The following is a 57671-nucleotide window of genomic DNA, read 5'->3' on the forward strand; positions in this document are numbered from 1 at the left end:
TTCGTGCAGGAGACGCGGCTGGTCTCCAATACCGGCGGCAAATTCGACTGGACGGTGGGCGCCTATTACCTACATCGCGACCAGTTCCTGGATGCGCGCCAAGCATCGACGCCGGAATTCCTGGCCGCGCGGGGCATCACCGGGCTGGGGCCGAGCGGCACGTTCCTGTCCAATGTCACCGACGCCAGTTCCTACGAACTGGCCGGGTTCGGGGAACTGACCTGGCACATCACCGATCAACTGTCGGCCATCGGCGGGTTGCGCTATGGCAAGTACAAGACGACGGTGGACGTGCTGTCGGGCTTCAGTTCGGCTTATTTCACCTATGCCCTGGCCGGCATCCGCGGGCCGCTGGCCCTGGTGCCGACGGCACCGGTGACGCGTGAATATCCGTCGGCGACGAAATCATCCTGGAAGGCCAGCCTTTCCTATGAGCCGTCGCACGACCTGACGCTCTACACCACGGTGTCCACTGGCTATCGCACGCCGGTGTTCAATGCCCGCGCCGGCAGCGTCAGCACCGTCAACCCCAACGATCTGGTCATCCCGCCGGGCGCCAGCTCCGACGACCTGACCAATTACGAGGCCGGGGTGAAGGGCTATTGGCTGGATGGCAAGCTGACCGCCAACCTGGCCGCCTATTACATCGACTGGAAGAATTTGCAGGTCCAGGCCAACCGCGTTTCGGATAGCGTGCAGTTCGCCACCAATATCGGCCGCGCGGTCAGCAAGGGGCTGGAAGCGGAGGTGACGTTGCGGCCCATTCCGCGCCTGACCCTGGGCCTGAACGCCGCCCTGAACGAGGCCAAGGTCACCAAGCTGTCGGCGCAGGAGGCACAGATCTCCGGTGCCGTGGATGGTGTCCGGCTGGCTTCACCGCACCTGCAGGGATCGTTCTTCGGCACCTACAGCTACACGATCCTGGACGACAAGCCGGCCTTCACCAGCTTCCAGGTACAGCATGTCGGCTCGTTCCCCGTCGGCTTCCCCAATACGCCGGGCACGGCGGGCCTGCCCCGCGCCACCTATGCCAGTACCGATGCCTATACGCTGCTGAACATGCAGACCGGGGCGACGTTCGGGGATGTCAGCGTCACGCTTTATGGGGAGAACCTGACCAACAAGCACGCCGTCACCTATGTCCATCCCGAAGCCTTCGTCTATAGCCGCCACGCTATCACGCGGCCGCTGACCGTCGGCGTGCGCCTGGGGTACAGCCTATGGTGAGCGCGGGCGTGAAGGGCCTGCGCGGCTGGCTGGTTTTTGCCAGCCTGTGCGCGGCCGTCGCATGCGGCCTGCCTGTGCTGGCCGATACACCGCCGCAGGTCCGCGTCGCCGACGGCATCCTGCAGGGGATGTCGGGCGACGGGGTCGCCGCCTACAAGGGCATCCCCTATGCCCAGCCGCCAGTGGGCGACCTGCGCTGGAAGGCCCCGCTGCCGGCCAAGCCGTGGCAGGGCGTGCGCGATGCCAAGAACTTCGGCAATGCCTGCCTGCAGCCGCCACCGGTGCCGACCAGCGTCTATTATGGCGGCATGGCCCCGATGGGGGAGGATTGCCTGTCCCTGAATGTCTGGGTACCGGCCAAGGCCAAGGGGCTGCCGGTCATGGTCTGGATCCATGGCGGCGCCCTGGTGGGGGGCAGCAGTTCCGAACCACTGTATGATGGCACCAGGATCGCGCAGCAGGGCGTGATCCTGGTTTCCATCAATTATCGGCTGGGATTGCTGGGCTATCTGGCCCATCCGGCGCTCAGTGCCGAATCCCCGGACAAGCTGTCGGGCAATTATGGCTTGATGGACCAGATCCTGGCGCTGCGCTGGGTGCGCGACAATATCGCCGCCTTCGGCGGGGACCCGGCCAAGGTCACCATCGCCGGGGAGTCCGCCGGTGCACTGAGCGCCATCGCCCTGGTGGCCAGCCCGCAGGCGAACGGCCTGTTCCGCGGGGCGATCTCGCAAAGCGGTTACATGCCCGCCTACCGTGCCTTGAAGGAAGATGTGTTGGGCCTGCCGTCCGCCGAGGCGGCGGGGGCAGCGCTCGGCAAGCTGGCGGGTGTCACCGATGCCGCATCGCTGCGCGCCGCCGATCTGGTGACCCTGTTCAAGGCCGGCATGGCCACGGGCTGGGCACCGGAACCGGTGATCGACGGGGTGGTGCTGAAGCGCCAACTGGCCGACACGTTCGCGGCCGGCGAACAAGCCAAGGTCGCGATCCTGGCCGGCTTCAACGAGGGGGAGATCAGATCCCTGCCCTTCCTGATGCCCAAGGGCGTGTCCGACACCAAGGCGGCATATGAGGCAGATATACGCCGCCGCTTCGGGACGCAGGCCGACGCCTATCTGGCGGTCTATCCCGGCGACGATCCGAAGGAGGATGCGGCCGCTTCCATCCGTGACGGGCTCTATGGCTGGGCCGCGCAATATATGGCGCGCCAGCAGGCGGCGGCGGGACTGCCAGCCTATCTCTATTATTTCCGGCACAGCACGCCGGCACAGGTGGAACGCAAGCTGGCGGCCTTCCATGCCAGCGAGTTGCCTTACATGTTCGGTCAGGTCGGGCCGAACGCGGCATTGGGACCCAACTGGCCGCGCCCGCCGCTGAATGATGCGGAAGCAAGGCTGTCAGCGGCGATGATGGGTTACTGGCTGTCCTTCGTCCGCGATGGCGTGCCTGTGGCCAAGGGCGAGGCTTCCTGGCCACGTTATGTGGCGGGTGAGGCTGGATATCTCGACATTGCCGACCTTCCCACCGCCCAGCGCGGTCTGCAGGCCGGTGCCTTCACCCTTGCCGACACGCTGGTGGACAGCCGGCGCCGCCAAGGTCGCGCCTGGCGGCTCGACATCGGGTTCTCGGCCTTTTAACCGTACTGGGATTGGCGGGGTGGCGAGGGTCGCCGCCCCGACGGCCCAAGGCGGGAGTTTGGAGACTTATGAGCGACGTTGAAAAACCTGCCCGTGGCAAGAACCACAAGGCCCGCGTCCGGGAAGAATCCATCGAGCGCATCCTGGACGCGGCCGAGCAGCTGTTCGCCGAATTCGGCTATCACGGCTTCACGCTGAAGGATGTCGCCGCGCATGTCGGCGTCTCATCAACGCTGATCCATTACCATTTCAGCGGCAAGGACAGCATCTGCGAGGCGGTCTGGGCCCGCAAGGCCCCGATCTCCGCCCGCAACCGCCTGGAGGCGATGCGGCGCTATGCCGAGGAAGTGGGCGACAAGATCACGGTGGAAGGTGCGCTTGCCGCCTGGATCGACGCCGATCTGAACGTGCAGATCGACGAGACGGACCAATGGCGGTCCTTCGGCAAGATCGCCGCCCAGGCCAACAGCGCGGCCGGCTGGGGTGCCGAGAAGATGACCAAGTATTTCAACCCCGTCGTCCTGGCCCTGATCGACCTGCTGAAGAAGGCCATGCCCGACTGTGACGAGGAAACGATCTTCTGGGGCTATCACTTCGTCTCCGGCGCCATGACCCACAATATGGCGCGCACCGGCCGACTGGACGAACTGTCCCACGGCCTTTGTTCGTCCAATGATTTCGTCTCCATCCGCCGGCACATGGCCAAGTTCATGGCCGCCGGCTTCGAAGCGATCTGCCGCGAAGAAGCCCGGAAACGAAAAACGCACCCCTAGCACCCCTCGGGAGCGACGCAATAGAATGACCACGCCCTTGCCCGCCGGCGCGATGCAGCCCTATGCGCTGACGCTGGACCGGTTCATCGACCATGCCGCCAAGTGGCATGGCGCCACGGAGGTGGTGACGGCCGGCGGCGGCGGGATCACCACCCGCATCGGCTATGCCGCCCTGCGCGACCGTGCTCGGCTGCTGTCCGGCGCGTTGCAGTCGCTGGGTCTGCGGGCCGGCGACAATCTGGGCCTGCTGGCCTGGAACAGTCAGGCGCATATGGAATGCTGGTACGGCGCCGTGGGTGTGGGCATCGTCTGCCACACGCTGAACCCGCGCCTGTCGCCCGCCCATCTGGCCGCGATGATCGCGCAGGCCGGCAACCGCGTGCTGGCGGTCAGCCCCGATCTGGCGGAACTGGCGCAGGCATTGACCGGGCTTTGCCCGTCCGTGGAACATGTCGTGGTCCTGGCCGAACCCGGCCCCGCCACGCCCCTGCCCGATTGCGGGGCCGTCCGCGTCTGGCGGTATGAGGATCTGCTGGCCATGCGCGGGTCCCGCGTGACCTGGGGCGGGTTCGATGAGAATGCGCCGGCCGGCCTGTGTTTCACGTCGGGCACCACCGGCGCGCCCAAGGGTGTCACCTATACCCACCGTTCCAATTACCTACACACCGTGCATCAGCTTCAGGCCGACGCCTGCGGCCTGACCGCGCGCGACAGTGTCTTGGTCGCCGTGCCGATGTTCCACGCCAATGGCTGGGGCTTTCCCTTCTCCGGCCCGGCGGCGGGGGCGAAACTGGTGCTGCCCGGCCGGCATCAGGACGGGGCCAGCCTGGCCCACCTGATCAACCGGGAGGGGGTGACGGTGGCGGCCGGGGTGGCGACCGTCTGGCTGGGGCTGGCCGACCATCTGGACCGCATGGGCGGGGAAACGCCGTCCCTGCAACGGGTGATGATCGGGGGTGCATCGGTGCCGCAGGCGCTGATGGACCGGCTGGAACGGCGGCTGGGGGTGGTGATCCAGACCAGCTGGGGCATGACCGAACTGTCGCCCCTGGGCACGGCGGCCACCCCCACGGCCCTGTCGCGCAAGGCATCGCATTCCGGGCGGCCACCGCTGGGCGTGGATCTGCTGCTGACCGATGCTGACGGCGTGCCCCTGCCCGAACAGCGCGACCGGGAGGGGCGGCTGCGGGTGCGCGGTGCCGCCGTGGTTCAGCGCTATTTCGGGCAGGATGAGGTGGCGGTCGATGCCGATGGCTGGTTCGACACGGGCGATCTGGCCAGCATCGATGCCCAGGGCAATGTCACCATTACCGGCCGCGCCAAGGACCTGATCAAATCCGGCGGCGAATGGATCAATCCCGGCGAGATAGAGGCCATTGTCGGCGCCCTGCCGGAGGTGGCGCAGGTCGCCGTCGTCGGCCGCGCCGATCCTAAATGGGGCGAACGCCCGGTGCTGGTGATTGAGGCCTGCCAGGGCGCCGATATCGCCGATGAGGCGTTGCTGGGGGCCTTGAAGAACCGCGTGCCCTCCTGGTGGCTGCCCGACGAAGTGGTGCGCGTCCCCGCCATGCCGCTGGCCGCCACCGGCAAGATCGACAAGACGCGCCTGCGTGCCGATTACGGCTGAAAGCCAAAACGAACAACAGGGGAGGATCGGATGAACACGACACGCCGCCAGGTGCTGGCGGGACTGACGCTGGCTGCCACACTGGGCCCCTCACCCGCCGGCGCCGTGCCGCGCCGCCTAATGCCCAAGGACTTTCTGTGGGGTTCGGCCATCTCCGCCCATCAGAGCGAGGGCAATAACACCAACTCCGACAGCTGGCTGCTCGAACATCTGCCGGAGACGGTCTTCAAGGAGCCGTCCGGCAGTGCCTGCGACAGCTATAACCGCTATGCCCAGGATTTCGCCATCGCCCGGTCGCTGGGCCTGAATTGCTACCGGTTCGGCATCGAATGGGCGCGGATCGAGCCGGAGGAAGGTCGGTTCTCCCAGACCGAACTGGATCATTATGTCCAGGTCCTGGCCTCGTGCCGGGCGCACGGGCTGCTGCCCATCGTCACCTATAATCATTTCACCGTGCCGCTGTGGTTCGCCCAGCGCGGCGGGTGGGAGGCGGCGGACAGCCCCGACCTGTTCGCGCGCTTCTGCGAACACGCAACACGCGCCCTGGGCGACCAGATCGGCATGGCGTCGCCCTTCAACGAGGCGAATATCCATCTTCTGGTGAAGGTCTTCCGCATGACCGCCACGCCCGAACATCGCGCCAGGCGGGTGGCGATGATCGCGGCGGCGGCGCGCAAGACCAACGCTCCCCGCTTCTCCTCCATCCTGTTCGCGGAACCGGACCGGATCGAGCCCAACCTGCTGGCGGCCCATGCCAAGGCCTATCAGGCGATCAAGGCTGGACCCGGCGACTTCCCCGTCGGCGTCACCCTGACCACCCAGGCGGTGGAGGCGGTGGGGGAGAACAGTCTGGCACCTCTGGTAGAGGCGACCCTCTATGGCGGCTGGTGGGACGCGGTGAACCAGAGCGACTTTGTCGGGGTGCAGGCCTATACCCGCATCCGCGTCGATGCCAAGGGGCCGACCGGTGCGCCGGCCGGCGCGGAGATGACGGCGGCGGGATATGAATATTACCCGCAGGCCCTGGGATCGGTGATCCGCCTGGCCGCCGCCAAAACCAGGAAACCCATTTACGTCACCGAAAGCGGCATCGCCACCGATGACGATACACGCCGCGTGGCCTGGCTGAATGACAGCGTGGCGGAAGTGGAGAAGTGCCTGCATGAGGGCATCGATGTGCGCAGCTACATCTACTGGTCTCTACTCGACAATTTCGAATGGACCCAGGGATATAGCCAGCATTTCGGTCTGGTCGCCGTCGATCGCACCAGCTTCATCCGCACGCCCAAGCCCAGCGCCAGACATCTGGCCGGCCTGATCCGCGGCAACTGAAATAAAAAGACCGGGAGGGAACATTGACCATGACGGCAAAGGTGCGCGGCATCTCCACCACCAAGGTCGCGGCCACGGCCGGGGCGGCGGCTTCCATCGAATGGTATGATTTCTTCATCTACGGCACCGCCGCCGCCCTGGTGTTTCCCGCACAGTTCTTCCCCGCCGACATGCCGCCCCTCATGGCGCAGATCGCGGCCTTCAGCACCTTTGCCGTGGGTTTCATCGTGCGTCCGCTGGGCGGCATCCTGTTCGGGCATCTGGGCGATGTGCTCGGGCGCAAGCGGGCGCTGTCCATCGCCCTGCTGATCATGGGCATCGCCACCACCTGCATCGGGCTGCTGCCCAATTATGAACAGGCGGGGGTACTGGCGCCGCTGGCGCTGGTGCTGCTGCGCTTTGCCCAGGGGCTGGCGGTGGGTGGCCAGTGGGGCGGGGCCGCCCTGATGGCCATCGAAAGCGCGCCGGCCAACAAGCGCGGTTATTATGGCAGCTTCGTGCAGATCGGCGTGCCGGTGGGGCTGGTCCTGGCCAATACCGTCTTTCTACTGGTCAGCGAGGCGGTATCGCCCGATGCGTTCCAGTCCTGGGGATGGCGAGTGCCCTTCCTGCTATCGGTGGTCCTGGTGCTGATCGGCACCTATGTGCAGCGCCATCTGAATGAGTCGGACGAGTTCGAGAAGGTCAGTACAGCACCCGACGAGCCCAAGGAACTGCCCTTGACCAAGGTGTTGCGCAACCATCTGCCCGACGTGCTGCTGGCCGGCGGCGCCTTCGTCGCCAACAATACCTGCTTCTATATCGCCATCACCTATATCGTCGCCTATGGCACCGCGACCCTGGGCATCGCCCAGGAGACCATGCTGATGGCGGTGATGTCGGCCAGCGCCATGATGCTGCCGGTGCTGGTCATCTGCGGCGGCCTGTCCGACCGGTATGGGCGGCGCGGCATCTTCATGCTGGGCGCGGTGCTCAGCGGGCTGTGGGCGTTTGCCCTGTTCCCGCTGGTGGAAACAGCCTCCACCCCGTTGATCATCCTGGCCATCGCGGTGGAGATGCTGTTCATCAGCATGATGTACGGGCCGCAGGCCGCCTTGTTCGCGGAGCTGTTCCCCGTCGATGTCCGCTATTCCGGCGCCTCGCTGGGCTATCAGGTCGGCTCCGTGGTGGGCGGTGGCTTCGCCCCGATCATCGCCACCGCCCTGTTCGCGCACTATCAGTCGACGACATCCATATCGCTTTACCTGTGCGCCATGTGCGCCGTGTCCTTCTTCAGTGTCATGGCGCTGGGCCGGCGGGCCCGGCACTGACCGGCATCAGCAGGTCTTCCCTTTCGCCGGCAATACCGGGGAGACGAGGCCGGTATTCCAGTTCCATTGCATCGTCCCGGCGGCCCGGCGGCGGCACATGGCGGTTTCGTGCAGGGTGAACATGCCCGGCATCAGGCGCTGTCCCGGCTGCGGGCTGTCGATGAAGGCCATATAGCCTTCCTCCTTGCCATAGAGCGGCCAATCCGGCTGTCCCTTGGCCACGGGCTTGCCGGTGCTGGCGAAGCTGGCCCAGTAATCGGTCATGGCGGAAGACAGGGCGCGTTCGGCCGGGCTGTCCGGCGCCTTCGGCCAATAGGGCGGCACACGGTCCATCGTGCCGAACACATAGGGGATTTCCGCCGCGTGGAAGGCGTTCAACCCCTTCTCCGCCGTGGCCGGATAGGCATGGTCGAACAGGTAGTAATAGCTGCCCTGGCCCAGGGCCGTCTGGTTGCGCACCAGCCGTTCGGCCGTCCAGCTGTACAGCGCGTCGCGGCTGACGGCCAGCATGCTGTCTTCCAGGTTGGCCGACGGATAGAGCCGCAGGAACAGGTCCGTCAGGTCGCCATATTTCTCCCTGATCGCCGTCTCATAGGCCTTGGCATCGGCCGGCTTGGGCGGCAGCAGGTGGCGGAGTGTGCGGATTTCCCCGCCGTTGAATCCGGCCAGAACGGGCACCGGCGCCTGCTCCCCCCGGTCGAACACATCGACCAGTTGGCCGGTCAGCACCTTGCCGTCCACGGTGCCCAGGGGGAAGTAATTCAGCTTCGCGCCCACATCCACCAGGGCTTGCGCATCGGCGGCCCGCATCGCCGCCACATCCGCCGCCCCGGCTTGGGCCATCATATAGGCACCGATCGCCTCCGCCGCGAACTCCCCATGATTGGGCTGTTTCAGTTCCGGGCCGGAGATCATATAGCCGCTCTGCACGATGGCCTTGGCGAACAGGCCCTTGGCCAAGGGTGAGGCCATCAGATACATCACCGACAGGGCCCCGGCACTTTCACCGGAGATGGTGACATTGCCGGGATCACCGCCGAAGGCGGCGATATTGTCCTGAACCCAGCGCAGGGCGGCGATCTGGTCCAGCAATCCGTAATTACCGGAAATCCCATCGGGATTCTCCGCACTCAAGCCCGGATGCGCCATATAGCCCAGCACGCCCAGCCGGTAATTGATGGACACCACCATCACGCCACGTGCCGCCATGGCGGTGCCGTTATACATCTCCCCGAAGCCGCGGCCGTTGATCAGGGTTCCACCATGGATCCAGATCAGCACCGGTGCCTTCTTCGCCCCCTTCGGCACGGTGATATTCAGGGTCAGGCAATCCTCGCCCGAGGCCGGTGGCGGGTTGGTATAGACGCTGACGGCAGTCACCTTCGGCTGCACGCAGGCAAGACCAGGGGAACCCGCGTCACGCACGCCTTGCCACGGCGCCAAAGGTTCCGGCGCCTTCCAGCGCAGGGGGCCAACGGGCGGCCTGGCATAGGGGATGCCGTTGAAGATGCTGACATCGCCCTTGCTGCGGCCTTCCAGGGTGCCGGCCGGTGCCTGGACCCGTGGATTGTCCTGGGCCATGGCGCTGACGGCCAGCAGAGCAGCAGCGGCGCAAGCGCCAAGGTGACGGAGAAGACGCATCATTGACCTCCGGTCCGGTTCGCGTCCGCCTTCAGCATCCGAGCCAGCAGCAGATAGAGTGCGATGGCCAGAAAATAGAAGGGGGTCAGCGTATAGAAGGCGAGTTGCAGGGAATTGTCGGGGTTGGTGGCCCGGAAATAATCACTGGCGGCGCCCAGATAGGTCGGTCCCAGGCCCAGCCCGATCAGGTTCATCACCAGCAGCAGCAGGGCGCCCGACATCACCCGCTGGTGCGGCTTCACTTCCTCCTGCACCAGGGTGACGGCCGGCGACAGGAAGAAGTAATTGAGGATGGTGGGCCCGATCAGGAATAAAAGCGCCAGTTCCCAGCCCGGTGCCCAGACGAAACCGATGAAGAACGGCACCGACACCGCCAGCCCGATCGCCGGGATCAGGGCATAGGCCTGCTTGGACTTGGCACTGAACCGGTCGATCAGCCGGCCCGACACGAACATGCCGATGGAGATGCCAATGCCGATCAGCAGTGCGTAATAGAGCGCCACTTCCTGCAGGGTCATGCCCTTTTCCCGCATCAGGAACAGGACGGTGAAATTCATCACCGAATAGGTGACGAACTGCGTCGCCCCGCCGGCCAGCGACAGCAACAGCAGGATGCGCCGCCCGAAGAACATGGTCACCGTTTCCCAGAACCCGGCCTTGACCGGCGCGTCGCCCGGCACCGTACCGGGCGTCGGCAGGTCCAGCCCGCCGCGCTTGGGTTCCTTGATGGTCAGCCATACCACGAGGGCGGCGGCGATGCCGAACACGCCCAGCACGATGAAGGCGCTACGCCAGCTATAGGCTGCGGCGATGGAGGCGCCGAACGCCACGCCCAAGGCTTGGCCCAAGGGTGGGCCCAGATTGAACAGGCCCAGCGCCGTGCCCCGCCGGCCGGGTGCGAAATAATCGGTGATGATGGCGTAGGAGGGGGGCACGCCGCCCGCCTCCCCAACCCCCACCGACATGCGGGCCAGCACCAGCTGTGGATATGTCGATGAAAGGCCGCAGGCGACCGTCGCCGCGCTCCACAGGGCACACGCGATGGACAGCACCTTCACCCGGTTGGTGCGGTCGGCCAGCCAGGCCACGGGGATGGAGATGGTGCAATAGAACAGCGCGAAATAGAGCCCGCTGATCAAACCAAGCTGGCCATCGGTGACGCCCAGATCATCCTGGATCGGCTTGGCCAGGATCGACAGCAGCTGCCGGTCCAGGAAGTTCAGCACATAGACAAAGCACAGCGCCCCCAGCACGTACCAGGCACGGGCGTCCGGTGGCGGGGATTTGGCGACATTGGTCATGGCTTGGCGCTCATTATCGTTGCGGGGGCCTGTATGATCCGGCCGAAGTCACCATCCCTGGACGGGCGGGCGGCTTCGGCCGGATGCCTGACATTTAATCAGAAGGCCTTGCGCAGGTTGAGCGCTACGAAGCGACCGATGGGATTATAATTGCCGCCGATGCCGTCCGTCGCGGGGAAGAAGGGCGGCTTCTTGTCGAACAGGTCGTTGACCTGCAGGGCCAGTTCCGTTCCCTGGGTCATGCCGCTATCGGGCAGGGTCCAGGTGACACGCAGATCGACCGTCGTATAGGGATCGGACTTGTACACACCCAGTCCGGCGGGTGTGCTGAAGGTGCTTTCCACGCCCGCACGGTAATTCACGAACCCGACAACGCTGACCGGCCCGGCCACGGCCCCCAGGGTTGCCCTGGCCGTCGTCCGCGGCAGGCCCAATTCCAGATTGTCGGAAACGGGGGCACCGGGCGACAGCTGCGTCTTGAATTTCAGGATGTAATTGCCGGCCAGGCCCGCGAACACCGCGCCAAAATCCGTCTTGTGCCGCCAGCCGATGTCGAAATCCAGGCCATTGGTCTCCCGGATACCGAAATTGCCCAGGCGCTGGTCCAGCACATTGCCGATCGACGGCAGCGGGGTCGGCAGATTGACCGGCGTGGCCTGGGCCAGCAGGCTGGCCAACTGCGTCGCGGACGGGTTGCGATAGACGATCGACGCCAGCGTCGGATCGGAGAACATCAGGGTCGCGGCCGGAACGCCGATCGCGTCGGTGAAGCGGATATCATAGAAGGTCGCACTGGTCCGGACCTCCGGCAGGAAGCTGGGCAGCCAGTCGAGGCCGAACGAATAGGTGCGGGCCTTTTCCGGCTGCAGGTCGCGATTGCCGCCCCGGAAATAGATGGTGTTGACCTGATTGTTGCCACGCGTCGGATCACGGGCGGCGACCGCTGCCGAGGCCGCATCCAGGTAATAGGCACCCACCGTCGCACCGACCTGACGCATGCCCGGCGCGCGGAAGGATCGGCCATAGGTGCCGCGCACCGTCACGCCGGCCACCGGGTCCCAGTTGAAGCCGACCTTGGGATTGGTGGTCGATCCGAAATCACTGTAATGGTCGTAACGGCCGGACAGCGACAGCGACAGGCGGTGCAGCAGCGGCGCCTCGTTATCCGCCCCGACGATGGGGGCGAAAATCTCACCGAACACGGAATGGATGTTCCGGCCCAGATCCTCCGGCACGGGGAAGAAGCCGACAAAGCCCGACTGTTCGAACGTCTCCCGCCGGTATTCGGCGCCCACGGCGAATTTCAGTTCCCCGCCGGGCAGGTCGAACAGCGGTCCATCGAGCTTGACCGCCCCCAGCGAGGTGCGCTGCTTGACCGTGACATTGGTGGAATAATCGGTGATGGCGGCGGCCACCGACGGTGCCGTGCGCGTGCCGAACGGGTCCAGCGCCGTCGCCGTTGTCGTCCCGGCCACGGCGGCGGCCAGGGCATAGGGATTGACGTCGGGGATGAAGGCGGTGTTGGTCGTCCAGCCGAACGTGCCATAGGCGCTGAGGTTCAGGTCGCCGGGCAGCGACACGTCCAGGCCCAGCGAGGAATTGCCGACCTTCGCCCGATCCCGGTTCACTACATGGTCGGAACCATAGAGATTGTCGGTGCGGAACAGCACCGTCTCCTGCGTGGCATTGGTGCCCGGCGGGACCACGAAGAACGGATTGGTGTTGCGGATCGTCACCGCCTGGATAGCCGGGGCGGCCTGGATCTTGTCCTTGCGGTCGGAATAGAGCACGTCGCCCCACAGGGTGACATATTCACCCAGTTCCTGCCGGCCCGACAGGAAACCGCTATGCATGCGGGTCCTGGGATAGAGGTCGACCGTGGCGCCATTGTCGCAATAATTGGTGGTGTTGGGCGCGAAATTGGGGGCCGCATAGGTGACGGCACCGGTCTGCGGGATCAGCACATTGGGCGACGGGCAGTTGGTCAGCCTGGTATCGACACCGCCATAGGGGCGGAAATCCAACACGCGGTAATCGCGATCGGCACCGGTGATATTGTCGTTCTGGGTATATTGGTAAGCGGCCAGCAGCGACCCGCTGCCCCAATCCTCCCCCACCAGGGTGCTGGCATAGGTGGAATGATAACCATCCGCCACACCGTAACGGACATCGGCTTCAGCCCCCGAGAAGCGCTGGCGGGTGACGAAATTCACCACGCCGGCGATGGCGTCGGAGCCATAGACCGAGGAAGCGCCGTCGGCCACCACCTCCACCCGCTCGATCGCCAGGCCCGGCAGGTGCGGATAGTCGGGGTTGGTGTCATTGGCGGCGGCACCGACCAGGCGGCGGCCATTCATCATCACCAAGGTGGCACTGGACGGCAGGGCGCGCAGGCCCGGCGCAAAGGGACCGAATCCGGCGCTGGCAGCCCGCGGGGCGGTGTTGAAACTGTTCAGCTGCGGCACGCTCGCCAGCAGGTCCGGCGTCGTCGGCGCACCGATCGCCTTGATATCGTCACGCGACACGCTGATCAGGTTGGAACCGGTCGGCGGCACGCCCCGGATTCTCGACCCGGTGACGACGATCTCCTCCAGCAGGATGTCGGAACCACCGGTTCCCTGCCCCGCCGCACCCGGCGCCTGCGCCGATCCGGCCCCGGCCGTCAGCAGCATGATGGCGGCCAACGACGATCCGGACAGCGCGATATGCCTCGCGGCATTCCAAGCCCCTGACATTCAATATCCTCCCTTATTTGATTGTGGCTTTTGAAGAGCGATATCCCGAACCCGGACGGTGCGTCAAGTTCATTCATTTAGTGATAAATAAAAATTCTCGATGGCAACGTCATCGCTTGACCGGACGCGGTCCCCGCCCCCATCGTCTCACCTGAAAGAACGGGGTGGGGCCATGCCTTAGCGGACATGTCCCGTCAGAAAGGCCGGAGGTTATGGCAACAGAGCCGAAACCAGTGGTGCGCCGCACGCGCGCGGAACAGCGGGCGGCGACCTTGAAACTGATCCTGGATACGAGCGAGGATTTGTTCTCCCAGCTCGGCTATTTCGGGGTGACGATCAAGGATGTCGCGGACAGGATGGGCATCCATCCCGCGCTGATTCACTATTATTTCGACGGCAAACAGGCGCTGTTCGACGCCGTCTGGGAACGCCGCGTGCAATATGCTGTCACCACCCGGTCGGCGGCATTGGACGCGTACGAGGCGGCGACGGGGGACAGCCCGACCGTCGAAGGCGCCTTGCGGGCCTTCTATGATGGCGCGTTCGACATCTACATCAATGGCGGCGATGGCTGGCGCAATTTCGGCCGCATCTTCGCCCAGGTCAACAATGCGCCCGGCTATGGCGCGGAGAAGATGGACACCTATTTCGACCCGCCGGTGCGCCGCCTGGTCGGCATCCTGAAAAAGGCCCTGCCCGAGGCGCCGCTGGACGATCTCTACTGGTGCTTCCAGTTCACCTCGGGCGCCTACACGCTGATCCTGTCGCGCACGGGCCGTATCGACCGGCTGTCGGACAATCTCTGCTCCTCGGATGATTACGAGGCGGCGCGCGAACGGTTCGTCACCTTCATGGCCGGCGGTTTCGAAGCGCTTTACAAGCGCCGGCAGCCGTAACCGGAAGGACAAGCCGCCCCGACCCATCGGCACGGGGCGGCCTGTCCGCTCTACTTCATCCCCAGCCGGGCATCGCGCAGGGCGGCGCGGCGCACCTTTCCCGCCTCGTCCCGCAGCGGTTCGCCGGTGAATTCAACGCTTTTCGGCAGCTTGTAGCGGGCCAGCCGTTCGGCGACGAAATCCAGGATTTCCCGCTCGTCCAGGTCCATCCCGGCCAGCGGCTGCACGATGGCATGGACCCGTGCGCCCCATTCCTCATCGGGAAGCCCGATCACCGCACTGGTGCGCACGGCGGGATGCGCGTCGATCGCCGCCTCCACCTCCGCCGGATAGATGTTCGCCCCGCCGGAGATGATCAGGTCGTTGCGCCGGTCGGAAAGGTAGAGATAGCCTTCCGCATCCACGCTGCCCAGATCGCCCGTCGCCTCCCATTCGCCCATGCGCTTGGCGGCACTTCCCAGGTAATGATAGGTGGACCCGGCACCGCCCTGGGGGCGGAAATACACCTCCCCCACCTCTCCCGTGGGACGCGGCTGCCCGTCGGCATCCAGGATCGCCAGTTGATAGCCGTCGCGGACCCGGCCGACCGACCCGCGATGGGCCAGCCAGTCGGTGCCGGAGATCATGGTCGATCCGATCGCCTCCGTCGTGCCGTAATATTCATGTACCCGCTCACTCCCCAGCCAGTCGATCCATGCCTCCTTCAACCAGGGTGCGCAGGGAGCGGCCATATGCAGCATCATGCGCAGGCTGGGCAGGGTGAAGCGCGACAATGTCTCCGGCCCCAGATGCCAGATACGGTGCATCATCGTCGGCACCAGCGTCACCCAGTTCACCTGATGCGCCTCGATCAGTTGCAGGCTGCGCAGTGCATCGAACCTGCCCATCTCGACAATGGTATTGCCGACGCACAAGCCCATGAAGATGCAGTGGAACGGGGCATTGTGATAGAGGGGGCCCGGATTGAGCATCACGTCGCCCGGCCGCTGGCCCAGGAACCCTTCCTCTGGGTTCCATCTGGCCGGCATGGCATCCACGATCACCTTCGGCCGTCCCGTCGAACCGCCGCTGGTGATCGCCTTCCAGTGCGGTGAGACGGCTTCGGGCAGCGGATCGGCGGAATATTGATCCAGGCCGCCCGCATCGGCGGCCAGCGCCTTGATGCCGGGCCCCGGCGGATTGCCGATGAAGATCCGGGGGCGGACGATGTCCAGGATCGCCTCCATCTCCGGACGCGGCAGCTTGGCGGCCACGATGTTGGGGATGGCCCCCAGCTTCCAGATGGCGAACACAGTCTCGTAGAAGGCCAGGCCATTAGGCAGTGCCACCGTCACGAAATCGCCATGCCCCACCCCCTGTGCCGCCAGCATTCGTGCCCGACGGTTGGTGCGCACATCCAATTCTTCGAAGGACACCGAACAATCATCCAGGATCAACGCCATCCGCGACGGTGATCGGCGCGCATGATGGGTGAGGATGGATGAGAATGCGACCGTATCGTTCGCCATTGCGACAGCTCCTGACTGGAAATCCTCCCCGCGGCGCCTGCTTTCTTGGTTCGTGCGACTGGGCCGGCGGACATCGAATGTCATTTCATTAACTTAGTGATAAATGAATGAAAAGCGAAATCGTCAGGAGAGACAGGCACGGCTGCGCGCGCAGCCGGCCGGAAGGGGCAGGACGGTCAGGGAAGAGCATGGGTGGCGAGGGCTTTTCAGTGCTCGAAGAAGAGCTTCAGCACGGCGCAGAACTGTTCCAGCAGGGGGCTGGGCCGCATGTTCCGACGCAGCTTGTAGCCGATGGAGCGGTGGCCCGCCCCGTCCAGCGTCAGCACCTTGAAATCGCGGCTCCCCTCGCTGATCTGCACCGAGGAGACAATTGTTACGAACCCGGAATGACGCACCAGGCTCTCCAGCACCGGCAGGGAATTGGCCAGGATGCAGTTCTGCGGCCAGGGGATGCCGCTGGTCATGAACAGTGCCTCGACATGCCGGCGATAGGTGCTGCCCGGCCGGGGCAGTACCCATTTCGCATCGGCCAGTTCCGCCAATGTCACCTTCTCCTTATGGAAGAAGGCGCTGTCCGGGCCGACGGCCACGGCGAACGGGTCCTGGACCAGCACATGTTCCAGCACGTCGGGCGGGCTGCGGAACATCTCCGCCACCGGGCCGACAATGATGTCGATGGTGCCAGACCGCAGCATCGGCACCAGCATATCATCCAGCCCGTCCACGATCTCGATATCCACCGGCCCGGCATTGGCCAGCAATTCCCGCAGCGCGGCCGGCACCAGGGTGGCCAACACGCTGGGCGTGGCGCCGATGCGCAAGGGGCCGGCAACACCGGCCGACCGGCGCTTCACCTCCGTCTCCGCATCAGACAGAAGCGACAGCACACCTTCGGCGCGGCGCACCAGGATCTCACCATAAGGCGTCAGGGTCGATCCGCGCCGTGTGCGTTCCAGCACCCGCACGCCCAGCCGCTGTTCCAGGAGCGCGATGGAATTTGACAAGGCCGGCTGGGAAATCCCCTTCTCCTCCGCCGCGCGGGTGAAGGAACCGTACTTGGCGATGGCCAGCAGATTGGCGATCTGGCTTGCTTCAACAGCCATAACTTAAACCTATGACAAAGCCGATTATCATTATTTGACAGGGGGTACTAAACGGTGTCAACGGTGAACCATGAAGCTGGCGAAGTCCGGCAGTGGAGGAAAGAATGTCCGATCGTGCAATCAACGTGGCCCGCGAGTTGGGCGAGATGGGGCTGGCCTCCTTCCATGTCCGCTTTGCCCTGCTGATGGGCGCCATCCTGTTCATCGACGGCTACGACCTGTTCAATGCCGCCTATGTGGCCCCCTATGTGAAGGCGCAATGGGCGTTGAGCCCGTTCCAGATCGGGTTGATGCTGTCCATCGGCATCGCGGGGCTGGCGTCGGGTGCGCTTTTGCAGGGGCCGCTGGCCGACCGGCTGGGCCGGCGCCGCGTGCTGCTGGGCGCCGTGACCGGTCTGGGACTGGCCAGTCTGGCGCTGTGGCTGTGGGCACCGACATTCGCCATTTTCTGCGTGCTGCGCGGGTTGCTGGGCATCTGCCTGGGCATGATCTCGCCGCTGGCCTTCGTCTATATCAATGAATGGGCGCCGCAGCGCTGCGCCAACCGCTATGCCACCCTGGCTTTCGTCCTTCCCTTCTCCCTGGGTGGGATCGCGGCGGGGCTGGGTGGCATTGCGATCGCACCGCATTTCGGCTGGCACGGGCTGTATGCCATCGGCGCCCTGGCCCTGCCGGCCGCCTTGGTCGGGTACAAGCTGCTGCCGGAATCCGTACGGTTCCTGGTGGCCAAGGGCAGGCATGCGGAGGTCGCCGCCATCCTGTCGCGCGCCCGGCCGGAACGGGCCGCCGCCTATGCCGACGCCACGCAGTTCCTGTCGGGGGAGGCCGCAACCGGCCGCATCGGGGTCGGTGCCCTGCTCGGCCCCCGCTATCGCGGCGTCACGCTTTCCATCTGGGTGGCGGGTGCCTTCAGCCTGTTCTGCATCCATGGCCTGTCCGGCTGGCTGCCCAGCATCATCCTGGAACAGGGGGCGGCGGTGGAAATGGCCTTCGCCTATGGTTCCCTGCTGATGACCATGCAGATCGTCGGCGGCGGCATCGGCGGCTGGCTGGCCGACCGGCATGGGCAGGTCAACAGCATGGCCGCCGGCTTCCTGGGCGGGGCGGCCACCTTGCTTCTGCTGATCCCGGCCATCGGCACGGATTTCGCTTGGGTCGTGGTGGCGATGGTCGGGGCCTGCGTCTTCGGTGCCCAGGCGGTGATGAACAATTTCATCGCCATGAGCTATGAGACCGGGCTGCGCAGCACCGCCGTGGGCATCGCCGTCGGCGTCAACCGCATCGGCGGCGTCATGGGCCCGCTGATCATCGGCATGGCGCAGCAGGCATCCGGCGCCCTGTGGGTCACCCTGTCGCTGCTGGCCCTGGCGCAGTTCGGGGCCGCCGCCATCTTCCTGGCCCGGCGCCATGCGCTGCGCCCCGCCCTGGCCGCTTGATCCCTGAAAAAGGTTTCGATCTTCATGAAGAAACATTTGTCCGCCAGCGTCGCCGCCATCCTGGCCCTGGCCGCCGCCGCCCATGCCGGCAATCCGGCCCAGCCCGCCCTTGGATACCGCACGACGCCGGTGATCCAGGCCGATGGCAAGGGTTTCAAGGATTTGAACCGCAATGGCAGGCTGGACCGGTATGAGGATTGGCGCCTGTCCCCGGCGGACCGCGCCGCCGACCTGACGGGGCGGATGAGTTTGGCGGAGAAGGCAGGGCTGCTGATGCATGGCAATCCGCCCGGCCTGAACGGTGGATTGCGCAATCCCTGGGACCTGGCAGCCATCGCCCCGCAGATCCGTGACCGGCATATCCGTTTCTATATCAACCGCGTTTCCGTCACCCCGCGTGAGATGGCCGCCATGGCCAATGGTGCGCAGAAGCTGGCGGAGGAGACGCGGCTGGGCATTCCGCTGGTCATCAGTTCCGACCCGCGCAACCATTTCCAGGCCACGTTCGGGCTCAGCGTCAGCGCCGGCAAATCCACGCAATGGCCGGAGCCGCCGGGCATGGCGGCGGCCGGCGATCCGGAACTGGTACGGGAGTTCGGGCGCATCGCGGCGCGCGAGTATCGGGCGATGGGCATGAGCATGGCGCTGTCGCCCATGGCCGATCTGGCCAGCGAACCGCGCTGGCCGCGCATCAACGGTACCTTCGGCGACGACCCGGCCAAGGTGGAAACCTTCGTCCAGGCCTATGTCGAGGGGTTCCAGGGTGCCAAAGACGGGCTGGCGCCGGGTGGCGTGGCCACGGTGGTCAAGCATTGGGCCGGCTATGGCGCGCAGCCGGAAGGCTATGACGCGCACAATCCCTATGGCCGCGACATCGCCTTTCCCGGCGGCTGGTTCGACAAGCATGTCGCCCCGTTCAAGGGTGCGTTCCGGGCGGGCACCACGGGCGTCATGCCGACCTATGGCCTGCTGCCGGACAGCGTCACCATCAATGGCCGCCCGGCGGAAAAGGTCGCCGCCGGGTTCAGCCGCCAGATGCTGACCGAATTGCTGCGCGATACGTACAGGTTCGACGGGTTCGTCCTGACCGACTGGAAGATCACAGACGATTGCCTGACGCCCTGCCTGCAAGGCACCTTGAAGCATGACGAGGTCGGCATGCCCTGGGGCGTGGAGAACCTGTCCAAGCCGGAACGGTTCGCCAAGGCGCTGGAGGCAGGGGTGGACCAGTTCGGCGGCGTCATGGACCCGGATATCCTGGTCAAGCTGGTGGAAAGCAGTCGCATCACGCCGGAGCGTATCGACCTGTCGGTGCGCCGCATGCTGGTGGTGATGTTCCAGCTGGGGCTGTTCGAGAACCCGTATGTCGATGCCGACGCAGCCGAACGCATCGTCGGTGCGCCGGCCGACCGCGAAAAGGCGCTGGAAGCTCAGCGCCGGTCGCTGGTGCTGCTGGAAGCCGCCAGCGGCGCCCTGCCCCTGGACCCGGTGAAAAAGCCGCGCGCCTGGCTGTGGAAGATGGATGCCGACGTCGCCAGGGCCCGTGGCTTCACCATCGTCGACAGCCCGGAACAGGCGGATGTGGCGCTGCTGCGCATCGTCACGCCCTTCACCACACGGCCGGCCTATTTCTTCGGGTCCCGCCATCATGAGGGATCGCTGGCCTTCGCGCCCGACAATCAAGACCGGCTGGCCGTGGAACGGGCGGCGGCGGCCGGGGTGCCGGTGATGGTCAGCACCTATCTGGACCGGCCGGCCATCCTGGGCCCGATCAAGGACAAGGCCGCCGTTCTGATCGGCGATTTCGGCGCGTCCGACGAGGCTTTGTTGGACCTGCTGACCGGCAAGGCGAAATTCACGGGCAAGCTGCCGTTCGAGCTGCCATCATCGATGGAAGCGGTGGAGAAGCAGTTGCCCGACGTGTCGGCCGATAGTGACAAGCCGCTCTATGCGTCGGGTTTCGGGCGGAAGAATTAAAATAGATCGATATCGAAACAAAGCAGAAGGGGCGGTTTTCACCGCCCCGTTTTCATTACGCCTCTTCAACGATCTCATTGCGAAGCAGGCCGACGCCGGAGATATCCACCTCCACCACGTCACCTGGCTTCATCCAAAGCGGCGGTTCGCGCTTGGCCCCCACCCCGCCCGGCGTGCCGGTCAGGATCACGTCGCCCGGCGACAAGGGCGTGAAGGCGGACAGGTAGGCGACGATCACCGGCAGCGGGAAGATCAGGTCGGCCAGGGGCGCCTGCTGCACCACCTCCCCGTTCAGGCGCGTCGTCACCGTGACGGCGGGCAAGTCGGTGATCTCGTCCGGCGTCACCAGCCAGGGGCCGAGGCCGCCCGTGCCGGGGAAGTTCTTTCCGGGGGTGAATTGCTGGGTATGCCATTGCCAGTCGCGCACGGAAGCATCATTGGCGCAGGTGAAGCCGGCGATGTGGGCCATGGCATCATCTTCGGCGATATGGCGCCCGCCCTTGCCGATGATGATGGCCAGCTCGCCCTCGAAATCCAGGCTGGTGGACACGCGCGGGCGGATGATCGGGCCGCCATGCGGGGTCAGCGTGTCGGCGAAGCGGGTGAAGATCGACGGATGGCCCACCTTGGCGCGACCCGTCTCCTGCCGGTGCTTCTCGTAATTATGGCCGACGCAGAAGATCTTGCCGGGATTGGGCAGGGTCGGCAGCAGGGTGACGGATGAGAAATCCAGGGACGGGGCGTCACGCCCGGCCAGATCGGCCAGCAGCCCCTTGGCGATGGCAGCTTTCAGGTCGGGTGCGTCGGCACCGGCCACGGCACCCAGATCCAGTACAAGCTGGTCGCGGACCAGGCCATAACTGTCCCGGCCCTGATGACGGAAGCTGATCAGTTTCATGTCAGATGGTTTCCAGTGAGGGGGAAAGGGTCACGCCGCCAGCGGGCGATAGCGGAAATTGCGTTCGGCTGCGGCCAAGGCGGCCACGTCCTTGTCGGAGATGCCCCACTGGTCGATGCGGTTCTTCGGCCAGGTCCAGTCCTCGGGTGCTCCGACATGGTAATCGTCGGGTACGATCTCCACGGCGGTGGAAAATTCGACCACGGCACCGAACGGGGCGACGAAATAGGCAAAGGCATTGTCGCCCGGCCCGTGACGGCCCGGCCCCCAGGCCGGCACCAGGCCGCTGTCACGCAGCCGGCCGATGCCGCGCATGACGGCATCCAGGTCATCCATCTCGAACGCGATATGGTTCAGCGAGCTATGCCCCGCCCGTGCAAAGGCCACCGAATGGTGGGAATTGTTGCAGCGGACGAAGACCATGCCCTTGGTGCGATCCGACACGCGAAAGCCCAGCACCTGTTCAGCGGCGGAAGCCGTCGCCTCGGCATCTTTGGCGTTCATCACCACATGGGTCAGCTTGACCGGCAGGTCGCGACCCTCGATCGGTGCGGCGTCGGCCACACCGTGCAGGAGGCGGAACACCTCCCCTTCCGGCAGTTGCACCAGGATGCCCTGCCCGCCGCCGGGATCGGTCGAAACCGTATCCTGTACCGGCCAGCCGGCGGCACGGGCGCGGGTGGCGATACCGGCGATATTGGCTTCATCGCTGACGAAGGTGGTGCAGCGGATGGAGGGGCCGTCGGCTTCCGTCAAGGCCACCAGATAAGGGAAAGGACCGGAGCCGCGCAGATAGCGCGTGCCATCGGCGCCCGTTTCGGCCGGGGCCAGGCCCCAGATGTTGATCAGGAAATCGGCCGCCGCTGCGGCGCCCGACAGGTTCAGTTCGATGCTGCGCAGACGCATTTCATCCTCCTTCAAGCTGGCGGCAGGCCGGGGTCGGCCGTCAATCCTGCGGCTTTCACCCCAGCGACGGCACAGGCCTCATCGGCATCGCCCGTGTCACCGCTGATGCCGACGGCGCCGATCACGGTGCCTGCCGCATCGCGGATCAGCACGCCGCCCGGCGACGGCGCCATGGCCCCGCCGCTGATGGCGAACAGGGCGTTGTAGAAGGTGGGGGCGGCATTGGCCCGGCGCGCCAGTTCCCGGCTGCCATAACCCATGCCGAGCGATCCGGTGGCCTTGGCGATGGCGATCTGCGGGCGCATCAGGCTGGCGCCATCCTCCCGCTTCAGGGCTACCAGATGCGCGCCGGCATCCAGAACGGCGACGCAGAGCGGAGCGAAGCCCTGGCGGCGAGCCTCGGCCAAGGCTTCGTCAACGATGGTGCCGGCGGCGGCAAGGGTCAGGCTGGACATGCGATCCTCTCCGGTTGCAGGTGAAGTTTGGCGGTCAGTTCATCGGCCAGGGCGGCCAGGGCCGCATCATCGGCGGCAATGCCGAACAGATAGGCATCCGGCCGCAGCAGGATGGACGCACCGGCACCCAACCCATGCCGATCGAACCAGGCGGCCAGCATGCCCGTATCATCCAACAGGTCGCAGCCGATGTTCAGGGTTTTCACGCCCAGGGCCGACGGGAACGTGGCATTGGCGGCATCGGCACCGCGCAGCAGCACCCAGCCGCCGCCAGTCACATCATCCAGCAAGCGGCGCCGGCCTTGTGCATCCGTCACCATCGGCTGGATGAAGCGCTGCCCGCCGCCGGCACCGACCACACCGGCCCGATAGGGCGGGATCAGGTCGGCGGCGGTCGCCCCCGGCTGTGCCGCCCGGCGCCGCATCTCGGTGTCACGCTCAGCCGCCTTCTCCGGATCCAGTTCACAGATATAGCGGCCGGCGGCCACGGCGGCGCCGATCACGGCGCGCACATGCGGGTCGCGTTCCGGCTGATAGGTTTCCAGCAATGCCGGTGCGGCCAGGCCCTTCAGCACCAGATCCAGCTTCCAGGCCAGGTTGGCCACGTCGCGCAGGCCATGGCACATGCCCTGACCGAAGAAGGGCGGGGTCTGGTGCGCGGCGTCACCGGCCAGAAACACCCTGCCCGCCTGCCATTCGAACGCCACCAGCCCATGGAACCGATAGGTGGCCGCCCGCACCAGCCGGTGCGGCGCGCCATCGACCCAGGGGCCGATCAATCCTGCCACCTGTGCCGGTCCCATCATCTCCCGGTCATCCTCACCGGGCAGCAGCATGAATTCCCAGCGGCGATGGTTGCCGCGCCCCGGCACGATGGTGGCCGGGCGCCTGGGATCGCACAGCATCACCGACAGGCGCTGCAGGTCGGCCTCCCCCGGCACGCCGGTGAAGGGCGGGAAGCGGATGGGTCCATCCACCTCCGCATCCACCACCAGCCAGGGTTCCTCGAAATCCAGATCGTCCAGCCACAGATCCAGGGCCTTGCGCACGCTGCTGCGCGCACCATCGCAGGCGATGACGTAGCGGGCCTGTGCCGTCCCGCCCTCTGCCAGGCGCAGGGTGACATGGTCATCCTGCTGCACCAGCCCGACCAGTTCGGCGCCCAGGCGCAGATCGACACGCGGATAGGCTGCCAGCGCGTCGCGCAGGTTGGCTTCCAGTTCCGGCTGATAGAAGAAGTAATCGTTGGCCCAGCCGAAGGGCCGGGCCCGGCCGGCGGTGCCCAGATAGCGGATGGCGCCGCCATCGGCACCGATATGCAAATGCCCGTCGGTTTCGCGCATCAAAGGCAGCAGCCGGTCGATCAGGCCGATGCCCTGGAAGATACGCATCATCTCATGGTCGATATGGACGGCGCGCGGCAGGGGATGGGGGTCCGGCTCGCGCTCCAGCACCAGGACCGACAGTCCGGCCCGGCCCAGCAGGTTGGCAGCCGTGGCGCCAACGGGACCGCAGCCGACAATGGCGACATCATGGATCATGGCGGCCTTGTTTATCCGTCAGGAAAAGAGCGACCGGCATCCACTCCGCAGGGGCAGGTGCCGGCCCAATGGGGGATCAGAACTTCACGCGCAACGTGCCGCCCATGTAGCGGGACGCCTCCTTGGAGGTGAAGTAGAGGATGTTGCCGGGATTGGCGGCGTTGGTCAGGATGTTGTCGCGCTGCATGCCCACGGCGAAGTTCTTGTCCGTCAGGTTGCGGACATAGAGCGTCAGCTGATAACGGTCATCCTGCGACAGCACGCCGAAGGACAGATCGACGGTGCTGTAGCCGCCCTGGGTCAGACCGCCATCCTGCTCCAGCGAGAAGGTGACGGCACTCTGGCTGTTGAACCCGACCTGGGCGAAACCGTTCCAGTCGGCCGCGATCTCATCCTCGTACCGGACATTGATATTGCCGCGCCAGCGTGGTGCGTTGGGCAGGTCGCCGCCGCGCACATTCTGGACGGTGCCATTGCCCAGGCGGAAGCAGCTATTGGTCGGCTCCGTCGCACCGGTGGCCAGGGTGACGGGCGTGGCCTGGGCCGGCAGGGCGCAGGCGATGCGGTCGGCATCGAACTTGGCATCCAGGAAGGTGACGCCGCCATTGATGCTGAGTGCCGACGAAGCCCGCGCCTGGAATTCGATCTCCGCCCCCTTGGACACGGAGCTGCCGGCATTGGTCGGCACCGAGACGTTGGGGGCGATGGTCGACTGGACCTGGAGGTCCTGATACTTGGCATAGAACAGGGCGCTGTTCAGGATCAGGCGGCCATCCAGCGCCTGCTGCTTCCAGCCCAGTTCATAGGAATTCACCGTCTCCGGCCGCACCGGCGTCTGGCCGGCGAAATTCGCGGTCAGTTCAACGTCATAGCCCTGGCCCTTATAGCCGCGCGACCAGGTGAAATAGGTCTGGGCATCACGGTCGATCTCGTATTTCAGACCGGCCTTGCCCGACAGGTCATTGTCCGACACCTTGCCCGACCCGGTGGAGGCGGCGAACAGCAGCCGGTCGCCGGCATAGGGTGCGGTACCGGTGCGCGTACCGCTGTAGGACACGGTCTCCCGCTGCAACCGGAAGCCGGCGAAGGCGGACAGCGCGTCGGTCAAATCATATTCGACCTGGCCGAAGGCGGCGTAATTGTCCGTCTTGGTATTGGCGACATGGTTGGCCGACGAGAAGAAGGAGGTGGCGCAGGGCTGGCCGAACGCCGTGCCCGGCGTCACGCAGCCGCCGACGCGGCGGGTGAAGGCGCGGTCCAGGTCCAGGTTGAAATAGAACAGGCCCAACGTATAGGTCAGCGGCCCGGTATCGGCCGAGGCCAGGCGCAGTTCCTGGGTGAACTGGTCGATATCGGCGGTACCGCCATTGACCCCGAAATAGCCGTTGCCGAAGGGCAGATAGAGCGGCGTGGCGGAATTGAACCCGTCCACATCGACATTGTTTTCCAACTTCCAGTTACGCAATGCGGTGACCGACGTGATCGTATGGTCACCCAGGTCCAGGTTCGCCTCAATCGAGCCGCCGGCCTGTTCGGAGTTGGAGAAGGTGCGCGTATCCCCGCTGCTGACGCTGCGATTGTCGGAGGACGCGATGACGGGTGCGCGCACGCCGGCCAGAATGGTGTTGGTGGTCAGATAGGGGATGGGCTGGCAGCAATCGCTGTCACTGTCGCGCAGGTCGGCGGTGAACAGAATGTTCAGGTCATCCGTGGCCTGCCATTCCACCTTGCCGCGCACACCGACATCGCGGCCGCCATAGACATGCTCGCCACGGCCGTGATCATACACATAGCCGCGATTATCGGTGTAATAGCCGGTCAGGCGGGCGCCCACCGTCTCGGCTAACGGGCCGGAAACCGACGCGCGGGCCCGGTACTCGCCCTGTTCGGCGATGCCGACCTCGGCCACACCCTCGAAGTCACGCGAGGGGCGCTTGGTGACGATGTTGATGACGCCGGCGGTGGCGTTCTTGCCGAACAGCGTACCTTGAGGGCCGCGCAGCACCTCCACCCGCTCCACATCGATCAGGTCCTGGAAGCCCTGGCCCTGGCGGGACATGACGACGCCGTCCACCACGAAGGACACGGCCGATTCCAGTCCGGCATTGAACAGGGCCGTGCCGACACCGCGGATGCGGACATTGTTGTTCAGGTCGCTGGTCGACTGGGTATAGGTCAGCGATGGCACCAGGGCGGCGACGCCGGCCGTGCTGTTGACCTGGGACTGGGCCAGGGCATCGGCGGACAGCGCCGACACGGCCAGCGGCACGTCCTGCAGGCGCTCGCTGCGCTTCTGCGCCGTCACCACGATCTCTTCCAGGACGAAGCTTTCCTCGGCCTGCTGGGCATGGGCCGGCAGGGTCGCGGCAACCAGGATGGTGGTGGCCAGCAGATAGCACCGGCGGCGGGGCTTGAGCGTCATTCTTGGTTCTCCCTTCACGACATTGCCGGCGCGGCGATGGGCCGGGCCGGAAACTGTTTTGACAAGGAAGTGCCGTTCGCCAGCATCAATGTCCAATGATGAAAAGTGCCAAGGTACAAAACTTTACTTATGGCTGAACCCATTCGGCGGCATCCGCCCACGCATCATGATTAATATTCACACACGTGATAGTGAATGTTGACAGGCTGTCCCCCTTGCCCCATCCTCCCCTGGCACGCTGGCGATAACGACCGGCGGCCAATAGGGAGAACGCGTCACATGAGGGCCAAGCTGCTCGCGTCCGCTTGCGCGGTCGCGCTGACCATTATTTCGACCCAGGCGATGGCGCAGGACGCGCCGGCCAACCGCAAGACCGCCGCATCGGAAGATGTGCTGCAGGAAATCATCGTCACCGCCACCCGCCGCGCCCAGAATATCAGCGAGGTGCCGCTGTCCATCACCGCCTTCTCGCAGGAAGACCTGAACATCAAGGGTGTGGTCGGGTATGAGGGGCTGGCGCGCGAAACGCCGGGTGTGGTGCTGAACAGGCCCAGCGCCAATTTCAACAATTTCACCGCGCGCGGCATCGCCACCAACGGCTATGGCGCCAACCTGCAAAGCACGGTGGCCGTCTATATCGACGAACTGCCCATCTCCACCATCGGCAACACCACCGTGCTGGACCCGACCCTGTTCGATGTGGAACGGGTGGAGTTCCTGCGCGGACCGCAGGGCACGCTGTTCGGTTCCGGTTCCCTGTCGGGTGCCATGCGCATCCTGACCAAGAGCCCGGATCTCAGGAAGTTCGATGCCGCCGGACAGGTTGATTTCGGCCTGACCGGGTCCGACAGCCTGCGCCAGCGTTATAATGTCATGCTGAACACGCCGCTGGTAGAGGATGAGCTGGCCCTGCGCGTGGTCGGCTTCTACCGGCATGAGGAAGGCTATCTCGACAATGTCGGCACCGGCACCCACAATTCCAACACGCTGGAAAGCTGGGGCGGGCGCACCATCCTGCAATGGAAGCCATCGGAAGACCTGTCCGTGCGCTTCCTGGCGTCGCGCGAGGAAAGCAATCCGCGCGACAGCTCGCTGACCAGCCCGTCGCTGGGTGATCAGAAGCGCATTTCCGACCGGCCCGACCTCTATTCCGGTGTGCTCACCTCCTATAACGCCACGCTGGAATACCAGTTCGATGGCGCCAAGCTGACCAGTTCGACGACATATTCCACGTTCGACCAGAAATTCTGGGTGGATTTGGCCGGCACCTTCGGCCACGCCATCGCCTTCGGCCTGGATGCCAACGGCTATCAGGACACGTTCGTGGAAGAGGTGCGGCTGGCATCCGATCCCGGCGGCGACTGGGACTGGACCATCGGCGGCTTCTATCTGGATCGCCGGCATGACGTGGATTACTTCTACCGCTCGTCCCCCGCCTTCCTGGCGGCGCGCGGCATCACCGGCCTGCCGGACGAATATTACCAGCGCCAGTATGTGCACACGATCTCCCATGAACTGGCGGGATTCGGTGAGCTGACCTACCACGTCAATGAGAAATTCTGGCTGACCGGCGGTCTGCGCTATGGAAAGCTGGACGCGCAGGGCTTCACCGAGGGCGGGTATAATTCCGCCTATCTGACCTATGCCCTGACCGGGCAGTCGGGGCCGCTGGCCATGGTGCCCATTCCCGCCGCCACGGGCGTGAAGGCAAAGGGGTCCAAGCCCTCCTACAAACTCAGTGCGTCCTACCGGGCCAGCGAGGCCATCACCACCTATGCCAGCGTCTCCACCGGGTTCCGCGCACCCGTGGTCAATGCCTATGCCGGGCGGCCCAGCGTGGTGAATGCCAACGACCTGATCATCCCCTATGGCGCAAGTTCCGACGATCTGACCAATTACGAACTGGGGCTGAAAGGCCGCTGGCTGAACGGCAAGCTGACGGCGCATCTGGCCGCCTATTACATCGACTGGAAGAATATCCAGGTCCAGGCCAACCGCACGTCGGATAGTGTGCAGTTCGCCACCAATATCGGTGCCGCCCGCAGCAAGGGTATCGAGTTCGAAATCGCCGCCGTGCCGGCCACCGGCCTGACCATCGGGCTGAACGGGTCGCTGAACGATGCCAAGGTGACGAAGCTGACCGCAGCTGAGGCCGCGATCTCCGGCGCGGTCAAGGGTGCGCGGCTGTCATCGCCGCATTTCCAGGGGTCGGTCTTCGTCCAGTACTGGGCCAATCTGGCGCCGGAGTTGGACGGGTTCGCCACCGCCAACTGGCAGCATGTCGGCTCCTTCCCGTCCTCCTTCCCCAATGTGCCGGGCGCGCCGACGCGGGTCAGCCCGACCTATGGGCATACCGACAGCTATTCCAACGTCAATGCCAGCTTCGGGGTGACCAAGGGGAACTGGACAGCCACGGCCTATGTGGAGAACCTGTTCGACGATCAGTCGATCACCTACATCCACCCGGAGGCTTTCCTGGCCAGCCGCTTCGGCACGATGCGGCCGCGCACCGCGGGCATCCGTATCGGCTATGAGTATTAAACGATGACGGATGCCACCCCCACCCTGAACAGTCCGGCGGCGCCAAAGCCGCCGGACGGGCGCGCCTGGTACGTGCTGGGCGCACTCTGCTTCGTCTATGTGCTGAACTTCCTGGACCGGCAGCTGCTGTCGATCCTGGCCAAGCCCATCCAGGACGATCTGGGCGTCACCGACGGGCAGCTTGGTTTGATCAGCGGGCTCTATTTCGCGCTGTTCTATTGCACCATCTCCATCCCCGTGGCCTGGCTGGCCGACCGGGCCAACCGGGTGAAGGTGCTGTCCATTGCGTGTGCGCTGTGGAGTGCGGCCACCGTGGCCTGCGGCATGGCATCGACATATCCGCAGCTGGTGATGGCCCGCATGGCGGTGGGGGTGGGAGAGGCCGGCGGGGTGCCGCCATCCTATGCGATCATCACCGACTATTTCGCGCCGGGGCGGCGCGGCACGGCGCTGGGCCTGTTCAATCTGGGACCGCCCCTGGGCCAGGCGCTGGGGGTGGCCTTCGGCGCCTCCATCGCCGCCGCCTATAGCTGGCGCAGCGCCTTCGTCGTGCTGGGCGTGGTGGGTGTCGTGGCCGCCGTCATCGTCTGGCTGACGATCAAGGAGCCCAAGCGTGGCGGGCTGGACCTGCCGGCACCGGACGCGGCGCCGGCGGCGGTGGAGGCCAAGGCGGGGTTCGGTGAAACCGTCCTGATGTTCTTCCGCCGCAAGGATCTGCTGCTGCTGTCGCTGGCCTGTGGGGCCACACAGTTCGTCACCTATGCGGTGATGAATTTCACCGTGCTGTTCCTGATGCGGGAAAAGGGCATGGCACTGGGTGAGGTGGCGCTTTATTACGCGCTGCTGATCGGTATCGGGGTCAGCCTGGGCATGTATGCCTCGGGCCGGCTGATCGACCGGTTCGGTGCCAGGTCCAAGCGGGCCTATGCCGTGATCCCGGCCGTGGGTCTGGTCTGTGCGATGCCGTTCTTTGCCGGCTTCGTCTGGGCGCCGGGCTGGGAACTGGCGCTGCTGTTCCTGATCGGCCCGACCTTCTTCAATTATTTCTACCTGTCGCCGGCCGTCGCCCTGGTGCAGGAGGCGGTGCGGCCCAATCAGCGGGTGATGTCGGGCGCCCTGCTGCTGCTGGTGATGAACCTGATCGGCCTGGGCTTCGGCCCGACATATCTGGGGCTGGCCAGTGATTATTTCCGGGCCACCAATCCCGACAATTCCCTGCAACTCGCCTTCTACACCCTGATCCCCTTCTACCTGATCGCCATCGCCCTGTTCATGGTGCTGGCACGGGTGCTGAAGAATGGAGGCCGCTGATGCGTCTATCCCTTCGCCTGGGCGCCTCTTTGGCCGCCACGTTCCTGTCCTTCGCCGCCTTGGCCCAGGGCAATCCCACGGTGCAGGCGCCGGCCGGTGCACTGGCCGGCCGCGTCAACGGTGATCTGACGATCTTCAAGGGCATCCCCTATGCGCAGCCGCCAGTGGGGGAGCGGCGCTGGAAGGCGCCGGAACCGCTGCCCGCCTGGACCGGCGTGCGTGATGCCGGGGAATTCGGCCGCGCCTGCGTTCAGCCGCGCCCACGTGCTGGCAGCATCTATGCCAATCCACCCCGGGAGATGGGGGAAGATTGCCTGTCCCTGAATATCTGGGCGCCCAAGGAGGCCAAGAACGCCCCCGTCCTGGTCTGGATCCACGGCGGATCGCTGACCGCCGGGTACAGCCATGAGGAAGCCTATGATGGCGCCGCCCTGGCCCGCCAGGGGCTGGTCGTGGTGTCCATCAATTACCGGCTGGGCATCCTGGGCTATCTGGCGCATCCGGGTTTGGGTGCGGAGAATCCCGACGGGATTTCCGGCAATTACGGATTGCTCGACCAGATCGCCGCCTTGCGTTGGGTTCGCGACAATATCGGTGCCTTCGGCGGCGATGCCGGCAATGTCACCGTAGCGGGAGAGTCGGCCGGCGCCCTGTCAGTCATGTATCTGATGGCCTCTCCCCAGGCCAAGGGTCTGTTCGCCAAGGCCATCGCCCAGAGCGCCTACATGATCTCCACGCCGGAGCTGAAACAGCCCCGCAATGGGGAATTCGCGGCGGAGGCGATCGGCACCTATGTCGCCGACAAGGTCGGGGCGGCGGATGTGGCGGCCTTGCGCGCCATGGACCCGGAAACCCTGACGGCGGAAGCGGTGAAGGCCCTGTACATCCCCTTCGGCACCGTCGATGGCAAGGTGCTGCCGGCCCAGCTGGTGAAGATTTTCGACAAGGGACAGCAGGCGCCCGTACCCATCCTGACCGGTTTCAACAGCGGTGAGATCCGGTCGCTGCGCTTCCTGATCGGTGCAGCCCCCGCCGATGCCAAGGCCTATGAGGCGGTGATCCGCGAGCGCTATGGCGATCTGGCCGACCTGTTCCTGCGGCTCTATCCGTCGGGCAATGTCGAGGAAAGCATGCTGGCCACGACGCGCGACGCGCTGTACGGCTGGACGTCGGAACGGCTGGCACGCAACCAGGCCGCACTGGGGCAGCCCTCCTATCTCTACATCTTCGACCATGGCTATCCGGCAGCCGATGAGAAGGGGTTGCACGCTTTCCACGCGGCGGAAATCCCCTACGTGTTCGGCACGGCCGACCGCACCCCGCCCTTCTGGCCCAAGGTGCCGGACAATCCGGCCGAACGCCGCCTGTCGGCCGCGATGACCTCCTATTGGGCCAGCTTCGCGCGTGACGCCAAGCCGGTGGCGGATGGACAGCCCGCTTGGCCCGTCTTCGGCAAGGATGAGGGCTATATGGCCTTTGCCGGCACGCCCCAGCCGGGGGTGCGGATGCGGCCGGGCATGTTCGCCCTGCACGAAACCGCCGTGTGCCGACGCCGGGCGGCGGGAACCATGCCGTGGAACTGGAATACCGGGGTCGCATCGCCCGTGCTGCCGCCCAAGGGGAATGTCTGCTGATGCTGGATGGAACCATGCAGGATTTTCCCCTGACGCTGGACCAGTTCCTGCGCCATGCCGCGAAATGGCACGCCCATGCCGAACTGGTGACGGCGCATGAGGGTGGGGAACCGGACCGTATCGGCTATGCCGCCCTGATGGATCGCAGCCTGGCCGTCTCCGCCATCCTGAGCGACCTTGGCGTGCGGCAGGGCGAAAGGGTCGCCACCCTGGCCTGGAACAGCCAGGGCCATGTGGAGGCCTGGTACGCCATCATGGGGATGGGGGCGGTCTGCCACACCCTGAACCCGCGCTTGACGGCCGAACAGCTGGCGGCGATGCTGGACCAGTCGCAGGCCCGCATCCTGGTGGTCAGCGCCGATCTGGTGCCGCTGGCAAGGCAGGTCGCGGCCCTGTCGCCCGGCATCGCCCGCGTGCTGGTCATCGACGGACCGGCACCGGGTGACTGGCATCTCGCCACCGCGCTGGAGGGGCTGATCGCGGGGGCATCCCGCGACGTGCCGTGGGGCGGGTTTGCCGAGACGGCACCGTCGGGCCTCTGCTTCACCTCGGGCACCACCGGTGCACCCAAGGGTGTGACCTATACCCATCGTTCCAGCTACCTGCACACGCTCAAGCTGTTGCAAACGGATGTCATGGCCCTGTCGGGCCGCGACAGCGTGCTGGTCGCCGTGCCGATGTTCCATGCCAATGCCTGGGGCCTGCCCTTTGCCGTGCCGGCGGTGGGCGGGCGGCTGGTGCTGCCGGGGCGGCAAACGGACGGGGCCAACCTGGCCCGCCTGATCGCATCGGCCGGCGTGACGGTGGGGGTGGGCGTGCCCACCGTCTGGCTGGGGCTGGTGGAACATCTGGAAGCGACGGGCGGGGAATTACCCAGCCTGAAGCGGATCATCGTCGGCGGCTCCCCCCTGCCCCCGGCGCTCATGGAGCGGATCGAACAGCGGCTGGGCGTCATCGTGCAGACCAGCTGGGGCATGACGGAACTGTCGCCGTCCGGCACCGTCGCACCCGCCGGCGACCCCGTCCGCGATGCCGGCCTGTCGGGGCGGCCGTCGGTGGGGGTGGATTTGCTGCTGACCGATGCGGACGGCGTCGCCCTGCCCGACCAGCGCGGGACAGAGGGGCATCTGCGGGTACGCGGCGCGGCCGTCATCGACCGGTATTTCGGGCAGGAAAAGCCTGCCACCGATGCGGCCGGCTGGTTTCCCACGGGCGATCTGGCCCGCATCGATGCCACCGGCAACCTGATGATCACCGGCCGGGCCAAGGACCTGATCAAATCCGGCGGCGAATGGATCAACCCGGCGGAGATCGAGGCGCTGGTGGGGGCCCTGCCGGAGGTGTCGCTGGTCGCCGTCATCGGCCGGACCCACCCGAAATGGGGCGAACGCCCCATCCTGCTGGTGGAGACATGCGATGCGATCGATGATGCCGGCCTGCTGGCCCCGCTGAAAGGCAGGGTGGCACCCTGGTGGATGCCGGATGCGATCATCCGGCTGGACGCGATGCCGCTGGCCGCCACCGGCAAGATCGACAAAATCCGCTTGCGGATTCAACATGGTGGCGGTTGAAATGGGATATGGTGACACGGTGCGGCCGGTCAGGAATGGAAAGACGAATTGGTGTCTGAGCAGGTGAAACCCCGTCGGCGCTCCACCAAGGCCGAGCAGCGCGCCGAGAAGATGGAGCAGATCCTCGACGAGGCTGAATATCTATTCTCCAAGCACGGTCTCTATGGCGTCACGCTGAAGGACGTGGCGCAGCGGGTGGGCGTGCACCACACGCTGCTGAACTATTATTTCGAGGATAAGAAGAAGCTGTTCGACGCCGTCTTCGCCCGCCGCGCCGCCGTGACCAGCGAACGGCGGATGCGGGCGCTGGAGGAGTATGAGGCGGCGACCGGCGGCAAGCCCACGGTGGAGGGTGCCCTGCACGCCTTCCTGGATACCGATCTGGACCTCTATATCGAGGGCGGGGAGGCCTGGAAGAATTACGCGGCCCTGGGCGCGCAGGTGGCCAACACGCCCGAATGGGGGGCGGAGCTGATGGACCAGCATTTCGATCCCGTCGTGCTGCGGCTGATCGACCTGCTGAAGAAGGCCCTGCCCGACCGGGCGGAAGAGGACATCTTCTGGGGATACCACTTCGTCACCGGAGCCCTGCTGCTGACCCTGGCGCGGACGGGGCGCATCGACAAACTGTCGGGCGGGCTTTGCAAATCCGACGATTTCACCGCCGTGAAGGCCCGCATGGCCGCCTTCATGGCGGCGGGGTTCAAGGAAGTGTGCAAGGTGCGGGGATAGGATTGCAGGCGCCCGAGGGGCATGGAATACCGGCCATCGGTCGGTATTCCATGCCGATGGTATTATCGCGCCACGGCCATCACCGGCTGGCTCCAGCCGCCGCTGGCCAACTCGCGTTCGGCCTGCATGAAGCCGTAGGCGGGCACGATCTCCGCCTCCCGGTCGGTCACCTCGGCCAGTCGCGCCACCACCCGGTCGCCCGTTTCCGGCCCGCTACCGACATAGCAGCCCTGGGTCAGGGTGACATTGGCAGCCGCGAAGTGCCCGCCACCGGCACACAGGATGGCCCGCGTCGGCGCATCGTCACCGACCAGCGGCAGCAGGGCCGGGCTGACCAGGGCGGGGTTCAGCCGCTCCAGGCTGTCGCCGGACAGGACGCCATCCGTCATCTGCGTGGCCGCCGTCGGCGCCAGGCAATTGACGCGGATATTGTACCGCTCGCCTTCGATGGCGAGCGTCTGCATCAGGCCGACCAGTGCCATCTTGGCGGCGCCGTAGTTGGCCTGCCCGAAATTGCCATAGAGGCCGGAGGAGGAGGTGGTCAGGACGATACGGCCATGGCGCTGGTTGCGCATGATTTCCCACACCGCCTTGGTGCAGATCACGGCCCCCATCAGATGGACCTCCAGCACCAGGCGGAAATCATCCAGCCCCATCTTGGCGAAGCTCTTGTCACGCAGGATGCCGGCATTGTTGACCAGGATGTCGATGCGGCCCCATTCCGCCATGGTGCGGACCACCAAGGCCGCCACCGCCGCCTCGTCCGTCACCGACCCGGCGATGGCCATGGCATCGCCGCCGGCCGCCGCGATCTCCACCGCCACGGCATTCGCCGCCTCCTGGCTCAGGTCGTTGACGACGACCTTGGCTCCCTGGCGTGCCAGGAACAGGGCATGCTGCCGACCCAAGCCGCCACCCGCCCCCGTGACAATCGCGATCCGTCCTTTCAACGCCATGTTCCGGCGCTCCCTCCTGATTTTTCGATGCGCCTATATAGCGGATATATAATTCACTCTCAAGATAGTGAATTTAAGAGGCGCTCCGCCCGGAAAAACGGATGGCGGACGGCTCCGTTTCATAAGCCTCTCCTCCCATCCCGGCCATGAAACCGGAATGGGAGGGAAAAGCCCGGTTCAGAACCGGTAGGCGGCCCGCACACCCCAGGTACGCGGCGCGTCGTAGAAGGCACGCGCCACGCCGGCGAAACCGGGCACCGCACCGGTGGATGCCGCCTGCTGGCCGCGAATGTCGATATTGTTCTTCACCGCCTTGTCCTCCAGGTTCTGCACGAAGGCCTCCAGCTGCCAGTTGGCCGGGGATTCATAGCGCAACGACAGGTCGGTGCGGGTATAGGCGCCCTGGCGGTCGGTAGCGCGGTTGAAATCGGTCAGGAACATTTCCGACTGATATTTGCTCTGGATGCGCGGCACGATCACCCCGCCATCGGGCAGGTCGAAGAAATGCTCATAGACCAGGGTGACGGCCAGTTCGGGTGCGAAAGGCAGCTTCTTGCCCTTCAGGTTGGTGGCGCCGTTGGGATTGGCGGCCGTGAAGATGTTGGTGTCCACGGTCTTGAAGTCGTCGTATTCGGCACTGAGCAGTGCCGCCGACACCTGCAACCGGTCCTGGTCGGTGACGCTCCAGTTGGCTTCCGTCTCCAGGCCATAGATGCTGGCCTTGGTGGCGTTCACCGTGACCAGCTGCTGGATGCCGTTGGCACCGATCACCGTGTTGGCGCGCAGGATATTCTTGTAGTCGGAATAGAAGGCGACATTGTTCAGGGTCAGCGACCCGTCCAGCAAGGTGGCCTTCAGGCCCAGTTCGTAATTGGTGACATTCTCCGGATTGGCCGCCGTGCCGCCATCTTGGATCACGCCGGATTTGAAGCCCGTATTGACCATGGCATAGGCCAGCAGGTCGGCGGAGAGGTCATACTCGCCGCGCGCCATCCAGGTCAGCTTCTTCCAATGCTTGTCGGCATCGTTGCGGGCCGTTACCACGCACAGGCTGGGGATCTGGCTGGTGGGCACGCCGATGACATTGACGCCGCCGGTGGCCGGGGTGGAGTTGTTGCGGTTGCAGACATAGTTGCGCCCGCCCGTGTCCTTCTTGCTGTCCTTTGTATAGCGCAGGCCGCCGGTCAGCCGTGCGGCATCCGTCACATGAAACGTCTCCTGCGTGAACAGGGCCCAAGAGGACAGGTCGCGGCGCGGCTGGATGAAGGTCTGGGCATCGCGGCGGTCATTGGGGTCGAATTGGCCCGGCACCGTGCCGGTATCGTCACGGAAATCGATGTCGAAGCGGATGTCGTTATCCTCCTTGTAATAGAAGGCACCGAACAGCCAATCCAGCCGCTCCGCATCCACCGACTTCACCTGCAATTCATGCTGGCTGCTGTCGAACACCCCGCGCTCGAACCGCCGCTCCTCGGCGAAGGCCGGCGATACCGGCGGGCGCGGCAGGGCGCGCAGGCCCGGGTCCAGCGCATAGCCCACGTCATTGTCGTTCACATTCTGACGCGTCATGTGCGCCCAGCCGAACAGGTAGCTGACCTCCACCTTTTCCGTAGGCTGGTAATCGGCGCGCAGGCGGACCGTGTCGTTCACCTGGTCCAGCATGCCGGGACTGTCGATCACGGCGGAACGGCGCTTGGTGCCGGGCAGCGGCGTGACATTGACCGGCACGGTGCCCGCCCCCTGGTCGGAGAAGCGTTCGGCCGACACGAACAGCTTGAAATTCTCCACCGGTGTCCATTGCGCGCTGACCCGGCCGGAATAGCGATCGGCATTGTCGTACTTGTCGGCGCCGGGCGGCACCTTCGACCCGGCGGCGAAATCGATATAGCCTTTGCGGTTCTCCACATAGCCGGCGGCGCGGATGGCCAGCGTGTCGGTGATGGGCAGGTTCAGATGGCCCTTGACCCGGAACAGGCTGTAATTGCCGGCCGTCAGGTCGATGGAGCCCGACGCCTTTTCCGCGTTCGGCTTGGCGGTGATGATATTGACCACGCCGGCATTGGAATTGCGGCCGAACAAGGTGCCCTGCGGCCCGCGCAGCACCTCCACCCGCTCCACATCATAGAGCAGCGCCGTCGCACCCTGCGGGCGCGGGGAATAGATGCCGTCGACATGGAAGGCCACTGCGGGATCGCCCACCTCCGTGCGATTGGTGGAAACGATGCCGCGGATGGCCACGTCCACGGCGGCCTGGTTGCTGCTCTGGCCGATCTGCAGGCCGGGCACCAGGGACACGATGCTTTTCAGGTCGGAGACCTGAAGCTGGTCCAGCGCCTGTTGGCTCAGCGCCGTCACGGCCACGGGCGTGTCCTGCAACGACACGGCCCGCTTCTCGGCGGTGACGATGATCTCCTCCAGCATGGCGCTGGAGGTCTGGGCCAGGGCCGGTGCGGCGATGGCACCAGCGGCGGTGGCGGCCAGCAGGATGTGCTTGATGATGTTGGTCTTGGTCGTCATGGGTTCTCTCCCTCCCTGTTCCGGGCAAAATCCTTCCCAGGCCGGACGGTGGCACCCGTCCGGCTGGTGTTGTTTCGGGCAATGGGGACCCGTTCCCCGCGCGGGTGTTGCGCGTGGGGTTGCGGGTTTCTTGGTCTTGTTGAAAGGCCAGTAGGTCAGGTCGAGGGGCGGAGCCCCGAGCCCTGACAAGCGACGGTGCCTTCGAAATGTCAGGGCTCGCCTGCGGCTCGACCTGACCTACGGCACTTCACCGCCCTTTGCGGTCTGGCGCTGCCCGCCTCAGTTCCTTGATGCCTTCATGCGTCGGTCTCTCCCTGTTCTGTCGGCCGGGACTTCAAGTCCCTTGTTCCGTGGATTGTCTCGTGTCCCCGGCCATGGCCTGGGCGCGCAGTTCCATGCGGAACCGCTGCAGATCGTCGATGCGCTGGTACGGCAGCACCGTTTGCAGGCTTTCCGCCGGCTCTCCCCCCAGCAAGGCCAGCATATGGCGGGCCAGTTCCTCACCATCGCGGCGCTGGGGCTGGTAGTAATAGGTGACACCCTGTTCGAACGGCATGCGGAATGGCATGCCGCCGAAGCCGACAATGCGCAGCCCGTCGCGCGCCGGGTCCATCCCCTGCTCCAGGGCCGCCTCCATGGCGCCGAACATCGACAGCTGGTTGGCGCACAGGATGGCGGTGACGCCCCGGTCGCGCGCCAGCAGGTCGCGCACCGCATCCTGGCTGGACCAGACCGACAGGCCGGAGGTCACCAGCAGCGACTTGTCCCAGGGCAGGCCCAGTTCCGCCAGTGCCCGCTGATACCCGCGCAGCCGCATGCCGGCATAGGTCATGTTGCCCGTGGGGTTGAACAGGGCGATGCGTTTATGACCGTCTGCCGCCAGCCGGATCATCGCGTCATAGACCCCGCCCTCGTCATCATGGTCGACGAAGGCGTGCGGGCTGTGCAGTTCGGTGCGCCCGAAGCTGACGAAGGGGAACTTGAATTCCAGGCAGAAACGCGCCCGTTCATCCATCGGCGTGGTACGGGAGAAGATGATGCCGTCGGCCAGCCGCTGCTGGAATACCCGGCGCACTGTTTCCAGCGGCGACTGGCTGGCCGTCTGCGCCAGGACGACCAGGTTGTAGCTGTCGGTCTCCAACGTGCGCGACACGCCCTCCACCTGAGCCAGGAAGCCGGCATCGCCGTAATCCGCCACTTCCGGCGCGAAGAACACCGAACAGATCTTCATCGTCCGGCCCGTGCGCAGATAGACGCCGCCGGCATCGGGCAGATAACCCAGGCTGGCCGCCGCCTGCTTGACCCGCGCCACCGTGTCCGGCTTCACCTCCGGCCCGTCCTTCAGCGCCCGGGACACGGTCGTGATCGACAGGCCCAGATGCTCGGCAAGGGTTTTCAGGTTGGTGCGCTGACTGGGCTGCATGGCGGTCGGGCTCGCTGGTTCACCTTGGAAGGTTGCGGGAGATTACGAATAATCGGCGGGCGGCGGCACCTCATTCTCGCGCATCACCCGGCGCATGAAGTCGAACGACGCCTTGGGCGTACGTTTCAAGGTCGTGTAGTCGACATGCACCAGCCCGAAGCGCTTGTTATAGCCATGGGCCCATTCGAAATTATCCAACAGCGACCAGGGCATGTAGCCGCGGATATCCGCCCCTGCCGCAATGGCCCGGTGCACGGCGGCCAGATAGTCGCGGTAATAGGCGATGCGGTCCTGGTCATCGATGCTTCCATCGGCACCGGCAATGTCCAGGAAGGCGACACCGTTCTCCGTGACGAAGACCGGCGGGTTGCCATAGTCGCGGCGCAGACCGTCCAGCGCCTCATAGAAGGCATGGCCGTCGATGCCCCAGTTCATCTCCGTCCGGCGCAGATATTTCGGCGGCTCGACAATCTTGAACGGCCAGGCCGTGCCGTCGGCCGGGGACAGGTAGGTGGGGAAATAATGGTTCACCCCCTGGTAATCCACGGGTCGGTGGATCTCCGCCATGTCGCCCGCCTGGATATGCGGGGCGAACCGGTCCAGCACGCTGTCGGGATAGCGGCCCAGATGCACGGGGCCCAGGAACACGCCGTTCCACTTATCCTCGAACAGCTGCACCAGATGCTGGTCACGCTCGGCGAACTGCGGCAGGGGCCGGCCCTTATGGACGGGCAGGACGAAGCCCACGGGCACGCCCGGCGCCAGATCGCGCACCACCCCCACGGCGCGGCCATGGGCCAGATTCAGGTGATGGGCCACGCGCACGGCGGCGCGCGGGTCGGCCAGACCGGGGGCGTGGCGCCCCTCCTCATTCCCGACCCAGGCGCAGACCGACGGTTCATTGAAGGTGACCCAGGTCCGCGCCCGGTCGCCCAGCCGGCGTACCATCAATGCTGCGTAATCGGCGAACCAGCCGGCACTGTCGCGGTTGACCCAGCCGCCCTTGTCCTGCAGCGCCTGCGGCAAGTCCCAGTGATAAAGGCAGGGCCAGGGCTCCAGCCCCCGTTCCAGCATGCCATCCACCAGCCGGTCATAGAAATCCAGGCCCTTCTGGTTGGTCGCCCCCGTACCGTCCGGCAGCACCCGGCCCCACATGATGGAGAAGCGGTATTGCTGCGCGCCCAAGGTCCGGATCAGGTCCAGATCCTCCGCCCAGCGATGGTAATGGTCGCAGGCCACGGTGCCGGTATCGCCATTGGCCACCCGGCCGGGGCTGGCGCAATAGGTGTCCCAGATGCTGGGCCCACGCCCATCATCGGGCGCCCCGCCCTCGATCTGGTAGCTGGAGGTGGAGATACCCCACCTGAACCCATCCGGGAAACGCATCGTGACCGTCTCTTGGCTGCCTGTCGGGAAAATCGGGCCGCCCGCGAACACCCCTCGGCCTGCGCGAAAGGGATGTCGGGCGGCAGGAACCGCTGATGTAAAAATCGTAACGTTTCGAAAAATGCCTGTCCAGGCCGAATCTGTGGGTAAACGCATTTTTCCTTGATTGACAGTCCGTATCGGCTCGCCATACTTCACGAGAAATCGAAACGTTTCGGATTGTGCGGCGCAATGAAGATCAGGGTGAAAGCATGCTGCGCTGCCGCAAAATTCGCGGCAATCTCCTGGCTGGCCCTGGCAAGCGGCGCAGCATGGGGGCAGGAGCTGGAGGTGATGCACTGGCTGACCTCCGGCGGCGAATCCGCGTCGCTTTCCGTGGTGCGCGATGCCTATCGCGATCAGGGCGGGTCCTGGCGGGATGCGCCGGTGCCCGGCGGTTCCGCCGCACGGGCGGCGGCCGTCAACCGCATCCTGGGCGGCAACCCGCCGCCGGTCTTCCTGTTCTCGCTGGGCAACCAGCTGAATGAATTGTCCACCCACGGACTGATCATTCCCGCCCCCGGTGCCGATGAGGAATGGGACCGGGTACTGCCGCCACTGCTGGCGCGATCGGCCAAATATCAGGGCCGCTACATGGCCGCCCCCCTAAACATCCATGGCGAGAACTGGATGTTCTACAATGCCGGCCTGCTGCGACAGGCGGGGCTGGCCGTGCCCCGCACCTGGGCCGAATTCCTGGACGCCGCCGCCCGGCTGAAAGCCATGGGCAAGATCCCCATCGCCATGGGTGGACAGCCCTGGCAGGAACGGCTGCTGTTCAATGCCGTGCTGCTGGGGGTGGGCGGACGCGATTTCTACCGCCGCCTTTACGAGACGCTGGACCCGGCGGCCCTGGACAGCCCCGCCCTGCTGGAGACGTTCCGGACCTTCGCCGCCTTGCGCCCCTTCGTGGATGAGGGCAGCCCCGGCCGGCGCTGGAACCAGGCGACGGCCATGCTGATGCGCGGCGATGCGGCGTTCCAGTTCATGGGCGACTGGGCCAAGGGCGATATCCGCGCGGCCGGGCTGGAGCCGGGGGTGCAGATCGGTTGTGCCCTCTCCCCCGCACCGGAACCCGCCTATATCATGGTGGTCGACGCCTTCGCCTTCACCCAACCGCGCGACGCCGAAACGGCGAAGGCGCAGGAACGCTTCGTTTCGGTGATGATGGAACCGGGCGTGCAGGCCCGCCTGAACCAGGCCAAGGGCTCGATCCCCGTGCGCACCGACGTGCCGGGTGACGGGTTCGACATCTGCGCGCGCCAAGCCATGGAACTGATCCGCGATCCGGCCACGCACCTGGCCTCCACCGGCCTGTTTGGCCTGCCCGGCGGCATGGCCGGGGCGGTAGATGATGCCGTCTCGCAATTCTGGAACGATCCCCGCCTGACCCCGGAACAGGGCCGCGACCTGCTACGCCGGTCGATTCTAGCCTTCCGGTGAACAAACAAAACGAAAAGGGAGGAACAGGGTGAAACCATCGCATCGGGCCCCTTCCATCGCCCTGCTGCCGGCCGGGCTCATCACCTTCGTCTGCTTCTACCTGTTCATCGCCTGGACCTTCGCCATCTCGCTGACCAGCTCGCAATTGCTGCCCAGCTGGGATTTCATCGGCTTCGTCCAGTATGAAAGGCTGTTCGCCAGTGCCCGCTGGTGGACGGCACTGGGCAACATGGCGATCTACGGCACGCTGTTCATCGCCGGCTGCCTGACGTTGGGCTATCTGCTGGCCATCCTGATCGACCGCGGCGTGCGGGCGGAGGGGGTCTATCGCACCATCTTCATGCTACCGCTGTCCATGTCCTTCGTGGTCACCGGCATCATCTGGCAATGGATGCTGAACCCCGGCCTGGGTATCCAGCAGGCGGTGCGCGGACTGGGGTGGGAGGAGTTCGCCTTCAACTGGCTGGTCCGCGCCGACCGGTCCATCTACACGGTCGCCCTGGCCGGCATCTGGCAGCAATCGGGCCTGTGCATGGCCCTGTTCCTGGCAGGATTGCGTGGCGTCGACCCCAACATCTGGAAGGCGGCGAAGGTCGATGGCATCCCCACCTGGCGGGTCTATGCCGCCATCGTCACACCCATGCTGCGCCCGGTCTTCTTCACCGCCGCCATCCTGCTGTTCTCCCTGGTGGTGAAATCCTTCGATCTGGTGGTGGCGCTGACCGGCGGCGGGCCCGGCTTCTCGTCGGACCTGCCGGCCCGGTTCGTGATGGAGCATATTTTGAACCGGCAGGAACTGGGCTTGGGTGCAGCTGGTGCCTGCATGATGCTGGCCACCATCGCCGCCGTGGTCGGCCCCTATCTCTATGCCGAAATCCGGCAGAAGAAGGGGGGCTGATCCATGCGGCGCTTCCCCCTCTACCTGATGCTGTCCATCGCGGCCCTGGCGGTTCTGTTCCCGCTGTTGGTTATGCTGTCGACCTCGCTGAAGCCGCTGGCGGAGATCAACAATGGCAGCCTGTTCGCCCTGCCGCAGGACCCGGGTTTCGCCGCCTGGGGAAAGGCCTGGGGTGGTGCCTGCATCTCCGGCACCTGCCGGGGCCTGTCGGTCTGGTTCGGCAATTCATTCGCCATCGTGCTGCCGGCTTTGTTCTGCTCCCTGGCACTGGGTGCCCTGACCGGTTACGCGCTCAGCCTGCGCACGGCCAGATGGGTGGACATGCTGTTCGCTGCCTTGCTGATCGGCCTGTTCATCCCGCCGCAGGTCACGCTCTATCCCATGATCGCGCTGGTGCGCGAACTGGGGCTGTTCGGCACCCAGGGCGGGCTGGTCTTCGCCCATACGGTCTGGGGCCTGGCCTTCGTCACGCTGCTGTTCCGCAATTTCTTCCTGTCGGTGCCGCGCGACCTGCTCAAGGCGGCGCGCATCGATGGGGCCGGGTTCCTGGCCAGTTTCTGGTACGTGATGCTGCCCTTGTCGCTGCCGGTCTGCGCCGTCGCACTGGTGCTGCAATTCACCTATATCTGGAACGATTTTATCCTGGGCCTGACCTTTGCGGGACCGGGGCAGCAGCCGGTGACGGTTGCCCTGAACGTGCTGGCCGGATCGCAGTTCGGGCCGCAGGAATACAATGTCAACATGGCGGCGACGATGATCGCCGCCCTACCCACCATCCTGGTCTATCTCCTGTCCGGACGCCTGTTCGTGCGCGGGATCGCGGCCGGGGCCGTGAAGGGATGATATGATGCAACGCGTCCGCCTACAGGGCATCGCCAAGAATTTCGCCGCCACCACCGTACTGGACCGGATCGACCTGGATATAGAGCCAGGCGAGTTCCTGGTGCTGCTGGGTCCGTCCGGCTGCGGCAAGTCCACGCTGCTCAACATCGTGGCCGGGCTGGAGGAACCCAGCGGCGGCACCATCCATTTCGGCGACCGCGACGTGACGGCGCTCGAGCCCGACCAGCGCGACATCGCCATGGTGTTCCAGTCCTACGCGCTCTACCCGACCATGTCCGTGCGCCGGAATATCGGCTTCGCCCTGAAGATGCGCGGCCTGTCCAGGCCGGAGATCGAGGCCAAGGTGGCCGGTGTGGCCGGCCTTCTGCAGATCGGCCATCTGCTGGACCGCAAGCCGGCGCAGCTGTCGGGCGGACAGCAGCAGCGGGTGGCCATCGGCCGCGCCCTGGTACGCGAACCGCAGGTCTTTCTGCTGGACGAACCCTTGAGCAACCTGGACGCCAAGCTGCGTGCCGACATGCGGGTGGAACTGAAACGCCTGCATGAACGCGGCCGGCGCACCACCCTTTACGTCACCCATGACCAGGTGGAGGCGATGACCCTGGCCAGCCGCATCGTCGTGATGGACAAGGGCCGGGTGCAGCAATGCGACCGGCCGGAAGTGGTCTATGCCAAGCCTGCCAACCGTTTCGTCGCCGGCTTCGTCGGTGCACCGACCATGAATTTCCTGGAAGGGGAATTGGCACTGGCCGACGATCAGCCGGCCTTGCGGCTGGGCGACCATATCCTGCCGCTGCCTGGGCTGAAGGCGGGAACGGGCCTGCGCACGGGCCAGCCCCTGGTGCTGGGCTTGCGGCCGGAACACCTGGCACTGGCACCCGCGGGCGAAGCGGGAACCTGCCAGGGCCAGGTGCTGATGACGGAGCCGACGGGACCCGACACCTATGTGCTGATCCGGCTGGCGGGCCGGGAGGTGACGGCCCGCATGCCGCCCGGCGTAGCGCTGGCAGCCGGACAGATGGTCGGCCTGCGGCTGGACGGTGCTGCGGCCAGCCTGTTCGATACAGGCGAAGGGCGGCGCCTGAATTGAGCACGGGATGACCGATCGCCGGTCACCTTTTCAGCGTCGCGTCGTAGAAGGACACGATCTCCCGCCGGAACGCCTCCAGGCCGGGCCGGTCCAGATAGGGCATGTGGCCGCCTTCCAGATAGCGTTCGGTGATGTTGCCCACCAGTTCCGGTTCCAGGTTCATATGCGCCAGGTCCCACTCGGTGGCGAAGAATGGCGTCACCAGGTCGTAATAGCCGCTGAGCGACAGCACCTTCAGATGCGGATTGGCGCGCATGGCCACCCCCAGATCGACCGTCGTATTCGCCCCGGAATACTGGAACGGCGCGCCGCCCGGCGGCTGGTGGCTCCAGGTCCAGCGGCCCATCATGGCACCGTCGACGGTGATATATTCAAGGTCGCTGCGATAGCCCAGCGTCTCCGCCAGATGCCGGCGGAAACCGGCGACATAGGCCGGCGACATCTCGTTAGACGGGTCGGCGCCGGCCTTCTCCCCCACCCCATCCATGGCCATACCCACGGCGCGCGCGTCGGAACTGCCGATGATGCGGCGCTGGTCGCGCAGCAGTTCGGCGGTGAAGCGCGGCGCCAGCACGCGCAGATTGGCCTTCAGCCAGTAATCCGCCGACAGGCCGGTCAGGCTTTCCAGCCTTGCCGCCATCGCCGCCTTCTCCGCCACACTGATATGGTGGCCCTTGGCCAGGGCTGACGCATAATCGCCGATGGCGAATTCCCGTGTCGCCTGGACATGGGCTTCCAGGCTGCCGGCACTGCGCTGCACCTTGTTGTGGTACCAGGCGGTGGCGGCGTAGGTCGGGATCAGGTTCACCGGTTCCCGGTCCAGGCCCGACGCGTGCTGGCCGAAATTCAGGATGGAGGAGACAAGGACGACGCCATTGAAGGCCATGCCGCTGGATTGCAGCTTATGCACCAGCACAGCCGAACGCGGAGAACCATAGCTCTCGCCCAGCAGGAACTTGGGCGCATTCCAGCGGTCATTCTCGCTGACATAGCGGCGGATGGCCTGGGCGAACGCGTCGCCATCCTTGTCGATGCCGTAATATTGCGAGGCGTATTCCGGCTTCACCAGCCGCGAGTAACCGGTGCCGACCGCATCCAGGAACACCAGATCGGTGCGGTCCAGGATGCTCTGGTCATTGGCGATCAGGTCATGCGGCGGCGGCGGTGTCGGTTCCGGGCTGGTGGTGCGGGCATAGACCGGCGACAGCCCGCCCATATGCAGCCAGATGGATGAGGAACCGGGGCCGCCGTTGTAAACGAAGGTCACCGGCCGTTCCGGTGTTCCCTTGGGCCGGTCGGCGATATAGGCGACATAGAACATGTGCGCCGTCGGCTGGTTCTCCGCATCGGTCAGGGTCAGGCGGCCGGCCGTGGCCTTGTACTCCACCTTCTTGCCGGCAATGGTGACGCTGCCGCGTGAGGTCGCCTTGTCCGCAACGGTCGCGGCGGGCGGTTCCGCTGCCGGCACAGAGATGGTGACGGACAGCAGCAGGGTGATGGCGGTGGCACAGGCCAGCGCCAGACGATGCGTCTTCATGGGGATTTCTCCGCTTGGGCGGGATCATGGGCTTTGAACCAGCCGATGATATTGTCGGTCTTGGCGATCTGCTGGGTCGGGCGGACGCCGATATTGTGGCCGGAGCCGGGGATGCGGACCAAGGCCGTCTCCACCCCGCGCAGCTTCAGCGCGGTATAGAACTGTTCGGCCTCCGCTGGCGGGGTGCGCCAGTCATCATCCCCCACCATCAGCATGGTCGGCGTCTTCACCTGCCCCACCCGCGACAGGGGCGACAGGCGCCAGAAAATCTCCCGGTCCTCCCACGGCATCGCGCGGACCTGATGGCGGGCGACATGTGCCGCCGTATCGCCGGCCAGCATAGTGCTGGTCCAGTTGATGACGGGATTGACGGCCACGGCGGCGGCGAACCGGTCGGTATTGCCGACGATCCAGGCCGTCATCGCCCCGCCCGCCGACCCACCGGTCACGAACAGCCGGGCGGGATCGGCCAGCCCCTTGGCAATGGCCGCATCCACCACGCTCATCAGATCGGCCAGATCATCAGTCCCTGGATACTTCAGGTCGATGGTCAAGGCGAAAGCCTCGCCATAGCCCAGCGACCCGCGCTGATTGGCCCAGACCACGACGAAACCTTCGGCCGCGAAGCGCTGGATCTCGCTGGCAAAGCCCGGCCCATACATGATGGCTGGCCCGCCATGGATCTCCAGGATCAGCGGATAGGGCTTGGACGGGTCATGGCCGGGCGGCAGTGCCACCCAGGCATCGATGGCGCGGCCATCGGCACTGCTGGTCACGGGCAGCTTTTCCACCCGCGCCATGGATACAGAGTCCAGCGCATCGGCATTCACATCGGTCAGCCGCTTCGCCTTGCCGCCGGGCGTGACCAAAGCGATGTCGGACGGGCGGTCGGGCCGGCCCTGGCTATAGGCGACCTGCTTGCCGTCGCGCGACAGGCTGAAACTGCCGCCGATATAGGGCCGGCCGCCGGCCCCGTCATTCATGTCGGTGACGATGGTCGCGACCTTGCCGTCCAGCCCGACCCGGACCAGTTCCACCCGCCCCTCATTCGTGATGGTGGCGAACAGGCTGCGCCCGTCCGGCGCCCAGACGGGACTGGAGACGGAGCGGTCGAGAGCGGCGGTCAGCGACCGGCGCCCGCTGCCGTCGCGGTTCATCACATAGAGCTGGCTGGTCTGCCAGGAGACTTTGCGGTCATCATAACCGGTGAAGGCGATCAGCTTGCCGTCGGGCGACACGGACGGTTCCGCATCCGGCCCGCGCCGGTCGGTCAGGGCGGTGACGGCACCGGTGGCGATGGCGATGCGATAAATCTCGCTCTCGCGCGGGTCCATGTCGGCATCCGGCGCGGCGTTGCCGGTGACCAGCACATGCGCCCCATCCAGCCATTCCAACCCGCCATAGCTGACCGTCCCCTGGGTGACGGCGCGCGGCGTACCACCCTCTGCCGGCACCACGAACAGCTGCATGGCGCCGGGTTTCACGAAGCCCATGCCGTCCAGATGCACGTTCAGACTGTCATAGACCTTGGCCGGCGGCTCCCAATCAGCACCGGGCGGCGGCGATGGCGGGGTGGCGAAACGCGGCCCCTTGCCGTCCACGAAGGACAGGAAGGCAATGGTCCTGCCATCGGGTGCCCAGACCGCGCCGCTAGCCCCACCCGGCACCTTGCCCAGTGGCCAGTCGGCCCCCTCGGCCAGCGACAGGACGCGCAGTTCACCGTTGCTGGCATATAGCAGGCGGCGACCATCGGGCGACCAGACGGGATCGGATGCAGACGCATCCCCGGTGACCAATGCCCGCTGCTCCCCCGTCGCCGTATCGATGATCCACAGCGACGACCGGTAACGATCCGTCCTGATGTCAGCCGCACGGCGGACATAGACGATGCGTGAACCGTCCGGGGAAATCCGCGGATCGCGCGCGGCTTCCAGGTTGAAAATATTCATGGCGGTGAAGCGGCGCGCGGTGACGTCCACCTCTGCATGGACCGGGGCGACCAGCATGAATGTGGCCAGCATCGTGCCGGCCAGTGACAGTGCCCTTGCCTTCATGGGGAACCCTCCCGGCTGTTATCGGTGGAAAAGAAAACAGCCAGGCGTCGCGTGACGCCGGGCTGTCGCTCCCCCCGATCAGAACCGGTAGGCGGCGGTGACGCCCATCGTGCGGGGACGGAAGGTGACCTCGCGATAGATGGGGTTGTACTGCCGGTACTGCGAACAGGACGGGCCCGACGCCGCCACGCAGCCCGACCGGCCGTTGGAATTATGCACGGCCAGCACATCGTCGGAATCCAGCAAGTTATCGACGAAGAAGCCCAGATCGATGCTGTCGGTCAGGCTGTAACCGCCGCGCAGCGAGACGAAGTTGGTGGCTTCCATCTCACCCGCCACGTCGGGGGAATAGCCGACGGAACCGTACTTCACGCCCGCCCAGTAGCTCGACGCATACTGGTAATCGGCGCGGATGAACGCCTCGTTGCCGGCCAGGTCGAACTCGTACTGCAGGCCCAGGCTGAGCTTCCAGTCGGGGATCGGCAGCGGATCGCCGGCCTTCAGATAGACGGCATTGACCGGAGCCGGGCCTACGACGCCCTTCTTGTACTCGGCATCGGCATAACCCACCGCCAGATTGGCGGTGAAGCCGGCGCCCAGATTGGCGCGGGCATCCAGGTCCAGGCCCTGGCTGACGGCCTTGCCGGCATTGATCGTGTAGGTGAAACCGCAGGTCGGCAGGCCGTAATTGGTCTGCGTGTCGTTCCATTCCAGGCGATAGACGCTGGAATTCACCTGCACGCCGAAGACATTGACCTTCGCACCCAGCTCATAGTTCCAGACCTTGTCGGACTCGTAGGTCGCCGGGGTGTTGGTGATGCCCAGCGTGGTCAGGTCGGTGGCGCAGCGGGCCGGCGGGATCTGGTTGACGCCACCGACGCGATAGCCGCTGGAGATGGTGCCGAACACCGAGTTGCTGTCATCGATCAGGTACTGAAACCCGACCTTGGGCGATACCGGCTTCTCGATGATCTGACCGGTGATCAGGCCGCCATTGGCGGCGGTGGGCACGGCGATGCCGGAAATGGGGCCGGCGGTTTCCTGGAAATAATCCAGATGCGTGCGCGACAGGCGCAGACCGCCGATCAGCTTCAGGCTGTCGGTGACGCTGAACGTGACCTCGCCATAGGCCGCCACTTCATTGTCGGTCATGTCATGGTCGCGGTAATATTCCAGATTACCGGGCAGCAGCGGAATACCGAAGATCGCCTGCGGCGGCAGGCCATAAATGGCCTGGGTCAGGTCGGCGACATTGGCGCGGTATTCGGTCAGTGCCTTGATGGTCATGTCCGAATAATAGATACCGCCCACCCAGTTCCAGCGGCTGTCGCTGCCGTAATCGGAGGAGAAGCGCAGTTCCGCCGTATAGCCGGTGCGGTGGTTGTTATAGGCCGGATAGCTTTCATAGAGCGGCAGGGTGGCCACGAACGGCGCGCCGGCCTGATGGTTCTGCGGCTCCTGGTAAGAGAAGTTCAGATGGCCCTTGGACCGGTCGTCGATATAGCTGACGATGCCCATGACATTGATATCGTCGAAGGAGGTCTCGGCCTTGATCGACGGCACGAACAGCGTGTTGGTCACGCCGACATTGGGCATACAGGGCGCGATGGTGCTGGCGAAATTGTCGCCGATATTGCAGGTGTCGCCCGACTTGTTGCGGCCATAAAAATTGTACGGGCCATAGGTGCGGGCCGGGTTGTTGGGGCGTGCCGCAGCCGTGAACTGTTCGACATTGCGCCAGGAATAATCATCCTGGTTCGTCTCCTGGCGCGACCAGTAGACGGACGGGGTGATCTTCGTATCCTCCGTCGCGGCCACGGCCACAGCCAGGCGCGCGGAATAGGCGTCGGACGAGTTAGCGTCCTTCTTCACCGTCTTGGCGGAATGGCGGTCGATATAATCGATATAGCCGCCGGTATGCCTGGCCATGGCGCTGGCGCGGAAGCCGATCTTGTCTTCCACGATCGGGCCGCCGACGGCGGCACCGCCCTCATACGACCAGTCACCTTCCTTGGTGTTGGACAGGCCGACCTTGGAATGGCCGCTATAGTCGGTCAGGCTGGGTTCCGGGGTGATGAAACGCACCGTGCCGCCCTGCGAACCGCCGCCATAGAGCGTGCCCTGGGGACCGCGCAGCACTTCCACACGCTGCAGGTCGAACAGCATCGGGATCGGCGTGCCGCTGCCGGCCGGGCCGCCGCGCTTGGTCATCGGGCTGTCATCCAGGTAGACGCCCGTGGTGGCGGCACCGGTGGAGGGGCTGACGCCGCGGATGGCGATGGACTGCACCGCCGAATTGGACCCCAGATTGCTGACCGACAGGCCGGGCACCAGACGGGCCAGATCGGCCACATCCTCGACACCCTGGCGCTCCAGGCTTTCCTGGGTCATGGCCATGATGGACAAGGGCGTGCGGTTGATCGACGTCGCCTGGCGCGTGGCCGTGACGATGATCTCCTCCAGCACCACGCTCTCGCCGGTCGACGTGGTCGCCGTGGTCTGCGCCGACGCCATATGGGTGAAACCGGTTGCCGCGACGGCCGACATCAGCAGGCCGGTCCTGAAACACATACGGGACATCATACCCCTCCTCAGTTCCCTGTTCGCCTAGCACGCCCCTGTGGGGTCGTGAAGTTATTTTACATGTTATATATTTTGGTAGCGCGAGATACTTGTCAAGTTAATTTGTTTTCCGGTTTGAGTTAAAAAAAGCGTGCCGGACGCAAATCCGGCACGCCAGGGCTGAGATAGACAAATAAACGTTAACGGTTACGGACGCTGCGACAAAGTATGATCGTAGAATGCGTCCAAATCGCCCTTCATTTTCAGCAGGACTCTTTGGTCATTGAACGCCATGTGCCCAGATTCATACAATTTGTACGAAACATTGGGGATCAATTGCGGTTCCAGCAGCATATGGTCCAGGCCATATTCTCCGGAGAAGAACGGCGTACTCATATCGTAATAGCCGCTCATGGCCAGGATTTTCAGCTGGGGGTTGGATCGCATGGCCGCCGCCAGGTCCAGGGCCACGTTGGGCGAGGTCCGTACGCGGTTGCCCGGTGCCCGGTGCTTGTAATCCCAGGCGCCGGAGATCTCCATGTTGTTCAGCGAGCGGAAATGCATCGGCGACTTGTAGCCCAGGTCGCGGCTGAGATAGTCGCGATAGGTGGACAGATAGGCCGAGGACACGCCCGCCGTGGCCGGATCGTCGGTGGCCGGATCGAAGGTCCCGCTCATCGCGCCATAGGCGTGCGGGGCGGTGAAGCGGCTGTCGAAACGGCCGGTGATCTTGGCATCGTCGCGCAGCAGCTCGCGGCGATAGGATTCCAGCTCCACGCGTAGATTGCGGCTCAGCAGGTAATCGACCGGCAGGCCGATATATTTGCTCAGCTGTTCGGCCACCGCCTGCTTTTCCGCCGGGTCGATGCCATGACCACGCCCCAGCGCCATGGTGTAGGGGCCACGGGCGAACTCCCGCACCTCCTTCATGAAGGCTTCCAGGCTGGCCGGACGGTTTTGCAGACGGTTATGGTACCAGGCCGTGGCGGCATAGGTGGGGACCAGCACGGCGAAGTCATTATCCTCGCCGCCATCGCCATTCACCACCAGCGACAGCAGGATGATGCCGTTGAACTGCATGCCCTGGTTCTGCAGGCGATAGACCAGACCGGCGGCGCGCGTCGTGCCATAGCTTTCGCCAAACAGGTATTTGGGCGAACCCCAGCGTTCATTCACCGTCACATAGCGGGTGATGAAGCGGGCGAAACTGTCCATATCCTGCTCGGTACCCCAGAAATAGGTGCCGGGCGTGTCGCCGATGGGCCGGGAATAGCCGGTGCCGACGGCATCGATGAACACCAGATCGGACTTGTCCAGGATGCTGCCGGGGCTGTTGCGCATGACATAGGGGGCCGGGCCGGTGGCTTCCGGCGCGCGGGTCACGGCCTGGACCGGGCCGACGCCACCGATATTCAGCCAGTGGCTGGCCGAACCGGGACCGCCATTGAACAGGAAGGTGACGGGACGCGGCGGTGCCCCCTTGGGCTGATCCACCGTATAGGCGACATAGAACATGCTGCCCTTGGGATCGCCCTCATGCGACAGGATGGTCAGCGTGCCGGCCGTGGCCTTGTAATTGATGGTCTTGCCGTTCAGTTCCGTCCTGTGCGACGTGACGACGGCCTTCTCCTCCGCCGTGGCGCGGCCGGTCACGGCTTCGGCCGCCGGCGCCTCGGCCGGCTTCTGCGCCTGCACCGGCGTGCCGGCCAGCATGGTCGTCAAGGTCAGGGCGGCGCACAGGGTGCCGGCTTTCAAACGCATCGCTTGGTTCCTCGGGCTGTGACGGGGGGTCATTGGCGGCTCTCCGCCACGGTCATTTCCTGATAGCGCTGGCGATACTGCTTCATGCCCACCCACAGCAGGATGAAGGTCACCGGCCCGATCACGGCCGCCGCCGTGGCCAGCGCATGCGGCAGGGCACGGTCGCCGGAGAAGACGAAATCCGACAGGAAGGCGGGCAGGATCGGCCCCATGCTGACGCCGATGATGCCCACGGCGAACAGGAACACGGCACCCAGCTGGGCCCGCAGATGGTTGGGCGCCACCATCTGGATGGCGGACGGGATCAGCACCGGCGTGAAGCCGATGAAGAACTTGAACGGGAACAGCATGAAGGCCATGGAGCCGGCGGTCGGCATCAGCGGCATGGCGATGGCCGGGATCATGATGCCCACGGCCCCCAGCGCCGTCAGCCGCAGGCAGGCATCCGTGCGCCCCGCCGCCAGCCAGCGGCTGGACAGCCAGCCCGCGAACAGCAGGCCGATGGGACCGGCGATCAGCGACGACACACCATTGATGCGGCCGGATTCCTCAACGTTCCAGCCCCAGATGCGGATGAACAGTTCCGGGTACCAGCTGTCGGAATAGGCCAGGACGGAGAAGAAGGCCGGGCCGATGAACAGCGACAGCGACATCAGCTTGTTTTCACCGATAAAGGCGAAGACATCGGCGAAGGGGAAGTGCCCGGCCGTCTTCGGCGGCTGCTTCACCATGCCGGTACGCGCCGGCTCCTTCAGCGTCTCCACCCACAAAGCCACAGCCAAGCCGGGCAGGCCGACCACGATGAACACCATGTGCCAGGACCGCATGGCACCAAACAGCGGCAGTTCCAGATCCGGGCTGGCCTTCACGGCGGCGATGACCTCACCGCCGATGATCATGGCCAGACCGGCACCGATGAACAGGCCGAAGGTGTAGATGCTCATGGCGCGCGGCAGGCGCTTCTTGTCGAAACTGTCCGACAGCATGGAATAGGCCGACGGCGACAGCGTCGCCTCCCCCACCCCCACCCCGATCCGGGCCAGGAACAGGTGGGCGTAGCTGTTGGCCAGACCGCACAGCGCGGTCATCACGCTCCACAGCGTGATGCCGACCGCGATCAGGTTCTTGCGGTTGTACCGGTCGGCCATCCAGCCGATGGGCAGGCCCATCAGCGTGTAGAAGATGCCGAACGCCCCGCCGGTCAGCAGCGCGAACTGGAAATCGCTGATAGCCAGGTCCGCCTTGATGGGCTCCACCATCAGATACAGGATCTGCCGGTCCAGGAAGGACAGGATATAGGCCACCATCAGCACCCCGGTGACGTACCAGGGGTACCAGCTTTTCGCAGCGGGCCGTTCGGCATCCACACTCATGCGTCAGCCCTCCTTGCTGTCGATCAGCGGATTGGGCGGCGGCGGCGTCACCGGCGGCACGAAGGCATGGATCAGCGCCCAGGGGCTGGGCATCTCCCCCACCTGCACCTCGATCAGGGCCGGGCCGCCGGCCTTCTTCGCGGCTTCCAGGGCGCCGGCCAGTTCCGCCGGGCTGCACACCTGGGCGGTACGAAGGCCGAACGCCTTGCCCAGCAGCTGGAAATCCGGGTTGGTCAGTTCCACCGCGAATTCCCGGCCGAAGGTCCGGCGCTGGATGCGCTGGACATTGCCGAAGCGGTTGTCGGCGAAGACCACGGTGGTCAGGTTCAGATTATACTTGGCCGCCGTGGCCAGATCATTCAGGCCCCAGCCGAAACCGCCATCACCGGTGATCGACACGGTGCGCTTGTCCGGTGCCCCGACCGCGACACCCAAGGCGGTGGGAAAACCGTACCCCAGCGTGCCCTGATAACCCGGCGTCACGAAGGTGCGGGCTTTGTGCACCGGATAGGCGATGGAGGAGAAATAGCCGACCTGGGTCAGCTCGCTGACCAACGTCGCATCATCGGCGATATGGGTGCGCAGCACGTCGGCATAGTCGGACTGCGGCTTGATGGCCTGGGTCTGCCCGGCTTCCCACGACTTGACCTTGGCGATGTCGGCCCCGCGTGACGGGCGTTCGATATCGCCCAGCGCTTCATTGATGGCATCCAGCCCCAGACGGATATCGCCCTCGATCGCCAGACCCGGCTGGCGCGGGGCGCCCATATCGGCCGGTTCCACATTCAGATAGATGAACTGGCAGCTGGAGGAGAAATGCGTAGGCCGCGCCATGGCATCCAGGAAGCGGCTGCCCGCCACCAGCACCACATCGGCCTGCGGCAGCACGCAGCGCCCGCCAAGCGTGGTCAGGGCCAGCGGATGGCGGGCCGGCAGGGCACCGCGACCACCCTCGGTCAGGGAAACCGGGGCCTGTAGCTTCTCCGCCAGGGCCTGCAACGCCGCACCGGCATCGCCGGCCGTGGCGCCGCCGCCAGCATGGATCACCGGGAATTTAGCCCCGGCCAGCAGCGCTGCTGCCTGCGCCACCAGACCGGCATCCGCCGGCGTCGGGGCGAAGGGTGCGGCATCGAAGAACTCGACGCTGTCGACCTTGGCCTGTAGCACATCGGGCGGGAATTCCAGCGCCACCGGGCGCGGCCGGCCCGACCGCAGCTCCACGAACGCCTGATGCACCAGGGCCGGGATTTCCTCCGGCGTGCGGGCAATGCCGTGCCACTTGGTCAGGGATTTCAGGATGCCGGACTGGTCGGCGATCTCATGCAGCATACCATAGCCCTTGCCGATGGTCGGCGACGGGATCTGGCCGGAGATGAACAGCACGCGGGAATTGCAGGCCCAGGCGGTGGACAGGCCGGCGAGCGCGTTCAGCATCCCCGGCCCCGGCACCATCATGCACACGCCCTCGCGGCCCGTGGTCCGCGCATAGCCGTCGGCCATGTAGGATGTGGCCTGCTCGTGACGCGGCACGATGAACCGGATATCGTCGGCGGCCTCGCACAAGGCATCCACCGCCCAGTCAAGTTGCACGCCCGGTATCCCGAACACGACCTCGACCCCTTCACGGCGCAACTGCCCCACGAGAGCCTGGCCCCCGGTGATAGACATACCCGTTACTCCTGTTTCGGCGCTCCCGGTCGTGCCGGGGCGCTTTTGATAGAACTTAACTCGTTAAGTATATTCCGCGCCAGTCCCAATTTGTAACAGGGCGGAATTGTTTTATTGGTTAAGGTTCCACACGTTCGTCCCACCTGTGTGGGGCAGTTTTGCTTGTGGAAAGTTCTGGGTACTGCCCTTGCCTCTCCCATTACCGTCACCCCGGCGAAGGCCGGGGCCCAGGTGACAAGCGCTTCGCTCTACGATCTGGGCCCCGGCCTTCGCCGGGGTGACGGTGGAGAATGAGAAAACCCTCACAGCCCAAACTTCCGCGGGAAAGCAACTCACCCCGCGCGTGAACCCTCCGGCAGCAGCTCACGCAGATGGCCCAGGAAGATATCATTCTCTTCCACCAGCCCGATCGACACGCGCAGCCAGGTTTTCAGCCCGTAATTGGCCACCGGCCGCGTTATGACGCCGCGGCGCATCAGCGCCTGCGCCGTCCCCGGCCCGTCGCCGACATGGAACAGGATGAAGTTGGCCCTGGACGGCACATGATCGAACCCGCCCTCCGCGAACGCCCTGGACAGGCGCGCATTCTCGGCTGTGTTCAGCTCTTCACAGCTCTGGGTGAAGCGCCGGTCGCGCAAGGACGCCACCGCCGCCATCTGCCCCGCCGTGGACACGGCAAAGGGCAGCTGCAACCGCTTCAGGATGGAGATGATCGAAGGGTGCGCAATGCCGTACCCGACGCGCAGCGCCGCCAGCCCATGGATCTTGGAAAAGGTGCGCAGGACCAGCAGGTTGCGGCGGATGGCGATCAGCCGCTGCAGGTCCGGCCGTTCCGCCGCCGGCAGGAATTCGCGATAGGCCTCGTCCAGCACCACCAGCACATGGGCGGGTATGGCGGCCAGGAACGCCTCCAGTGCCGCCGGCGCCACCGCCGTGCCGATGGGATTGTTGGGCGTCGCCAGGAACAGCACACCCGTCTCCGGCGTCACCGCCTTGACCAGCGCATCCAGATCATGGTCCCAGCCCCTGGCCGGCACATTGATCACCGACGCACCCTGCGCCGCCGCCCCGCTTTCATACGAAGCGAAGGAATATTGCGGGATCACGGCATTGCGCCCCGCGCCCAGCCAGCCACGGGCCGCCTGCAGGATCAGGTCGCTGGACCCGGCACCGGGCAGCACCCAGCCCGTCTCCACCCCGTTCTCCGCCACCAGCAGCTCGCGCAGCTCATAACAGTCGAAATCCGGGTACTGGTGGGTCAGCTTTGCCGCCGCATGGATCGCTTCCAGCGCCTTGGGCGAACAGCCCATCGGGTTCTCGTTGGATGCCAGCTTCACGATACGCGCCGGGTCCAGGCCGAATTCCCGCGCCACGGCGGAAATGGGGCGGCCGGGTGGATAGGGCGGGATGGCCGCGACATGGGCCAGTGCCGTCGTATCCTTGTCGTTCATCGCAACCATCATCAACCCGCCTTCCCGATCACGGCGCTGCCGGCATCCAGCCGCACCAGTTCCTTGTCCTTGTCGAATGTCACGCCCATCACATCGCCGCCCGCCGCCACGGCCGCCAGCTGTCGGCGATAGACCCGGCGCAGCATGGCGATGCCC

At 65.4% G+C, this 57671-nt stretch carries 40 protein-coding genes (2 of these 40 running past the window's edge); 18 read left to right on the top strand and 22 right to left on the bottom strand.

All coding sequences use genetic code 11. The features are described 5' to 3' along the window. From ACM9HJ_RS05390 to ACM9HJ_RS05415, 6 genes are all read left to right on the top strand, one after another. Positions 1–1227: the 3' portion of a TonB-dependent receptor gene (locus tag ACM9HJ_RS05390; protein WP_416570674.1), read on the top strand. 1023 nt of this gene lie to the left of the window's left edge; the window shows 1227 of its 2250 coding nt (coding positions 1024–2250); the start codon falls outside the window, past its left edge; the stop codon is at positions 1225–1227. Next, a complete protein-coding gene (locus tag ACM9HJ_RS05395) occupies positions 1221–2864 on the top strand; it encodes a carboxylesterase/lipase family protein (RefSeq protein WP_416570675.1) in 1644 nt (547 codons plus the stop codon). The genes ACM9HJ_RS05390 and ACM9HJ_RS05395 overlap by 7 nt, the downstream gene beginning before the upstream one ends. A gap of 68 nt (positions 2865–2932) precedes the next feature. Beyond that, positions 2933–3637 (top strand): TetR/AcrR family transcriptional regulator, encoded by a 705-nt coding sequence (locus tag ACM9HJ_RS05400; protein ID WP_416570676.1) that lies wholly within the window; start codon positions 2933–2935, stop codon positions 3635–3637. A 25-nt stretch (positions 3638–3662) separates the two neighbouring features. Further along, a complete protein-coding gene (locus ACM9HJ_RS05405) occupies positions 3663–5264 on the top strand; it encodes an AMP-binding protein (protein WP_416570677.1) in 1602 nt (533 codons plus the stop codon). A 30-nt stretch (positions 5265–5294) separates the two neighbouring features. Beyond that, the gene (locus ACM9HJ_RS05410; protein ID WP_416570678.1) at positions 5295–6596 is read left to right on the top strand and encodes a glycoside hydrolase family 1 protein; all 1302 of its coding nucleotides are present in this window, start codon (positions 5295–5297) and stop codon (positions 6594–6596) included. Between the two features lie 29 nt (positions 6597–6625). Further along, a complete protein-coding gene (locus tag ACM9HJ_RS05415) occupies positions 6626–7906 on the top strand; it encodes an MFS transporter (RefSeq protein ID WP_416570919.1) in 1281 nt (426 codons plus the stop codon). Positions 7907–7912: 6 nt separating this feature from the next. Here ACM9HJ_RS05415 and ACM9HJ_RS05420 read toward each other — a convergent pair whose 3' ends face one another. The 3 genes from ACM9HJ_RS05420 to ACM9HJ_RS05430 form a co-directional block, all read right to left on the bottom strand. After that, the gene (locus ACM9HJ_RS05420; protein ID WP_416570679.1) at positions 7913–9550 is read right to left on the bottom strand and encodes a carboxylesterase/lipase family protein; all 1638 of its coding nucleotides are present in this window, start codon (positions 9548–9550) and stop codon (positions 7913–7915) included. Next, entirely contained in the window at positions 9547–10848 is a 1302-nt protein-coding gene (locus ACM9HJ_RS05425; protein WP_416570680.1) for a spinster family MFS transporter, read from the bottom strand. The genes ACM9HJ_RS05420 and ACM9HJ_RS05425 overlap by 4 nt, the downstream gene beginning before the upstream one ends. Before the next feature lie 98 nt (positions 10849–10946). Next, positions 10947–13583 (bottom strand): TonB-dependent receptor plug domain-containing protein, encoded by a 2637-nt coding sequence (locus ACM9HJ_RS05430; RefSeq protein WP_416570681.1) that lies wholly within the window; start codon positions 13581–13583, stop codon positions 10947–10949. A gap of 236 nt (positions 13584–13819) precedes the next feature. Between ACM9HJ_RS05430 and ACM9HJ_RS05435 the strand changes: the two genes are divergently transcribed. Next, a complete protein-coding gene (locus ACM9HJ_RS05435; RefSeq protein WP_416570682.1) occupies positions 13820–14479 on the top strand; it encodes a TetR/AcrR family transcriptional regulator in 660 nt (219 codons plus the stop codon). 50 nt (positions 14480–14529) lie between these two features. Here ACM9HJ_RS05435 and ACM9HJ_RS05440 read toward each other — a convergent pair whose 3' ends face one another. Continuing rightward, entirely contained in the window at positions 14530–15987 is a 1458-nt protein-coding gene (locus ACM9HJ_RS05440; RefSeq protein ID WP_416570683.1) for an AMP-binding protein, read from the bottom strand. A 206-nt stretch (positions 15988–16193) separates the two neighbouring features. Beyond that, positions 16194–17090, bottom strand: a complete 897-nt coding sequence (locus ACM9HJ_RS05445; protein ID WP_416570684.1) for a LysR family transcriptional regulator — start codon at positions 17088–17090, stop codon at positions 16194–16196. 104 nt (positions 17091–17194) lie between these two features. Here ACM9HJ_RS05445 and ACM9HJ_RS05450 point away from each other — a divergent pair, with 104 nt between their 5' ends. Further along, a complete protein-coding gene (locus tag ACM9HJ_RS05450) occupies positions 17195–18526 on the top strand; it encodes an MFS transporter (protein WP_416570685.1) in 1332 nt (443 codons plus the stop codon). Between the two features lie 24 nt (positions 18527–18550). Then, positions 18551–20503, top strand: coding sequence for a glycoside hydrolase family 3 protein (locus tag ACM9HJ_RS05455; RefSeq protein WP_416570686.1), 1953 nt, complete (start codon positions 18551–18553; stop codon positions 20501–20503). A gap of 55 nt (positions 20504–20558) precedes the next feature. On the opposite strand, the gene ACM9HJ_RS05460 is transcribed toward ACM9HJ_RS05455, so the two are convergent. The 5 genes from ACM9HJ_RS05460 to ACM9HJ_RS05480 all read right to left on the bottom strand — a co-directional run bounded on the left by ACM9HJ_RS05460 (position 20559) and on the right by ACM9HJ_RS05480 (position 26725). Beyond that, positions 20559–21401: a fumarylacetoacetate hydrolase family protein gene (locus ACM9HJ_RS05460; protein WP_416570687.1), complete on the bottom strand. Its 843-nt coding sequence runs from the start codon at positions 21399–21401 to the stop codon at positions 20559–20561. A gap of 30 nt (positions 21402–21431) precedes the next feature. Beyond that, positions 21432–22307, bottom strand: coding sequence for a VOC family protein (locus ACM9HJ_RS05465; protein WP_416570688.1), 876 nt, complete (start codon positions 22305–22307; stop codon positions 21432–21434). 11 nt (positions 22308–22318) lie between these two features. After that, a complete protein-coding gene (locus ACM9HJ_RS05470) occupies positions 22319–22762 on the bottom strand; it encodes a GlcG/HbpS family heme-binding protein (protein WP_416570689.1) in 444 nt (147 codons plus the stop codon). Continuing rightward, the gene (locus ACM9HJ_RS05475; RefSeq protein ID WP_416570690.1) at positions 22750–24303 is read right to left on the bottom strand and encodes a bifunctional 3-(3-hydroxy-phenyl)propionate/3-hydroxycinnamic acid hydroxylase; all 1554 of its coding nucleotides are present in this window, start codon (positions 24301–24303) and stop codon (positions 22750–22752) included. Before ACM9HJ_RS05475 ends, ACM9HJ_RS05470 begins: the two co-directional genes overlap by 13 nt. Positions 24304–24379: 76 nt before the next feature. Beyond that, positions 24380–26725: a TonB-dependent receptor gene (locus ACM9HJ_RS05480; RefSeq protein ID WP_416570691.1), complete on the bottom strand. Its 2346-nt coding sequence runs from the start codon at positions 26723–26725 to the stop codon at positions 24380–24382. Positions 26726–27004: 279 nt separating this feature from the next. Between ACM9HJ_RS05480 and ACM9HJ_RS05485 the strand changes: the two genes are divergently transcribed. Genes ACM9HJ_RS05485 through ACM9HJ_RS05505 form a run of 5 tightly spaced genes read left to right on the top strand, consistent with a single transcriptional unit; the run spans position 27005 to position 34514 of the window. Then, the gene (locus ACM9HJ_RS05485; RefSeq protein ID WP_416570692.1) at positions 27005–29266 is read left to right on the top strand and encodes a TonB-dependent receptor; all 2262 of its coding nucleotides are present in this window, start codon (positions 27005–27007) and stop codon (positions 29264–29266) included. A 3-nt stretch (positions 29267–29269) separates the two neighbouring features. Next, a complete protein-coding gene (locus ACM9HJ_RS05490; protein WP_416570693.1) occupies positions 29270–30577 on the top strand; it encodes a spinster family MFS transporter in 1308 nt (435 codons plus the stop codon). Continuing rightward, positions 30577–32211, top strand: coding sequence for a carboxylesterase/lipase family protein (locus ACM9HJ_RS05495; RefSeq protein ID WP_416570694.1), 1635 nt, complete (start codon positions 30577–30579; stop codon positions 32209–32211). The genes ACM9HJ_RS05490 and ACM9HJ_RS05495 overlap by 1 nt, the downstream gene beginning before the upstream one ends. Positions 32212–32225: 14 nt before the next feature. Then, positions 32226–33782, top strand: a complete 1557-nt coding sequence (locus ACM9HJ_RS05500; RefSeq protein ID WP_416570695.1) for an AMP-binding protein — start codon at positions 32226–32228, stop codon at positions 33780–33782. A gap of 51 nt (positions 33783–33833) precedes the next feature. Next, positions 33834–34514, top strand: a complete 681-nt coding sequence (locus ACM9HJ_RS05505; protein ID WP_416570696.1) for a TetR/AcrR family transcriptional regulator — start codon at positions 33834–33836, stop codon at positions 34512–34514. 62 nt (positions 34515–34576) lie between these two features. Here the strand turns inward: ACM9HJ_RS05505 and ACM9HJ_RS05510 are convergent, their stop codons facing one another. The 4 genes from ACM9HJ_RS05510 to ACM9HJ_RS05525 form a co-directional block, all read right to left on the bottom strand. Beyond that, the gene (locus ACM9HJ_RS05510) at positions 34577–35470 is read right to left on the bottom strand and encodes an SDR family NAD(P)-dependent oxidoreductase (protein WP_416570697.1); all 894 of its coding nucleotides are present in this window, start codon (positions 35468–35470) and stop codon (positions 34577–34579) included. A gap of 177 nt (positions 35471–35647) precedes the next feature. Further along, a complete protein-coding gene (locus tag ACM9HJ_RS05515; protein ID WP_416570698.1) occupies positions 35648–37987 on the bottom strand; it encodes a TonB-dependent receptor in 2340 nt (779 codons plus the stop codon). Positions 37988–38321: 334 nt separating this feature from the next. After that, a complete protein-coding gene (locus ACM9HJ_RS05520) occupies positions 38322–39410 on the bottom strand; it encodes a LacI family DNA-binding transcriptional regulator (RefSeq protein ID WP_416570699.1) in 1089 nt (362 codons plus the stop codon). Positions 39411–39452: 42 nt separating this feature from the next. Further along, entirely contained in the window at positions 39453–40796 is a 1344-nt protein-coding gene (locus ACM9HJ_RS05525; RefSeq protein WP_416570700.1) for a GH1 family beta-glucosidase, read from the bottom strand. Positions 40797–41129: 333 nt separating this feature from the next. Between ACM9HJ_RS05525 and ACM9HJ_RS05530 the strand changes: the two genes are divergently transcribed. From ACM9HJ_RS05530 to ACM9HJ_RS05545, 4 genes are read left to right on the top strand one after another with little or no spacing between them, the layout of a single operon-like run. Continuing rightward, positions 41130–42278, top strand: a complete 1149-nt coding sequence (locus ACM9HJ_RS05530; protein ID WP_416570701.1) for an ABC transporter substrate-binding protein — start codon at positions 41130–41132, stop codon at positions 42276–42278. A 28-nt stretch (positions 42279–42306) separates the two neighbouring features. Then, positions 42307–43176: a carbohydrate ABC transporter permease gene (locus ACM9HJ_RS05535; RefSeq protein WP_416570702.1), complete on the top strand. Its 870-nt coding sequence runs from the start codon at positions 42307–42309 to the stop codon at positions 43174–43176. A 3-nt stretch (positions 43177–43179) separates the two neighbouring features. Continuing rightward, positions 43180–44019, top strand: coding sequence for a carbohydrate ABC transporter permease (locus ACM9HJ_RS05540; RefSeq protein ID WP_416570703.1), 840 nt, complete (start codon positions 43180–43182; stop codon positions 44017–44019). 1 nt (position 44020) lies between these two features. Continuing rightward, a complete protein-coding gene (locus ACM9HJ_RS05545) occupies positions 44021–45109 on the top strand; it encodes an ABC transporter ATP-binding protein (RefSeq protein WP_416570704.1) in 1089 nt (362 codons plus the stop codon). Between the two features lie 22 nt (positions 45110–45131). Here ACM9HJ_RS05545 and ACM9HJ_RS05550 read toward each other — a convergent pair whose 3' ends face one another. The 8 genes from ACM9HJ_RS05550 to ACM9HJ_RS05585 form a co-directional block, all read right to left on the bottom strand. After that, positions 45132–46646 (bottom strand): S10 family peptidase, encoded by a 1515-nt coding sequence (locus ACM9HJ_RS05550; protein WP_416570705.1) that lies wholly within the window; start codon positions 46644–46646, stop codon positions 45132–45134. Beyond that, a complete protein-coding gene (locus ACM9HJ_RS05555; protein ID WP_416570706.1) occupies positions 46643–48700 on the bottom strand; it encodes a S9 family peptidase in 2058 nt (685 codons plus the stop codon). Before ACM9HJ_RS05555 ends, ACM9HJ_RS05550 begins: the two co-directional genes overlap by 4 nt. A 78-nt stretch (positions 48701–48778) precedes the next feature. After that, a complete protein-coding gene (locus ACM9HJ_RS05560; protein ID WP_416570707.1) occupies positions 48779–51280 on the bottom strand; it encodes a TonB-dependent receptor in 2502 nt (833 codons plus the stop codon). A 189-nt stretch (positions 51281–51469) separates the two neighbouring features. Beyond that, entirely contained in the window at positions 51470–53023 is a 1554-nt protein-coding gene (locus tag ACM9HJ_RS05565) for a S10 family peptidase (RefSeq protein ID WP_416570708.1), read from the bottom strand. Between the two features lie 29 nt (positions 53024–53052). Beyond that, the gene (locus ACM9HJ_RS05570; RefSeq protein WP_416570709.1) at positions 53053–54396 is read right to left on the bottom strand and encodes an MFS transporter; all 1344 of its coding nucleotides are present in this window, start codon (positions 54394–54396) and stop codon (positions 53053–53055) included. A 3-nt stretch (positions 54397–54399) separates the two neighbouring features. Further along, on the bottom strand, positions 54400–56064 hold the full coding sequence (locus tag ACM9HJ_RS05575; RefSeq protein ID WP_416570710.1) for a thiamine pyrophosphate-binding protein: 1665 nt from the start codon (positions 56062–56064) through the stop codon (positions 54400–54402). A gap of 332 nt (positions 56065–56396) precedes the next feature. Next, a complete protein-coding gene (gene hisC, locus ACM9HJ_RS05580) occupies positions 56397–57527 on the bottom strand; it encodes a histidinol-phosphate transaminase (protein WP_416570711.1) in 1131 nt (376 codons plus the stop codon). Further along, positions 57527–57671, bottom strand: the 3' end of a protein-coding gene (locus tag ACM9HJ_RS05585) for a Rieske 2Fe-2S domain-containing protein (protein WP_416570712.1). Its footprint extends 1046 nt past the window's final position; the window shows 145 of its 1191 coding nt (coding positions 1047–1191); its start codon lies off the right edge, out of view — the gene reads right to left on this strand; its stop codon occupies positions 57527–57529. The genes hisC and ACM9HJ_RS05585 overlap by 1 nt, the downstream gene beginning before the upstream one ends.

This window comes from Niveispirillum sp. KHB5.9, assembly GCF_048066115.1.
GTDB lineage: Bacteria > Pseudomonadota > Alphaproteobacteria > Azospirillales > Azospirillaceae > Niveispirillum.

Excerpts from the sequence above, each read along its gene's own strand:
- ACM9HJ_RS05395 (WP_416570675.1), top strand. The coding sequence starts at position 1,221 with ATGGTGAGCGCGGGCGTGAAGGGCCTGCGCGGCTGGCTGGTTTTTGCC.
- ACM9HJ_RS05400 (WP_416570676.1), top strand. The coding sequence starts at position 2,933 with ATGAGCGACGTTGAAAAACCTGCCCGTGGCAAGAACCACAAGGCCCGC.
- ACM9HJ_RS05405 (WP_416570677.1), top strand. The coding sequence starts at position 3,663 with ATGACCACGCCCTTGCCCGCCGGCGCGATGCAGCCCTATGCGCTGACG.
- ACM9HJ_RS05410 (WP_416570678.1), top strand. The coding sequence starts at position 5,295 with ATGAACACGACACGCCGCCAGGTGCTGGCGGGACTGACGCTGGCTGCC.
- ACM9HJ_RS05415 (WP_416570919.1), top strand. The coding sequence starts at position 6,626 with ATGACGGCAAAGGTGCGCGGCATCTCCACCACCAAGGTCGCGGCCACG.
- ACM9HJ_RS05420 (WP_416570679.1), bottom strand. The coding sequence starts at position 9,550 with ATGATGCGTCTTCTCCGTCACCTTGGCGCTTGCGCCGCTGCTGCTCTG.
- ACM9HJ_RS05425 (WP_416570680.1), bottom strand. The coding sequence starts at position 10,848 with ATGACCAATGTCGCCAAATCCCCGCCACCGGACGCCCGTGCCTGGTAC.
- ACM9HJ_RS05430 (WP_416570681.1), bottom strand. The coding sequence starts at position 13,583 with ATGTCAGGGGCTTGGAATGCCGCGAGGCATATCGCGCTGTCCGGATCG.
- ACM9HJ_RS05440 (WP_416570683.1), bottom strand. The coding sequence starts at position 15,987 with ATGGCGAACGATACGGTCGCATTCTCATCCATCCTCACCCATCATGCG.
- ACM9HJ_RS05445 (WP_416570684.1), bottom strand. The coding sequence starts at position 17,090 with ATGGCTGTTGAAGCAAGCCAGATCGCCAATCTGCTGGCCATCGCCAAG.
- ACM9HJ_RS05450 (WP_416570685.1), top strand. The coding sequence starts at position 17,195 with ATGTCCGATCGTGCAATCAACGTGGCCCGCGAGTTGGGCGAGATGGGG.
- ACM9HJ_RS05455 (WP_416570686.1), top strand. The coding sequence starts at position 18,551 with ATGAAGAAACATTTGTCCGCCAGCGTCGCCGCCATCCTGGCCCTGGCC.
- ACM9HJ_RS05460 (WP_416570687.1), bottom strand. The coding sequence starts at position 21,401 with ATGAAACTGATCAGCTTCCGTCATCAGGGCCGGGACAGTTATGGCCTG.
- ACM9HJ_RS05465 (WP_416570688.1), bottom strand. The coding sequence starts at position 22,307 with ATGCGTCTGCGCAGCATCGAACTGAACCTGTCGGGCGCCGCAGCGGCG.
- ACM9HJ_RS05470 (WP_416570689.1), bottom strand. The coding sequence starts at position 22,762 with ATGTCCAGCCTGACCCTTGCCGCCGCCGGCACCATCGTTGACGAAGCC.
- ACM9HJ_RS05475 (WP_416570690.1), bottom strand. The coding sequence starts at position 24,303 with ATGATCCATGATGTCGCCATTGTCGGCTGCGGTCCCGTTGGCGCCACG.
- ACM9HJ_RS05480 (WP_416570691.1), bottom strand. The coding sequence starts at position 26,725 with ATGACGCTCAAGCCCCGCCGCCGGTGCTATCTGCTGGCCACCACCATC.
- ACM9HJ_RS05485 (WP_416570692.1), top strand. The coding sequence starts at position 27,005 with ATGAGGGCCAAGCTGCTCGCGTCCGCTTGCGCGGTCGCGCTGACCATT.
- ACM9HJ_RS05490 (WP_416570693.1), top strand. The coding sequence starts at position 29,270 with ATGACGGATGCCACCCCCACCCTGAACAGTCCGGCGGCGCCAAAGCCG.
- ACM9HJ_RS05495 (WP_416570694.1), top strand. The coding sequence starts at position 30,577 with ATGCGTCTATCCCTTCGCCTGGGCGCCTCTTTGGCCGCCACGTTCCTG.
- ACM9HJ_RS05500 (WP_416570695.1), top strand. The coding sequence starts at position 32,226 with ATGCAGGATTTTCCCCTGACGCTGGACCAGTTCCTGCGCCATGCCGCG.
- ACM9HJ_RS05510 (WP_416570697.1), bottom strand. The coding sequence starts at position 35,470 with ATGGCGTTGAAAGGACGGATCGCGATTGTCACGGGGGCGGGTGGCGGC.
- ACM9HJ_RS05515 (WP_416570698.1), bottom strand. The coding sequence starts at position 37,987 with ATGACGACCAAGACCAACATCATCAAGCACATCCTGCTGGCCGCCACC.
- ACM9HJ_RS05520 (WP_416570699.1), bottom strand. The coding sequence starts at position 39,410 with ATGCAGCCCAGTCAGCGCACCAACCTGAAAACCCTTGCCGAGCATCTG.
- ACM9HJ_RS05525 (WP_416570700.1), bottom strand. The coding sequence starts at position 40,796 with ATGCGTTTCCCGGATGGGTTCAGGTGGGGTATCTCCACCTCCAGCTAC.
- ACM9HJ_RS05530 (WP_416570701.1), top strand. The coding sequence starts at position 41,130 with ATGCACTGGCTGACCTCCGGCGGCGAATCCGCGTCGCTTTCCGTGGTG.
- ACM9HJ_RS05540 (WP_416570703.1), top strand. The coding sequence starts at position 43,180 with ATGCGGCGCTTCCCCCTCTACCTGATGCTGTCCATCGCGGCCCTGGCG.
- ACM9HJ_RS05545 (WP_416570704.1), top strand. The coding sequence starts at position 44,021 with ATGATGCAACGCGTCCGCCTACAGGGCATCGCCAAGAATTTCGCCGCC.
- ACM9HJ_RS05550 (WP_416570705.1), bottom strand. The coding sequence starts at position 46,646 with ATGAAGACGCATCGTCTGGCGCTGGCCTGTGCCACCGCCATCACCCTG.
- ACM9HJ_RS05555 (WP_416570706.1), bottom strand. The coding sequence starts at position 48,700 with ATGAAGGCAAGGGCACTGTCACTGGCCGGCACGATGCTGGCCACATTC.
- ACM9HJ_RS05560 (WP_416570707.1), bottom strand. The coding sequence starts at position 51,280 with ATGTCCCGTATGTGTTTCAGGACCGGCCTGCTGATGTCGGCCGTCGCG.
- ACM9HJ_RS05565 (WP_416570708.1), bottom strand. The coding sequence starts at position 53,023 with ATGCGTTTGAAAGCCGGCACCCTGTGCGCCGCCCTGACCTTGACGACC.
- ACM9HJ_RS05570 (WP_416570709.1), bottom strand. The coding sequence starts at position 54,396 with ATGAGTGTGGATGCCGAACGGCCCGCTGCGAAAAGCTGGTACCCCTGG.
- ACM9HJ_RS05575 (WP_416570710.1), bottom strand. The coding sequence starts at position 56,064 with ATGTCTATCACCGGGGGCCAGGCTCTCGTGGGGCAGTTGCGCCGTGAA.
- hisC (WP_416570711.1), bottom strand. The coding sequence starts at position 57,527 with ATGATGGTTGCGATGAACGACAAGGATACGACGGCACTGGCCCATGTC.